This is a genomic window from Aureimonas endophytica (assembly GCF_014642635.1).
GTDB classification, from domain to species: Bacteria; Pseudomonadota; Alphaproteobacteria; order Rhizobiales; family Rhizobiaceae; genus Plantimonas; species Plantimonas endophytica.
Map to the genome: position 1 here is coordinate 891,389 of NZ_BMIQ01000001.1, position 54,558 is coordinate 945,946.

Consider the following 54,558-nt stretch of genomic DNA (forward strand, 5'->3'; position numbering starts at 1 on the left):
CCAGCGCGATCGGATCCGGCGTCGTCAGGGAGCCGTAATCGTTGCGCGTCGGCGAGACGACGCCGACCGTGCCGATCGAGGCGGCCTTCTCGCCGGCGCTCGTCCAGATCTGGCGGGTGAAGGCGGCGATCGAGGTCTTGCCGGCCGTGCCGGTGACGGCGGTGATCGTGCCGGGCTGCGCCCCGTGGAAGCGCGCCGCCATCAGCGCGAGCGCGTGGCGCGGATCGTCGGCGAGGAGCAGCGGCAGGCGCGTCGACGGCGCGGCGCTCCGGGCGGCCAGCACCGCGACGGCGCCCTTCTCTTCCGCCTCGGCGAGAAAGGCGGTGCCATCGGTCTTCACGCCGCTGAGAGCGGCGAAGAGATGGCCGGCCTCGATCCGGCGACTGTCCGAGGCGAGCCCCGTCACCTCGTCGAATCGACCTTCGCCGCCGCTCGCAAGCCCTTCGGCCAGTTCGGAAATCTTCATTTCCCGCGCCCCGCCCCTCGTGGATGGGCCGGCGCTTCCGGCCGGCTCGTCGGGCTCGTTCTGACGCCTCAGTAGGACACGAGCAAGGAATTTCCTTGTTCCTTGAAGACCGGCTTCACCTTCAGAAGCGCGGCCGAGCGGCGGATGATGGCGCCGGCTGTCGGCGCCGCGTTGGCGGCGGCCTGGGCGTTGCTCTTGCCCTCTTCCACCTGCGGCTCGTCGATCACGACGAGAACGACATAGCGGGGCGCGTCGATCGGAAAGGAGGCGAGATAGGCGTTGAACTTCTTGTTGCCGCTATAGCGCCCGTTCACCACCTTCTCGGCCGTGCCGGTCTTGCCGCCGACGCGATAGCCGCTGACCTGCGCCGAGCGGCCGGAGCCGCGCTCGCCGTTGAGGTCGTAGAGATAGCGCATCTCGTCGCTGACCCGCTTCGAGACGACCTGCTTCTTCAGCTTGTCGGCCTCCTCCTTCGTGCGCGGCAGGAAGGTCGGCGGGATGAGATAGCCGCCATTCATCAGCGCGACGGCGCCGACCGCCGTCTGGAGCGGCGTCGTCGCGACGCCGTGGCCATAGGCGATGGTCATGGAATTGATCTTCTTCCAGACCTTCGGCTGCGTCGGCGTCGCCACTTCCGGCAGTTCGGTCTTCATGCGCGACAGGATGCCGAGCCGCGTCAGGAAGGCCTGATGGCCCTCGACGCCGACGATGTCCGCCTCGTGCGCCGAGCCGACATTCGAGGAATACTGGAAGATCTCCGGCACGCTGAGCGGCCGGTGCTTGGAGTGGAACTCCTTGATGGTGAAGCCCTGGACGTAGAAGGGATTGGTGTTGAAGACGTCCGTGATCTTCACCTTGCCGGAATCCAGCGCCATCGCGGTGGTGAAGCTCTTGAAGGTCGAGCCCATCTCGAAGACGCCGGCCGACATGCGGTTGAGGTTCTCCTTCTTCAGGGCCTCCGCCGGCTCGTTCGGATTGTAGTCGGGCAGCGAGGCCATCGCCAGCACCTCGCCCGTCTCGACGTCGAGGATCACGCCGCCGGCCGCCAGCGCCTTGTAGCGCACCATCGCGGCGGCCAGCTCGTCGCGCATGATGTGCTGGACCCGCAGATCGATCGACAGCTTGACCGGCTCCAGCTCGCTCTTGCCGGCAAGGCCGAGATTCTGGATGTCGCGCAGGCCCTGGTCGTCGATATATTTCTCCATGCCGGCAATGCCCTGATTGTCGACATTCACCGCGCCGATGATGTGCGAGGCGGTGTTGCCGCCCGGATAGAAGCGGCGCTTCTCCGTGCGGAAGCCGATGCCGGGGATGCCGAGCTCAAAGATCTGCTGCTGCTGCTTCGGCGTCAGCTCGCGCTTCAGCCAGACGAAGCCGGCGCCGCTGGCGAGCTTGGTGCGCAATTGCCGGGCGTTGAGATCCGGCAGCACGCCGGTGAGAAGCTCCGTCGCCTCGTCCGGGTCGAGGATGCGGCGCGGCTCGGCGAAGAGCGAGGCGGTCTTGATGTCGGTCGCCAGCACCTCGCCGTTGCGGTCCACGAGATCCGGCCGGTCGGCCACGACCTGCGCGAAGCCGTGATAGCCGCCCCCATCCGAGGGCTTGGCGCCCCACCAGACCAGCCGGCCGCCGATGATCGCGTAGATCGAGCAGAAGGCGACCATCGCGATCTTGAAGCGGACACGGTTGCCGCTCACCGGCTCGCGGCGGACGAAGGGCGCCTCGGCCTCGGTCCGGGCGCGCTTGCGGAAGGGCGGAAAGGGAAGCGTCGGCAGCGGCATCGTCAGCGCACCTTGGTCTTCGAGCTGTCGGCGAGCTTGGGCGAGGAGGCCGCCGGCTCCGGCGCCGCCTGGACGGGCGGCAGCGGCAGTTCCTCGGCCTCGACGATCTGCTGCGGCTGGATCGGCTCCAGGCCGAGATCGCTCTTATAGGCGTCGGCGAGGCGCTGGAGGCGGTCCGGCTGGTTGAGGAGGCTCCAGTCGGCGTCGAGCAGCGCGATGGTCTCGCGCTCGAGCTGCGCCTTGCGGTCGAGGGCCGCGACCTGCGCCTCGATCGCCTCGGCCTCGTACTTCACCTTGAAGGTCCAGGCCGCGCCGGTGATCATCGCGGCGATCAGGATCGCGTCGATCGTCTTCAGCATGTCTCAGGCTCCGGCGGCGGGCAGGTCGGCGACGAGGGGAAGATCGGCGAAGTCGAGGGCCTCGGCCTCGCCGCGCGGCGGCACGGCCGTCCGCTTGCCGGAGCGGAGCTTGGCCGAGCGGGCGCGCGGATTGCCGGCGGTCTCCTCGTCCCGCGCCGCGACGGCGCGGTTCCGCGCCTCGAAGGTCAGCGGGCGCGCGGGCGCGTCCGGCAGATGGCGGGAGGTCGAGGGCGCCTCCGAGCGATCGCGAAAGAAGCGCTTCACGATGCGGTCCTCCAGCGAATGGAAGGACACGACCACCAGCCGGCCTTCCGGCTTCAGGATGCGTTCGGCGCCGGCGAGCGCGCGGGCGAGCTCGCCGAGCTCGTCGTTCACGAAGATGCGCAGCGCCTGGAAGACGCGCGTCGCCGGATCGATCCGATCCTGCGGCGCCCGGCCGACCACCTTGCCGACGAGCTGCGCCAGATCGAGCGTGCGCGCGAAGGGCCGCTCGGCGCGGCGCGTCTCGATCGCGCGGGCGATCCGCCCGGCATGACGCTCCTCGCCGAGGAAATTGAAGATCCGCGCGAGGTCGCCCGCCTTCATGCGGTTCACGACATCGGCCGCCGTCGGCCCCGAGGCCCCCATGCGCATGTCGAGCGGCCCGTCCTTCGAGAAGGAGAAGCCGCGCTCGGCCTCGTCGATCTGCATGGAGGAGACGCCGATATCGAGGACGACGCCGTCGACCCCCTCGTCCGCCAGCGGCGGCAGGAGATCGGCCATGTCGCCGAAGCGGCCATGGACCGCCCGCATCCGCCCCTCGAAGACGGCGGCCATGCGCTCGGCATTGGCGAAGGCGTTCGGATCGCGATCGATCGCGACGACGTCGGCGCCGCGCCCGAGGATCGCGCGCGTGTAGCCGCCGGCCCCGAACGTGCCGTCGACGATCGTCTCGCCCGCCTTCGGCCGCAGTGCGTCGAGCACTTCGGCGAGCAGCACCGGAATGTGGGAAACCGGTCCGCCATCGGTCGCGGCGTCAGCCGTGCCGTGGTCCCCCATCATTCCGGCGCCGTCCCGGAAGGAGCCGCGCGACGCAGGGCAAGGAGCCGCTCCCGCGCCTTCGCGCGATGCGCCTCGAAGCGCGACGGCTCCCAAAGCTGAAAGAAGTGATTGCGTCCGACGAAGGCGACGCGGTCGGTGATGCCGGTATGGGACCGGATGAAATCCGTCACCGCGATGCGCCCCTCCGGGTCGACCTTCAGGAAGGCCCCGTCGCCATAGGCGAAGAGCGACATGTCGGCATGGACCTCGCCGAACGGGTCCTCCGCCGCCATGCGCGCCTCGTAACGCTCCAACAGATCCGTTCCGCCGACGTCGATCGCCGGCTCGCCGAGCGACTGCATGCCGTAGAACTCCCGAAACCCGCGCGCCGCGAGAACCTGCCGAAAGGCCGAAGGAATGGAGACCCGCCCCTTCGCGTCGATGCGGTGGACCGAATTGGAAAGAAAACGCTCCATCCGTTCCGGCGACCCATCTCCGACCCTGACGCCGCGCGCCCCATGAATTGCCGCGGACACCGCGCGAGCGCGGCGCACGAAGCCCCAACGGCGGGAGTTGCCACCCGCCGCCGACCCTCACGTCGGAGTTGCGCCCGAAAACCCCGGAAAACGGCCGGTTGCGGCCTTCCGAGTTCGGTTTTGGGGTATCATGGGCATCCATGGGCGTCAATGGGAACGGCTTCCCGCCGCGAATGGCGAGGCTTCGCCCTCGTCAATAAATCATCAACTTTAACAAGGTGTTAATTTGCATTAACGCTCGCGCGGCGGCGCAACCTCCGCACAAGCTCGCCGTCCATCGCTATCCGCCAGCGGCAATGCCAAACGGGACCTGCAAGGGCGATTTCGGCGCCGCGAACAGAGGCTTCCCGCCCGAATCGCAGGATCGGCAGCGATGCGCCCAAAGATTGCGACGGCGCCGGCCGACGCGGTTTTCCTTCGTCAGCTCCGATGTTTCGCGAAAGCGAGGCCAGCCGGCCTGTAAGCCGGGTTCTGTCGACGGCCGAAGCCGCCTGGCGACCATTCCTCTGGGACGGCGCTTGCGCGCCGCCTCAAGCAACCCACCCGGACGACCGGCCCGGAGAAGGGCTGGCGGGTGAACCGCCGCGTCGTCCCTATTCGGTCTTGCTCCCGGTGGGGTTTGCCCTGCCGCTTCCGTTGCCGGTCGCGCGGTGGGCTCTTACCCCACCGTTTCACCCTTACCCCGAGGCACGCCGGCGAGCCGGAGCGCTTGGCGGGGCGGTCTGTTCTCTGTGGCACTTTCCCTGGGGTCGCCCCCGCCGGGCGTTACCCGGCACCGTTTCTCCGTGGAGCCCGGACTTTCCTCCCCCGCCGTCTTTCGACATATGACGGGAGCGGCCGCCCGGCCGGCTGGCGCGCCAGGAGGTGCGGCCTCGCGCCCCGGAAGTCAAGCCGCCACGCGGAATGAGGACGATGGTCACGATCTACCACAACCCCGCCTGCGGCACGTCGCGCAACGTCCTGGAGATGATCCGCCGGTCCGGCGAGACGCCGATGGTGATCGAATATCTGAGGACGCCGCCGGACCGAGCGACGCTGCTCGGCCTTCTCGACGCCATGGGCAAGCGCCCGCGCGACATCCTGCGGCGCAAGGGCACGCCCTATGCCGAACTCGGCCTCGACGATCCGGCGCTGTCCGACGCGGCGCTCGTCGAGGCGATGCTGGCCCATCCGATCCTCATCGAGCGGCCGATCGTCGCCACCGGCCGGGGCATCGCGCTTTGCCGGCCGTCCGAAACCGTGCTGGCGCTTCTCGATCACCCGGTGCCGAGCTTCACCAAGGAGGATGGCGAGACGGTCGGCCCGGCGGCGTCGGCGAGCCGCTAGGCCAGAGGCTCGTCCATGATCCGCAGCCAGGGCCAGCGCGCCCGGTAGGATTCCGCCTTTTCGAGGAAGCGCGCTCGGTCGCAGGAGTTGTTCGGGTTGCGGCGCAGGAGACCGGCCGAGAGTTCGCCGAAGCCGTTCGGCGCATAGAGCCGGCGGTCCTCGACCGCGATGCCGAGACAGGTGCAGGCGACGAGATAGCGCTCGATCCCGTCCTCGCAGCTCTGCAGCGGCGGATAGGCATGGCCGAAGCGCCTCTCGTACCAGAGATGGACGCGGGCCTGGTTCTTCACGTCGATCGCGATACCGAGATCGGCCGTCGCCGCGCGGATGCGGGTCAGCACCGCGTCCTCCGCCTCGTAGGACAGGTCCCGCCCGTCGAAATAGAAGATGTCGTAGTCCTTGATCCCCTGGGAGCCCGGACGTCCGGCGAGATGGTTCCAATAGGTTTGGAACAGGCAGCCGGCGACGAGGAAGCCGTTCTCGATCCGCAAGGCCGCCAGCCGCTCCAGCAGCGCCGCGTTGATCGGATCGGCGCAGACGATCCGCATGAAACGCTCCGACTCGTCGCCCGTCATCCGAACCTCGCCCCTCATCGGCCGGGCATAGGCGAAGCCGATGTCACGATGCAGCGGGCAAGAGTTCCGTCCCCAGCTTTCGCGACGGGTTCAGCCCTCTTCCGGCGCCGGCAGCGCGCTGAGGAGGCGATGCAGCGTCGCGACCGTCGAGACATCGGCGACGCCGTCCACCCGCGCCTGCCGGAAGTGGCGCTGGAAGGCGATGGTCGCGAAGCGCGTCGCCGCGTCGAAGCGGCCCGTCGCCGCGACATCGTAGCCATAGAGGGCCAGGAGCTGCTGATAGGCGGCGACGGGCGAGCCCTCGTCGCCGGCCGACAGGAAGCGCCCGCCCGCGATCGACTCTGGCGCGACCAGATGGCCGATGCCGGCGGCATGAAGCTGCGACCAGGGAAAGAGCTCGCCCGGATCCTCCTTGCGGCTCGGCGCGGTGTCGGAATGCGCCAGGACATTGCGCGGCGCGATCGGCCAGCGGGCAAGGATATCGGCGCAGAGCGCGATCACCCGCGCGATCTGGATGTCCGGAAACGGCCGATAGCCGAACTCATGCCCGGGATTGACGATCTCGATGCCGATCGAGCGGGAATTGATGTCGCCGCGGCCCTGCCAGCGCCCGGCTCCGGCATGCCAGGCGCGCTGGGCCTCGGGCACGAGCTGGACGATGCGCCCGTCCTCGTGGATGAGATAGTGACAGGAGACCTGGCTCCTTTCGGAGGCGAGCCAGCGCGCCGCCGCCTCGCCGTCCTCCATGCCGGTATAATGCAGGAGGAGAATGTCCGGCGCCGCCCGCCGTTCGTTGACGTTCGGCGAGGGCAGGATCGCGTCGACCAGCGCGGTATCCGGCGTCACGCGGCGGCCCGCGCCTTCGCGACGCTCTCATAGGCGGCGTTGATCGCCTTCATGCGTTCGAGGCCGATCGCCAGGAATTCCGCCGGCACGCCGCGCGCCGCCAGCCGGTCCGGGTGGTTCTCCTTCACGAGTTCCAGATAGCGCTCGCGGATCTTCGGCAGCGGATCGCTCGGCATGACGCCGAGGATGGCGTAGTCGCCCGCCTCGCCATGCGCGACATGCCGGTTCTCGATCGCCAGATACTCGGCCTCGGACAGGTCGAAGACCTCCGCCACACGATGCAGGAAGGCGCGCTCGCGCTCGTGCACGACGCCGTCCGCCTTGGCGATATGGAAGAGGCCGTCGAGGACATCCGCCAGCAGCCGGCAATGTTTCTCGCCCTCGGCGCAGAGCGTCCTGATCTTGCCGGCATAGGCCTCGAAGCCCGCCGTATCCTCGGTGGCGAGGTCGTAGAGACGGAAGACGTTGCGCATCTCCTCCGGCGGGATCGCGAAGATCTGGCGGAAGGCCGCGACCTCGGACGGGGCGACGACGCCGTCGGCCTTCGCCATCTTGGCCGAGAGCGCGATCATCGCCACCGAGAAGGCGACGCGCCGGCGCGTCTCCCGATCGCCGCTGAACAGCGTGTGGACGCTCTCGACGATCGTCTCGATCACCGCGACGCCGCGCGCCGGCAGATCGCGCAACAGCGCGCCGATATCGTCGACGAGCGCCATCAGCCCCCGCTCGACATGGCCGGCCTTCGCCTCGTCCGCCGTCTCGTCCTGTCGTGTGTCGCGCATGGCGGCGCCTTTAGCATGCCTGCCGCCCGATCGGCTACGGGACCTCTGCGCTCCTCACGCAACGAAAACGCCCGGCGCGGGGCACCGGGCGCTTCGTGCCGACCCTGTCGGGACGGCGAATGGGAATTTGCTTACTGCGCCGGCGTCGTCGTGCCCGAAGCACCGCCCGAGGGCGCCATCGTGCCGCCCGTCGTGGTGGAGGGCGTCGTGCTCGTCGCCGGCGGCGTGGTGGTCGTACCGGTCGCGGCGGGCGGATTGTTGTTCGCCGGCGGCGTGGTGGAAGAGCTGCTCTTGTTGTCCGAGCAAGCGCCGAGCGCGAGCAGACCAGCGGCGGCGAGGGTCAATCCGAGCTTCTTCACGTTTCTGTCTCCAATCCTCTTGTCGTTGGCACGGCGCCGCGAAGCCGCCGTGATGATGTCCGTCAATTCGTTCGCGTTCACGGAAAATTCAATGCCGGCTGCCCGACTTCGTTCCGCCACCCGCGAAGTTTGCCTAAAACTGGAGCGATGCCTGCCTTCGGCCAGGGCAGTCCTTCGGATCATGGTAAAGGGACGTTAACCATGATCGGCGAGGCTGGTCGCCGGACAACGGGAAGACGGGGGCCGGACGAAACGCATGGGGGCGCAATTGCGGGGTGGCAGCAGGGGCCGGCGCGGGCGGAAATGGGTCGCGGCGGCGGCACTGGCGCTGGCGGCGATGGTGTCGGGCTGCACCACGGCGACGCTCGACGTCGCGGATCTCGGCCTCTCCAACCTGTCCGCCGCGCGGCCCGAGGACTATCCGGTCCACGGCATCGACCTGTCGAAATACCAGGGCGACGTCGACTGGGCGGCGGCCCGAAAGGGCGGCGTCGCCTTCGCCTATCTGAAGGCGACCGAAGGCGGCGACCGTGTCGACAGCCGGTTCCAGGAGAACTGGGCGGCGGCGCGCGCCGCCGGCGTGCCGCGCGGTGCCTATCATTTCTTCTACCATTGCCGCAGCGGCAAGGAGCAGGCGAAATGGTTCATCGCCAACGTGCCGCGCGACCCGCAGGCCCTGCCCCCGGTGCTCGATGTCGAGTGGACGCCGGATTCGCCGACCTGCACGCGCCGCCCGGCGCGCGACGAGCTGGTGCGCGAGATGCAGGACTTCCTCGACATCGTCGAGAAGCACTATGGCGTGCGCCCGATCCTCTACATTCCGATCGACGTGCATCGCGACCGGCTGGTCGGCGCCTTCCCGAAATACGAGTTCTGGCTGCGGGCGGTGAAGGACCATCCGAACGCGGTCTACGAGAGCCGGCCGTTCCGCTTCTGGCAATGGACGGCGACCGGCACCGTGCCCGGCATCGAGCGCGAGGTCGACCGCAACGCCTTCGCCGGCAGCCGGGCGGACTGGGTGAAATGGCTGAAGGCGCGGCGCCCGCATGCGCGCCCGATCGAAGCGGGATTCTGATCCGTCCTCACCGCTCCCTTGCGGAAAGGTGAAGCCCCGATCTTCAGCATCGGCAAGGAAAAGCGCGGCCGGCCGGGACCGCCATCTTGTCCGGCCTCGCCGTGGAGGCTACCGAGACGCCAGTTTCCTCGTCCCGTCAGCTGGATCGTCCCGATGCCCCTTGCCCGCACCCTGGCCACGACCCTGGCGCTTCTCGCCGCCGGCACCGCCGCCGCGAATGCGCAGAGCGCCGCCGCCTGCGGCGGCGATTTCGGCGCCTTCGTCGCGGGCGTGAAAAAGGAGGCGCTCGCCGCCGGCATCTCGCCGGACACCGTGGAGCGCACGAGCGCCCGCATGCGCGACGACACGAAGGTGCTGGCGCGCGACCGCAGCCAGACCGTCTTCACCCAGACCTGGGGCGAGTTCTCCACCCGCATGGCGAACGCCTACCGGCTGAAGCTCGGCAAGGCCAATCTCCAGAAATACGCCGCCGTCTTCCAGAAGGTCGAGGCGGAGACCGGAGTGCCGGGGCCGGCCATCGCCGCCTTCTGGGGCCTCGAAACCGACTATGGCGCGGTGCTGGGCGATTTCGACACGCTGGCCGCGCTCTCCACCCTCGCCCATGACTGCCGCCGGCCGGATCTGTTCCGCCCGCACCTCATCGCCGCGATGAAGGTGGTGGATGCCGGCTATCTGAAGCCGGAGGAGATGAAGGGTGCCTGGGCGGGCGAGCTCGGCCAGACGCAGATCCTGCCGGAGGAATATCTGAAATTCGGCACGGATGGCGACGGCAACGGCTCGGTCAATCTCCTGACCGACGCGCCGGACGTGCTGGCGACGACGGGCAAGTTCATGGCCTCGCTCGGCTGGCGGCGCGGCGAGCCCTGGCTGGAGGCGGTGCGCCTGCCGGCGACCTTCCCCTGGGACCGCGCCGCGCTCGCCAACAAGGAGCCGCGCAGCGCCTTCGCGGCGCTCGGCGTCACCAAGGCCGACGGCTCGGCGCTCGAAAGCGACGCCCTCCCCGCCTCGATCGTCCTGCCGATGGGCAAGAACGGTCCGGCCTTCCTCGCCTTTCCGAATTTCGACGTGTTCCTGCAATGGAACAACTCGCTCGTCTATTCGCTGACCGCCGGCTATTTCGCGACGCGTCTCGCCGGGGCGGGCCCGGTCGACATGGGCAATCCCGAGCCGGGCCTGTCGCTGGACGACATGAAGGCGCTGCAGACCAAGCTCACGGCGCGCGGCTACGATATCGGCAAGGTCGACGGCATTCTCGGCGGCAATACCCGCGAGGCGGTGCGCCAGGAACAGCGCCGGCTCGGCCTTCCGGCGGATGGCTGGCCGACCAGCACGCTGCTGGCCGCGCTCTGAGGCGCGCTTCGTAAAAATCGGCGACTGGCGCCCCGTCCCTTCTTTCAACGCGCCGGCCGCTTTCCCATATCCCCGGGCGGATGGCGGCCGAGAGCGCCCGCCCGAGGAGAACGACGCCGATGATCGCGAGTGCCGACGCCCGGATGGCCGGCGCCTTCGATGAGACCGACACGCTGCGGCGCCTCGACCGCATCGCGCGTCTCGCCCGGCTGATGGACACGGCGATCCGCGTGCCCGGCATCGGCCTGCGCTTCGGCCTCGATTCGGTGATCGGCCTCTTTCCCGGCATCGGCGACGCGGCCGGCGGGTTGATCGGCCTCTACATCATCAACGAGGCGCGCCGGCTGGGCCTGCCGAAGCGCAAGCTCGCCCGCATGATCGGCAATGTCCTGGTCGATACCGCCGTCGGCTCCGTGCCGCTGGCGGGCGATGTGTTCGACGTCTATTTCAAGGCGCATAAGCGCAACGCCAACATGATCCTCGATCATTTCGGCGGGGCGCGCCGCGATCTCGACGAGCGGCTGATGAAGGACATCACGCCGCGCGCTTGAGGCGTGCTACAATTCGCCCCGCGCCACCCGCTGGAGATAGAGGCCGTAGCCGCTCTTGCCGAGTTCCCGGCCGAGAGACATGAGGTGGTCGGCGGTGATGAAGCCGAGATTGTAGGCGATCTCCTCCGGGCAGCAGATCTTGAAGCCCTGCCGGTGTTCCAGCGTCTGCACGAACTGGCCGGCTTCCAGCAGCGAATCCGGCGTGCCGGTGTCAAGCCAGGCGAAGCCCCGCCCCATGGTCTCGACGGCGAGCGTGCCCTCTTCAAGATAGACGCGGTTGAGGTCGGTGATCTCCAGTTCGCCGCGCGGCGAAGGCGTCAGCCCGCGCGCGATCGCCGAGGCTCGGCCGTCATAGAAATAGAGGCCGGTCACCGCCCAGTTCGAGGGTGCGGCTGCCGGCTTCTCGACGATCTCCCGCGCCCGCCCGTCGGAACCGAAGGAGACGACGCCGTACCGTTCGGGATCGTTGACGTGATAGGCGAAGATCGTCGCGCCGGTCTCGCGCCCCGCCGCCCGCCGCAGCCTGTCCGGCAGGCCGTGGCCGTAGAAGAGATTGTCGCCGAGAATGAGGACGGAAGGCTCGCCCGCCAGGAAGTCCTCGCCGATCGTATAGGCCTGGGCGAGCCCGTCCGGGCGCGGCTGCTCGGCATAGGACAGGCTGAGGCCGAGCCGCGCGCCGTCGCCGAGAAGCTCGCGGAAGCGCGGCAGATCGTGCGGCGTCGAGATGACGAGGATGTCGCGGATGCCCGCCAGCATCAGCGTCGCCAGCGGATAGTAGATCATCGGCTTGTCGTAGACCGGCAGGAGCTGCTTCGACGCGCTCAGCGTCATCGGATGCAGCCGCGTGCCGCTGCCGCCCGCCAGAATGATGCCTTTGCGCAACGACGATCTCCGCTTGCCCCGCGCCTTCCGGGACGCAAGCCATGCAACTACCGCGAGGCCGCCGCCTTGTCACCTGCCGGGCGTGCCGGTGCCGGCGGCTCAGTCGGCCATGGTTTCCAGGCTCGCATAGCCCTGCGGCGCCTCGCCCGCGTCGAAGGGCTGGTCCACCTCGACGAAGGTGTCGGGATAGAAGCCGTTGAAGCGCGTGCGCAGCGATAGGGAATAGGCGCCGATATGGCCGATCTCGATCCAGTCGCCGGTATCGACCGTATCCGGCAGCCAGAAGGGCCGCGACAGGATGTCGACGGAATCGCAGGTGGCGCCGCAGACGCGGAAGGCCGTCATCGCCTTCGGGTCGCCCTTGCGGCTGCGCCGGGCCGGATCGGGAATGAAGCGGGCGGGAAGCGTGATCTTGCCCGTCCAGGAATCGGAAAGCGAGGCCCAGATGCCGTCGTTGATGTAGAGGCGCCGGCCCTTGCGCAGCAGCACGCGCACGATGAGCGAGAAGGCGCGCGCCACGACGACGCGGCCCGGCTCGGCGACGAGCGGCAGGTCGGAAAACCCCCATTCGGCGAGATCGGCGCGCAGCCGCGCCATGATCTCGGCGAGCGAGGGCATGTCGGGCTTGCGCCGGCGCGGATCGTGGCCGTATTCCGCCGGAAAGCCGCCCCCGACATCGAGGCCCGCGAGGGTGACGCCGGCGCGCGAGCGCACCCAGTTCGCCGAGGCGAGCGCCCGCTCGTAGGTCTCCGGCTCCTCGATCTGCGAACCGACATGGAAGCAGATCCCGACCTTGAAGCCGATCCGGTCGCAGCGCTGGAGGAGTTCGACCGCATGGGCCGGCGCGGCGCCGAACTTCTTCGAGAGCTCGTAGGCGGCATGGCCCTTGGTCTGGAGGCGGATGAAGAGCGTGATGGTCGAGGGATCGAGATCGAGGGCGCGGACGATGCGCAGGATCTTCGCCACCTCGTCCTCGTGGTCGAGCGCCAGCGTGCGGATGCCGTAGGTCTGGAGCGCGAGATTGATGTCGGACTGCGCCTTCACCGGGTGCATGTAGATCATGCCGGCCTCGGGCGCGACCGAGCGCACCGCCTCGAACTCGCCGGGCGAGGCGACGTCGAACATGGTGACGCCCGCCTTCGCCAGCGTTTCCAGCACCAGCTTCTCGCCATTGGTCTTCACCGCATAGGCGGTCTCGCCGGGAAAGGCGGCCATGAAGTCGCGGGCATCGGCGGCGAGAACCTCAGGGCGGAAGCAATAGACCGGCGCATCGGGGCGGAGGGACATCGCGGCGTCGCGCGCGGTCAAAAATCGCTGCATGGGGAAACCTTACCTCGCCTCGGCGGGACGTTTCGACCGCCCCCGGTCGCACGGGGCGACGTCATATGCAACGGCCGGGCGGTGGCCACGCCGATTCGGCCCCGGTCATTGCGCGACGATGACCGATCCGCGGCGCCAATGCGTTCCCACCGATTAATTTCGCGCCGGCCAAGACGCTTCAAACTCTACCGAATTTGGGGATGAAGCATCGTTCCGGGCTGCCCCCTGCCCGCTCCCGGCTTTACGGTTTCGAAACATTCGTTAATCTCGCGTCATCGGAGCTGGAGGGGACGCATGCTTCTGACACGATCCTTGCACGTCCTGATGATCTCGGCCGCCTTCGTCTTCGTGGCGGCGGCGGTGGTGGGGCTTCTGCCGTAAGGCGCCCCGCCGGCGCGCAAGGGCAAAGCCCGCGCGCCCCAGGACAAGACCGAAGTCGAGGGCCGGAGCGGCAGCCGCTCCGGCCCTTGCCGTTTCCGGCCCGCCCCCGTCAGGCGGCGGCCGACTCCGCCTCGGCCGAAGGGGCGGCCGCCGGGCGCAGGCCCAGGATGTGGCAGATCGAATAGACGAGATCGGCCCGGTTCATCGTGTAGAAATGGAAATCGCGGATGCCGCGATCGGCGAGGTCGAGCACCTGTTCGGCGCAGACGGCCGCCGCCACATGGCTATGCGTCTGCGGATCCTGTTCCAGCCCCTCGAAGCGCGCCGCGAGCCAGGCAGGAATCGTCGCGCCGCAGCCCTCGGCGAAGCGCGAGATTTTGGTGAAGTCGTGGATTGGCGCGATGCCCGGCACGATCGGCACATAGATGCCGGCCCGGCGCACCCGCTCGACATATTTCTCGTAAACGTCGTTGTCGAAGAAGAACTGGGTGATGGCGCGGCAGGCGCCGTTGTCGACCTTCCGCTTCAGGAGATCGATATCGGTCGCGAAGTCGGGGCTTTCGGGATGTTTCTCGGGATAGGCCGAGACCGAGACCTCGATCGCCGGATCGACGGCCTTCAGGCCCGCCACGAGCTCGGCCGAGCTCTGATAGCCTTCGGGATGAGGCGCGTAGCGCGCGCCGACCCCGGCCTGGCTGTCGCCGCGTAGCGCCACGAAATGGCGCACGCCCGTTGCATGATACTGGCGGACCACCGCGTCGATCTCGGCGCGGCTGGCATCGACGCAGGTGAGATGCGCCGCCGGCACGAGGGCGGTCTCCTCCAGGATGCGCTTCACCGTGTGATGCGTGCGCTCGCGGGTCGAGCCGCCGGCGCCGTAGGTGACGGAAACGAAGCTCGGCTGCAGTGGCGCCAGCCGCTCGACCGCCATCCAGAGCGATTCCTCCATCTTCTCGCTCTTCGGCGGGAAGAATTCAAAGGAGACGCGAAGCTCGTCGCGCGGGGGAAGGGCTTGCGGCATCGGTCAGGCTCTGGCGCTGCGAAGATCGGAAAGGATGGCGGAATCGCCGGTCGCCCCGGCACTCGGACGGCGTTCGCGGGCGATGGCGACGATGGTGGTGAGGCGCCCGGCATGCTCGCCCGCCGGCACGAGAAGCCGGGTCGTCTCCACCTCCAGCCCCGCCTCGGCCAGATAGGCGGAGAGCGTTTCCGGCGAGAAGCCGAGGCGGAGATGCGCCTCGTCGTCGCGCAGGAATTCGAGATCGTGCGGCGCGAAGTCGACGATGGCGAGAAGGCCGCCGGGGCGCAGCATGGCGGCGGCCTCGCGCAGCGCCGCGGCGGGATCGTCCAGGTAATGCAGGACCTGATGGATGGTCACGAGATCGAAGCTGGCAGGAGGCAGCGGCAGCGAATAGCAGTCGCCCTGGCGCACCTGCGCATGGCCAATGCCCGCCGCGTCGAGCTTGGCGCGCGCCACCTGCAGCATCTCGCGCGAGGCATCGATGCCGATCGCCCGGCCGACGCGCGGCGCCAGGAGTTCGAGCACCCGGCCGGTGCCGGTGCCGATATCGAGAAGATCGTTGAACCGACGCTCGCCGAGCGCGCCGAGCAGCGCCGCCTCGACATCCTCGTCCGCGACATGGAGAAGGCGCAGGCGGTCCCAGCGCTCGGCATTCTCCGCGAAGAAGCGCGCGGCGCGCGCGGCCCGCTCCTGGCGGATATGGTCCAGCCGCTCATGGTCGCGCGCCAGCATCGGATCGGCCCCGCCGACGCGCTCGATGACGGCCCGCGCCAGCGCCGCCGCCCCCGGCCCCTCGCCGGCCAGGCGAAAATAGGCCCAGGCGCCTTCCTGATAGCGCGACAAGACGCCCGATTCGACCAGCAGGCGCAGATGGCGCGAGATGCGCGGCTGCGACTGGCCGAGAATGGCGGTGAGGTCCGACACGGTCAGGTCGTTGCGGGCGAGCAGCCGCACGAGCCGCAGGCGCGTCGGCTCGCCGAGGGCCTTCAGCACCTCGACCGAGGCCTCGAACGCTAGTGTCGCCGCTTCTGCCATTCCCACCTCGGCAAATCATATAAAGATATGTTTATATCTTGCGAGCGCGCCTTTCAAGCGCCTTCGCGGCGGTGCCGGTTGACCGCGGCCGGGGCCTCGGCGACATATCGCGCATGAGCGACAGCGCCGCCGACCTTCGTCCCGGAGAAACGAGCTTCGCCGAGGCGGCGACGGACCCTCAGGACGCTCATCTCCGCTTCATCGGCCTCGTGCGCTCGCCCTGGACCGAGCGCGCGCTCTGCCCGAAGAACCTGCGCGAGGCGCGCGAGCGCCGGCGCACGGCGTCGGTGGAGATCGCCCCAGCCTTCCGCCTCGCGCTGTCGGACCTGGAAGCCGGGCAATGGGTCCATCTCCTGTCCTGGCTCGACCGCGCCCGCCGCGATCTGGCGCTTCAGCGCCCGCGCCATGCGGATGGCGCGCGCGGCACGTTCTCGCTGCGCTCGCCCGTGCGCCCCAATCCGATCGGCCTCCATCTCGTGCGGATCGAAGCGCTCGATCGCGACAGCGGCCATCTGGTGATCGACGCCATCGACCTTCTCGACGGAACGCCGCTTCTGGACCTGAAGCCCTTCCTACCCTCCGTCGACATTCCGCCGGCGGACGGCGCCTGATGGCGACGGAGCGCCAGCGCGCCATCGCCAAGCTTCTGACGGCGACGATCCCCCGCGCGCCCTTTCTCGATGCCGAGGCGATCCGCGAGGCCGCCGGCTCGCGCCATATGCGCACGCTGTCGCCGGGGGCGGCGCTCTGGTTGGCGATCGTCGCCCATATCCGCCACGCCCACACCGATTACGACGCCCTGATGGACGAGGGCTACGACCGCGACGCGGCCCGTTTCTTCGTGCTCGACGACATCAACACGATGCTCGACCAATGGGGCTCGACCCGCCGGCTCGATCCCGAAGCCGAGACGACGGGCGACGAATAGGTCTCAGCCATAGATCCACTGTTCGGGCAGTCTGGCCTCCAGCCCCTCGCCCCGCGCGATCCGGCCCGGCTTCTCCACCCAGGCGACCAGACCGCGCCGATGCTTCGCCGCCTTGACGAAGCCGAGTTCGAGATCCTCACGCCCCGGATGATGCCGGGCGATGCCGCGGCCGGACAGGCGGCAGGGGCCGTTGTCGCCATCGATCTTCAGCGTGACCCCGCCCTCGAAGAAGAGCAGCGTGCGCGGCGGCAGCCAGGTGAGCCGGGGGATGCCCTCGACCAGGAGATTGCCGCCGATCCATTCCGGCCGGATCTCCGGGATCGCCAAAGCCTCGGCGGCCTCGGCCAGTTCGTCCGGCGAAAGGAGCGAGAGCTGGCGCTCGTTGCGGATTTCCGTGCCGCGCGGATACCAGGGCTCGCGTCCGCCGGTGCGGCGCGTCGCCCCGCCATGGACATCGGCCGCGACGCCGTCGAAGCCGAGGTCCAGGGTCTCGACCGCGCTCGTGACGAAATCGTCCGGCGGGGCGCGGAACAGGCCGGCGACGCGGCCCTTCAGCTTGCGCGCCGGATGGCGCCGCATCGGGGCCTCAGACATCGGAGGCCTCGCGGCGATGCGGCGCCTCGTTCGACTTCAGATCGACCGCATGGGCGCGCGGGCTCGGCTTGAAGGTGACGACGCGCCAGAGATAGACCGCGACGGCCAGAATGATCACCGCATTGGAGACCGGTCCGATATAGCCCTCGATCAGATCGTAGCGCTGGCCCATCAGATAGCCGGCAAGGGCGAGGCCGCCGGTCCAGATCAGGGTGCCGAGAGCGGAAAAGGCCAGGAAGGCCCAGAAGGGCATCCGTGCCAGACCCGCCGGCACCGAGATCAGCGTGCGCACCGTCGGCACGAGCCGGCCGAGAAACACGGCCCAGTAGCCCCATTTGCGGAACCACTTGTCGGCGGTCTCGACATCCTCCGGCGTCATGGTCAGCCAGCGGCCGAAGCGGGCGGCCAGCGCGATGATGCGCTTCTCGCCGATCGCATAGCCGAGATAGTACCAGGGCAGGATGCCGAGCAGCGAGCCGGCCATGCCGGCGAGAATGACGACCGCGATCGACATCTCGCCGACCGCCGCCTGATAGCCGGCGAGCGGCATGATGATCTCGGATGGGATCGGCGGGAAGACGTTCTCCAGAAACATGAGGAGCGCGATCCCGAAGGGACCGAGCGTTTCCATGAGATGCCTGACGAAGACGTCCATCGGCCCGGATTCCCCTTGAAGTTCCGCCACGCGTTGCGCGGACAGCCATGACCGAGGCGCGGCGCGACCGCAAGGCGGCGCGGCGGCGGATCAGGCGATGGCCGGCGCCCGGCCGCTCCGCAGGGCGCCTTCGATATGCGCGCGGAGCTCGTCCGCCGTATAGGGCTTCTGCACGATTTGGCATTCGTGCCATTCCGGATCGACCCCCGCCCGGCCATAGCCGGTGGCGAAGACGATCGGCACGCCCCGGGCGCGGAGGCACGCGGCGACCGGATAGACCTTATCGCCGGCGATATTCACGTCGAGCACGGCGAAATCGATGGCGGGAAGCGTGTCGGCCATGTCGAGCGCGCGGGCGACGCGCATGGCGAGCCCGACCACCTCGCAGCCGAATTCGTAAAGCATATCCTCGAGTTGCATGGCGACGAGCGACTCGTCCTCGACCGCGAAGACCTTCAGACCGGCAAGATCGCGCCCTTCTTCGCCCCGCCCCTCTTCCTCAGCTCGCAACGTCTCCCACCTCGGCTAACGGCACTTCGAAGCGGCAAATGACGGAGCCTTGGGCTAAATCAAGGGTGAACCCGCCGGCGAGTTCCCCTTCGAGAATGCGTTCGAGCGTGCGGATGCCGAAACCGCGCGGCCATTCGCGCGGCGGGGACGGATTGCCGGCCTCGCGCCATTCGAAGCGGAGGACGCTCTCCCCGTCTCGCGCGGCGATGGACCAGGCGAGTTCGAGCGAGCCGGTCTCGGTCGAGAGCGAGCCATACTTGAGCGCATTGCTCACCAATTCGTGAAAGACCATGGCGAGCGCCACGGCGGCGCGCGGGGTCAGATCGACCGCCGGCCCGGCCAGCGCGACGCGATCGGCGCCGAACGCGGCCAGTTCGCCCTCGATCAGCGTCTGGAGGCCGATCTTCTCCCAATGCTGATCGCTGATCAGGTCGTGGACATTGGACAGGGCCTTGATCCGCGCCTCGAACGCGGCGACGCCCAGGCGGTCGACATGGCGGAAGCTGCGGCGGGCGATCGACTGCACGGTGGACAGCGTGTTCTTCACGCGATGGTTCAGCTCGTCGAGGAGAAGCCGCTGATGGTGCAGCGTCCGGTACTGTTCCGTGCGGTCGGTGCCCTGGATGAAGACGCCGGTGATGCGCTCCTGTCCGTCGCGGATCGGCTGGTAGTGGAAATCGACGAAGGCCTCGCGCAGCCGGTCCTCGTCGCGGCCCTTGAGAAGCAGGCGGATGCCCTCGCCGCTTTCGGCGCGGCCGGTGCGGAACACGGTGTCGAGGCGGACGATCAGATCCTGGTCGGCGATCTCGGGAAAGGCCTCGCGGATCGCCCGCCCGTCCAAGACGCGATGGCCGGTGAAGCTGCGATAGGCATGGTTGGCGAAGGAGAAACGGTGATCCTCGCCATGGACGATGGCGATCATGCCGGGCGCCTGGTCGAAGAGCCGGCGGAACTCGGCGCTCTCGGCGAGCGATTCCTGATAGGCGCGTTCCACCTCGCGGGCCCGCTGGAGAACGTCGACGCCCCCTCCCACCTCACCCGCTTCGCCGCGCTGCCGGGACAGGTAGAGGTCCGTCACGTCCACCGTGTTCTGCACGACGAAGGCGGTGCGGCCATCGGCGCCGAGAAGCGGCGTGTGCACCGCCGTCCAGTAGCGGTGATCGACGCCGCCTTCGACGGACGGGTCGGGGATCGGATAGGGAATGAAGGCGATCGTATCGCTGGCGCCGGTGGCGAGCACCGTCTGGAGCGAGCGGCGCAGGCGCGTGCCCCCCTCGTCGTCATTGGGGAAGAGCGCGAAGAGATTGCGGCCGAGAAGCTGGTCGAGCTGCAGCTTGACGACCGCCATATAGGCCTTGTTGGCCGCGACATAGTTCAGATTGGCGTCGAGCACCATGTAGGGGCTCGGGATCTCGTCGAACAAACTCGCAAAGTCGATCACGGCATGCACCGTCCGAAAAGCGTCTGGTCTTGCACGGTCGGGATGCGAGGCGGAACGTCCGTCTCGCATCGGCTTATGAAGCCTTCGGCAGAAGCGAGGCGCGCCGCGCTCGGCGCGGCGCCGCGTTTCCGGCCCGAAGGCTGTCCCGTCAGCGCGTCAGCCGCTTGTAGGTCGGCCGTTTCGGATTGACGCTTTCCGGGCCGAGGCGGCGGATCTTGTCCTCCTCATAGGCTTCGAAATTGCCCTCGAACCATTCGACATGGCTGTCGCCCTCGAAGGCGAGGATATGGGTCGCGAGGCGGTCGAGGAACATGCGATCGTGGCTGATCACCACGGCGCAGCCGGCGTAATCCTCCAGCGCATCCTCCAGCGCGGCCAGCGTCTCGGTGTCGAGATCGTTGGTCGGCTCGTCGAGCAGGATGACGTTCGAGCCCGACTTCAGCATCTTGGCGAGATGGACGCGGTTGCGCTGACCGCCGGACAGCGTGCCGACCTTCTGCTGCTGGTCCGTGCCCTTGAAGTTGAAATTGCCGACATAGGCGCGGGAATTCATCTCGTATTTCCCGAGCTTCAGGATATCGACGCCGCCCGAGATCTCCTCCCAGACGTTCTTGGCGCCGTCGAGATGGTCGCGGCTCTGGTCGACATAGCCGAGCGACACCGTATCGCCGACGCTGATCTCGCCGCCGTCCGGCTGTTCCTGGCCGGTGATCATCTTGAAGAGGGTCGACTTGCCGGCGCCGTTGGGGCCGATGATGCCGACGATGCCGCCGGGCGGCAGCTTGAAGGAGAGATTCTCGATCAGTACCCGGTCGCCATAGCTCTTGGTGAGGTTGTTCACCTCGATGACCTTGTTGCCGAGGCGTTCGCCGGTCGGGATGACGATCCGGCCGTCGGCGGGCTTGCGCTGCTCGGCGCGCTCCACGAGGTCGTGATAGGCCTGGATACGGGCCTTCGACTTGGTCTGGCGGGCCTTGGCGCCCTGCTGGATCCATTCGCGCTCGCGCGAGATGGCGCGCTGACGATTGTCGTCCTCGCGGCCCTCCTGCAGCATCCGCTTGGCCTTCTTCTCGAGATAGACCGAGTAGTTGCCCTCGTAGGGGATGCCCCGGCCGCGATCGAGCTCGAGAATCCAGCCCGTGACATTGTCGAGGAAGTAGCGGTCGTGGGTCACCATCAGCACGGCGCCCTCGTAGTCGCGCAGGTGCTTTTCCAGCCAGGCGATCGTCTCGGCGTCGAGATGGTTGGTCGGCTCGTCGAGCAGGAGGATGTCCGGCTTCGACAGAAGCAGCTTGCAGAGCGCGATGCGGCGGCGCTCGCCGCCGGACAGCACCGAGACATCGGCATCCTTCGGCGGGCAGCGCAGCGCTTCCATCGCCATCTCCACCTGGGGTTCGAGGTCCCAGAGGTTCTGCGAATCGATGATGTCCTGGAGCTTCGCCCCCTCCTCGGCCGTCTCGTCCGAGTAGTTCATCATCAGTTCGTTGTAGCGGTCGAGGATCGCCTGCTTGTCGGCGACGCCTTCCATGACGTTCTCGAAGGCGGTCTTCGAGGGATCGAGCTGCGGCTCCTGCGGCAGATAGCCGATGGCGGCGCCCTCGGCGGCCCAGGCCTCGCCCGTGAACTCCTTATCGTCCCCCGCCATGATCTTCAGCAGGGTCGACTTACCCGAGCCGTTCGGACCGAGAATGCCGATCTTGGCATTCGGGTAGAAGGACAGGTGGATGTCGTCGAGGATCTTCTTGTTGCCATAGGCCTTTTTGAGGCCCGACATGTGATAGATGAATTGGCGAGCCATGGCGCGCGCGAAACTCCAAGAATTTGGGCGTTCGGAAAACCTGCCGCGTACCTAAGCGATCGGACGGCGATGAGCAACAAAAGCCGCTCGGATTCACCCGAAGAAGCGTTCCGGCGCGAACAGCGCGGCGTGGCGAAGGGCATCGCGGCGGCGATCGGCGCCTCGCTTCTCGTCGCGGCTCTCGCCCTCGCGCTCGTTCCCGCGCCGGTCGCGCCGGAGGCCGGAGCGAGCGAAAGCATCGCCGCCCTACTCCCCTGGCTCGCCCCGCTCGGCCTGCCGCTCGCCGGCGGCGTCGCGGCCGTCGCCCACCACCGCTTCTTCCATGCCGGGGCGATCGAAGGCGGCGACCCGCCCGCCGACCGCGCTCTCGCCGTCGCGCGGGCCTTTCTCCAGAACACGCTGGAACAGACGCTTCTCGCCGGCCTCGCCTTCCTGGCGCTCGCCGCGAGCCTGCCGCCCGACGCCTCGGCCCTCCTGCCGGTCTTCGTCCTCTGGTTCGTCGCCGCCCGGCTCGCCTTTCGTCTCGGCTATCCGAAGGGCGCGGCGGCTCGCGCCTTCGGTTTCGCCGCGACCTTCTTTCCGAGCGTCGCGGCGCTTCTCGTCGCCACCGCTCTCCTCCTGGCGCGCGCCTTGAGCTGAGACGCCGCCTATTGCAGGCCGACCGGATCGACGATCCCGCCCGGACAGCCGGGCTTCGTCGGGCGCGAGCCGGCGATCAGCGCCGCGATGTCGGGCCGCTCGGCGATCTCGCCGGACAGGCCGATCGTCAACTCATCGATCAGCCGCCGGCTGCCGTCGTCGCGGCAGGACACGCGGACCCGCTCGCCGGCGCCGGGGCCGAAGGCCTTGTCGAAGGCGGCGCGGATCTCCTCCGTCGAAAGGTTCTGGCCGATCCGCGCAGCGAAGAGCTCCGCCACGGCCGAGCCGTTCACCGCATCGAGAAGCGCGATCGCCCGGCCGAAATAACCCTCCGCGTCGAGACCGAAGCAGGTGCCGTGCCGCGCCCATTCATGCCGTTCGAGCAGGGACTGCGTGCCGGGCATGGCATCATCGAGCCGTGCCTTCGTCGCGGCCGAAAGCTGCGGCTCCGGCAGGCTCTTCCAGCCGCCGGTCTTCGTCTGCTCCTTCAGGGGCGCGGCGGGCCCGCAATATTCGCGGCTGCGCGGCTGCGGCCAGAGGCCGTGCAGCGAGAAGCGCCGGCCGTCCGCCCGGTCCGCCGTCTGGCTGCGGCATTCGGGTTTCCTCGACTGGCCCTCGCAGAAGGCGGGCTGCCAGCTGATCGCCAGGACATTGCGTGTCGAGGGGCGGGACACCTCGCTCTCCTGGGCGCCGGCCGCGCCGAGAGGCAGGAGGAGGCCGAACAGGAACAGGGCGGCGCAAAGTCTCGGCATCGGTGGCTCGCTCCAGAACTAAACAGGAACATTGCCGAGTCGCGCGATTCTGGCAAGTGAGCCGGCCCGGCGATCTGGCAAAATCGCCGCGGCCGCGCGATCTCTTTCGGAATACCCGCTCTCCAGCCGCGAGATCCCGTTTGTTCGACACCCGCACCAGCTTCGACAGTCCGAGCGGCGCGACGCTCAATCTCTACCGGGCCACGGCGCGCGGGCATGAACGCGGCGTCCTTCTCGTGTTGCATGGTCTCGCCGAGCATGCCGGCCGCTATGCCCGCTTCGCCGGTGAGATGGCGGGGCGCGGCTTCCATGTCTATGCGCATGACCATCGCGGCCATGGCTCGACCAGCGCGCGCGACGCGCCGCTGCGCCGCTTCGGCAAGACGGAGGGCGGCGCGAAGGTGCTGGCCGATTGCGCTTCCGTCCTCACCGAAGCCGACCGCGAGCATCACGGCCTGCCGGTCATTCTCTTCGGTCATTCGATGGGTGCCCATATCGCACTGAACGTCGCCATCCGGCGCGGCGCGGCGCTGGCGGGCCTCGCGCTCTGGAACGCCGATTTCACCTTCGGCAGGAAGGAGACGCTCGGCCTCGCGGCGCTGAAGGTCGAGCGGGCGCTGAAGGGCTCCGACGTCGCGAGCGAGCTCTTCGCCCGGGCCACCTTCGGCGCCTGGGGCAGAAGCGTGCCGGACCGGCGAACGGAGGCCGACTGGCTGAGCCATGACGCGGCGGCGGTGGAGGCCTATCGGCGCGATCCGCTCTGCGGCTGGACGCCGACCAATTCCCTGGCCATGGATCTTCTCGGCCTCGTGCGCGACGCTTCCGGCGAAGCCGCCTGGGCGCGCCTGCCGAGCGCCCTCCCCGTTCATGTGCTGGGCGGCGCGGAAGACCCCGCCACCCGCCAGGGCGCAGCGGCGCGGGACTTGGCGGGCGGGCTGCGCCATGCCGGCAGCCGGGATGTCGAACTCCTCATCCTGGAAGGGGCGCGGCACGAGGCGCTGAACGAGATCGAGCCGATCCGCCGCATGGCGCTAGCCGGCTTCGAAACCTGGCTGGACCGCATCCTGCCTGCGGCATGACGGCGCGGCGCGCCGGCCTATCTTTCGGGGAATGGAAACCGCCGTTCCGCATATCGTCTCGCCGAGCCTCTGGGAGGAGTCGCTCCGTCTCGTCGCGGCTCTGGTGCTGGCCGGGCTGATCGGCATCGAGCGCGAGGCCCGGGCGAAGAATGCCGGGCTGAAGACGCATATGCTCGTCGGCGTCGGCTCCTGCCTCTTCACGCTGCTGATGATCATCCTCATCGCGCGCTATCAGAGCGACATGGTGCGCGCCGATCCGGTGCGCATCGTCAGCGCGGTGACCTCCGGCGTCGCCTTCCTGGCGGCCGGCCTCATCATCCACGGCAAGGGACGGGTGCTCGGCCTCACCACCGGCGCCTCGCTCTGGATGGCCGGCGCCATCGGCCTCGCCTGCGGCCTCGGCGAATTCGGCCTCGCGGCGGTCGCCGTCGTCGCGACCCTCACCATCCTCGGCCTCGTCAAGCTCGTTCAGGTCTGGCTCTTTCCGAACCGGCACGCGGCGAAGGAGCGGCGCACGCGGCGCTCCTATCGTTCGCGAGCCCGGTGACGGGGGCCTACCGGTCCTGAAGGGCGCGGATCAGACCGGGCGTGACATGGCCGAACTCCATGGACTGGAAGTCGGAATAGCTGAGCCGACCGCTCGCCAGCGCATTCGTCACGCGCGTGCAGAGGATCTTCTCCAAGGGCGCATTCGCCGAGACATTGGCGACCTTCGCGAGCATGCGCCGCTCTTCCCCCACCACATGGGAGGTCTTCAGGCAGTGATCGACGAGTTCCTGCCGAAGCGCGGGGCTGCCCTTCAAGGCTTCCTGCGCGGCAGCATATTTCTCCGACGTGACGCAGCTGGATAGGGCCGTCGAAAGCCCGATCATCCCGAGGATCGCGAAAGTCCGACGAAGTCGCAGCATGGCCCACTCACACAAGCACAGGATGTGCCTACTGAGCTCTTCGCACGGTCGGAAGAGAAAGTCGATAGGCTGCTAAGGCGAGAGGCCGAAGGCGCGCGCGAGGCTGTCCGGCATCGGCGGCCCCTGCACCGGCTTCGTCGTGAAGTTCGCCTCGGCGAGTTCCTGAGGCGTCAGGACATAGAGGGCTTCGGGGGGCGTGCGCATCGCCTTGATCCAGACCTCCGGCGCGATCCCCATCTCGGCGAGAAGCTCCTGGCAGCGCGCCACCGTCGACTGGATGTCGGAGATCGAGCGGTCGAGATCGGCGAGGCGGCGGAAGCCGGCCGCGCCTTCGGCCGCGTAGACCTGATGGAGGCCGATCCAGGCCCCCGCGCCGGCGCTGCGATGCACGCCGCCGGCAAGGACCAGCGGACAGGCCGAGGCGCAATAGCCGTCGGCGGGCACCTCCGTGTCGAGCCGGCGCTCGCGCAGGAGCCGCGCCATGGCCATCGCATCCTCCACCGCGCCGCCCGGCGAATGGAGCACGAGGGTCCTGGCGCCCGCGCCCACGCCGTCGAGAAAGGCGCGCAGCGCGTCCGCCGTGCCGGGATCGATGCGGCCGACCGCCGTAGCCAGGGCGCCGGGCGCCGTCCGGAAGGTCATCGGCCGCGCCATGGCCTCGCCCGGCACCGGGCCGTCATAGCCCGGCAGACGCGGCTCGCCCCGATCCGGACCGACGGGAATGGTCCTCGGCAGGAAGGGCCGGACCTGGTCGCCGGGGCTCGGCGGCGCCAGCGGCATCGGCTCGGTGCGCTCCAGCCGCTCGCGCTCGGCATCGGCGGCGGCGAGCGCTTGGTAGTCGAGGGCGGCGGTGCCGATGGCGAGGACGAGAAGCGCGAAGAAGATGCCGCGCAGCACGGCGCCGTCCGGGATGGACCGGAACAGGCGCTCCAGCCGGCCGGGGGCGTAGTCGTCGCCGACCATCGCCGTCCCTAGCGCAGCGCGCTTTTCGGATAGTGCGCCGCCGGCTGGTTCTGCTGGACGACATCGTCATGCGCCGCGAAGGCGGCGTCGCTCTCGCCGTCCATGGCGCGCAGCTGGCGGTGGATGCGTAGCGCCTGCATCAGTTCGGCGGCGCTCATCTCGCCGGTCTCGGCGGCGCTGCCCTCCTCGCGGCGGATGACGTCCTGCACGACGCAGAGGATGAAGATGAGGACGCCCGGCAAAAGATCGATGGCGATGGCCCCGGCCCAGGACGGCAGGAAATCACCGGCATAGCGGATGACGGCTTCCGGCGCCGAGAGCGGGGTGAAGCGCAGCGGCTCGACCACCGGCCGGGCGAGGATCTCGTCGGCGGCGCGGGCGAGCTGGTCGCTCTGCGCCTTCACGGCGGCCTCCACCTTGCCGACGACCTCCGTCTGGCGGGTCTGGAGATTGGCGTCGGCGGCATCGGCGACCGGCGCGATGAAGCTCTTGCCGAGATCCTCGGCCGCCCGCTTCACCGCCGGGGCGACCGAGGTCTGCTGGAGCGCGGTGATGAGGCCGGAGAGCTTCACCGCCTCCTCGGCATAGGCGTTGGAGCGCTGGGCGACCGGACCGGCGGAGGAGACGAGCTCGCGCATCGTCGCAAGGCGCTTCGAGCCCTCGGCGAAGATCGCGTCGACGCTTTTCCGCGATTCGAGGATCTCCCCCTGCAAGCCGCCGAGCTGGCCGGACATCTGCGACAGGAGCTGCACCACCGTACCGGAGCCGGACGTGCCGGTGAGCGCGCCGGACTGGCGCTCGACATCGGCGAGCCCGGCGAAGCGCTGGGCGGCGAGCTGGATGTCGGGCAACAGGCTCTGGGCGGCGAGCGCGTTCTCGTTCGCGGCGTTGAAGCGCTGCTGATAGTCCTCCGTCGTGTTGGAGAGATGCTGTTCCAGCGCCGCCGCGCCGGCCAGGGCCGAGGCGTTGAGCCAGGAGGACATGGCCATGATCATCACGGCGCCGAGCAGCATGGCCAGATAAAGGAAGCCCCGGCTGCCGCGCACATGCGGCATCAGCCGCATCAGATAGGACCAGAAGGCGTAGATGCCGACCGACACGGCCGAAGAATAGATGACGGCGCCGAGAAAGACGGTCGTCGCCGAGCCGTCGAGCAGCTCGCGCACCCCGAGATAGGTGAAGACGCCGCTGCCGAGCGCCAGCACGGACAGGGTGACCTGCGTCGTCGTCTCCAGGCGGTTCACCTGACCGCGCAGGAGATAGGATTGCGATTTGGACATGACGGCCCCGGACGGGCCGGCGCGGCCGCCCCACGCGCCGCCACCGGAAACCATTGGTTAAGCAGACATTAAGGCGGCGCGGCGGCGAGAAACAGGGGAGACCGCGCCGTCATCGCCGCGAAATGGAAAGATGCTGAACGGACCCGATCGGCGCTATAGAGCATCCGACGAGACGCGAGTGATTCGATCGATGGTTCCCGACGCCTTCGCCAAGCCCGGCCGCTTCCTGCGCGGCAATATCCATACCCATTCGACGCGCTCGGACGGCGCGCTCTCGCCGGAGGAGGTCTGCCGGACCTATCGCGAGGCCGGCTACGACTTCCTCTGCCTGTCCGACCACTTCCTGGAGCGCTTCGGCTTTCCGGTGGTCGACACGACGCCCTGGCGCGGCGAGGGCTTCACGACGATCTTCGGCGCCGAGATCCATGCGCCCGAGAACAGTCATGGCGAGATCTGGCACCTCCTCGCCTGCGGGCTGCCGCTCGATTTCGAACCGCTCGGCGAGGGCGAGACGGCGGTGCGGCTCGCCGAGCGCGCCGTCGCGGCCGGCGCCTTTCTCGGCATCGCCCATCCGCAATGGTCCTCGCTGTCGATCGAGGACGGGCGGCAGATGGCGGGCATCGCCCATGCGGTGGAGATCTGGAACACCGGCTGCGCGCTGGAGACCGATCGCGGCGACGGCACGATTCTGCTCGACGCCCTCCTCAACGAGGGGCACAGGCTCCTCGCCTACGCCGCCGACGACGCGCATTTCAAGTCGCGCGACTGGTGCGGCGGCTGGATGATGGTGAAGGCGGAGGCGAACGAGCCGGAGGCGATCCTGGCGGCGATGAAGCGCGGCGAGTTCTATTCCTCGCGCGGCCCGACGATCGAGCATGTCGAGATCGACGGCGCGGCGCTGCGCGTCGCCTGCTCCCCGGCGCGCGGCGTCGCGGTGGTCGGGCGCGGCTCGCGCGGCGACTATGTCGATGCCGGCGACGGGCGCCTGACCGAGGCCGTCCTGCCGCTCGAACGCTTCGCCGGCGACTGGTGCCGCGTCGTGGTGATGGACGAGGCCGGGCGGCAGGCCTGGACCAACCCGATCCATCTCGGCCCGCTGCCGCTGCGCTGACGGCGACCGGATGCGCGCCGCCCTCTACTTCACGCCGCCCGCCGACGCCGCTCTGACGCGGGCCGCCGCGCTCTGGCTCGGGCGCGACGCCTTTTCGGGCGCCGCCACCCGCGCTCCCGATCCGGCGATCGATCCGCTCGTCGCCGATCCCGCGCGCTACGGCTTCCATGCGACGCTGCGCGCGCCCTTCCGACCGAAGGACGGCGTGACGCTGGCGGACCTCGCGTCGGCGCTCGACGCCTTCGCCGCGACGCGGCGCGCCTTCGATCTGCCGAAGGCGGTGATCGCGCGCCTCGACGGCTTCCTCGCCCTCGTGCCGGCTGCGCCCTCCCCCGACCTCGCCGCGCTGGAATCCGCCATTCTCGAAGCCTTCGAACCTTTTCGCGCGCCACTCACCGCTGACGAGGTGGCAAGGCGACGGCCCGAGCGCCTCAGCGAGCATCAGCGCAACCTGCTCGACCGCTGGGGCTATCCTTACGTCCGCGACGAATTCCGCTTCCACATGACGCTGACGAATTCGCTTGCCGGCGACGCGCTGGAGCGGACGGAGACGGACCTGCGCCGGCGCCTCGCCGAATTCGACGGCGCGCCGCTCGCGATCGGCGGGCTCGCCCTCTTCGTCGAGGAAGAGCGCGGCGCGCCCTTCACCGTCGCGAGGCTCGCACCCTTCGGCGCCTGATCAGGCCCGGCTCGGCCGTTCGCGGGAGTAGCTCGCGAACAGGCTGTCCAGGAGCAGCGCGGCGACCTCCATGAGATCATAGCCGCGATCCAGCCGCAGCCAGTCGGAGATCGCCCCCATCACGGCGCAGCGCAGCGCCGCCGCGGCGAGCTCCGAGGTCCAGCCGGCGCCGAGCTCGCCGGCCTGCCGCGCATGGTCGAAGGCCTCCAGCACCGCGCGGTCGAAGGCCTTTTCCTTCTCGCGGCGCTCGGCCAGCGCCTCGCTCATCTCGCCGACATATTCGCAGCGGAAGAGCAGGATCTCGTGCACGCGCTGTGCATGCCCGTTCGCGACGAAACGGCGCACCATTTCGAGGCCGAGCGCCCGCAGATTGGCGAGCGTGCCGCCGTCGCGCCGCTCGGCCTGTTCCACGAAGAACTCTTCCTCCGGCGCGCTGACCCGCTCGCACATCGCCTTGAACAGGGCCGCCTTGCCGGAAAAGTGCCAGTAGATGGCCCCCCTCGTCACCTTCGCCTCGGACGCTATCTGCGACAGCGTGGCGCGGGCGACGCCCTCGCGATGGAAGACCGCTTCCGCCGCGTCCAGAAGGGCATCCCGTGTTTCCTGAGCCTCTTCCTTGGTCCGACGCACGAGCCGCTCCCTGTTTACATTCAGTCATGAATGTATGTATGCCGCATTGCAATACACCTTTCGACCCGTGGGTTCGTTTTCGATGACAGTCAGCCGGAGTCTCTCGATCGCCCTTCTGGCTGGCCTTCTCGCCACCGGCCCGGCCCTCGCGCAACAGAGCGGCGCCAGCAGCGGCGGCGGTGGCCAGGGGGGCGGCGGCAACGCGGCCGGTTCGGGCGGGCAGCGCGCGGCCGGCGGCGGCCAGGGCGGGCAAGGCGGCGGTCAGGGCGGCCAGCAGCAGCCTCCGCCGGCCGTGACCGTGATGACCGTCGAGGGCAAGACCCTGCCCATCACCTATGAATATGCCGCGCGCGTCGCGGCCTCCCGCGAGGTCGAGGTGCGGGCGCAGGTCGGCGGCATTCTCCTGGAGCGCAGCTTCGAGGAAGGCTCGCCCGTGGCGCAGAACCAGGTTCTCTTCCGCATCGATCCGCGCCAGTACCAGGCGGCGGTCGAACAGGCGAAGGCCTCCGTGCAGCAGGCCGAGGCGCAGCTGACCAACGCCCGGCGCACCGAGGAGCGCCAGCGCTCGCTCGTCCAGTCCGGCGCGACCAGCACCGCGACGCTCGACGACGCGGTGGCGACGCGCCAGCTGAACGAGGCCCAGCTCGCCGCCGCCAATGCCCAGCTCTACACCGCCAACCTCCAGCTCACCTATGCGACGGTGAACGCGCCGGTGAGCGGCATCACCAGCCGCGAGCAATTGCCGGAAGGCAGCCTCGTCAGCTCGAACACTCTCCTCACCCAGATCAGCCAGCTCGACCCGATCTACGTGAACTTCTCGGCCTCCGACACGGAAGCCGTGCAGATCCGCCGGCTGATCGAGAGCGGCGTCGCCTTCGGCAAGGCGAGCGGCCTGTCGGCCGAGGTCGTGTTCGGCGACGGCAGCACCTATGACAAGACCGGCACGATCGACTTCACCTCGGCGACGATCGACACCAATACCGGCACGATCTCCTCCCGCGCGGTGTTCGAGAACCCGCAGCAGCGGCTGCTGCCGGGCATGTTCGTGCGCATCTCGATCCAGGGCCTGTCGCTCGACAACGCCATCGAGATCCCGGCGGCGGCGCTGATGCAGAATCCGCAGGGCCAGTTCGTCTTCACGCTGGACGAGAACAATGTCGCGCAGGTGCGGCCGATCACGGTCGGGCGCGAGATGAACGAGCAGATCATCGTCGCCTCGGGCCTCAAGACCGGCGACCGGATCGTCACGGAGGGCGTCGTCAAGGTGCGACCGGGCGCGCCGGTCGCCCCTTCCGCCGCGCCGGCCGGGCAGGATCAGTCCGCGAAGGGCGGCGGCACCGGCCAGCCGGCCGCCGGGGCGGCGGGCGCCCCCGACGCCGGGGCGCCCAGCGGCTCCGGCGGCGCGGAAGGCGCCAACCAGCCGAAGCCCGCCGCGAACGGCGCCTCGGCGCCGGCGGGCGACAGCGGCGACGGCCAGTCGCTCGGCAGCGGCGTGCAGTCGCGCGGCGCCGCCCAGGGCCAGGGCGGCGGGCCGGTGGACGCGACGAAGAGCGATGCGAACAACGAGAACGTGAAGGCCACGACCTCGAACGGTGGCGCCGCGCAATGAAGTCTCCGCTCGGCTCGACCAAGATCCGCTATTTCTTCGTCCGCCGCCCGATCTTCGCGATGGTCATCTCCATCGTGATCACGATCGCGGGCGCGGCCGGCATGCTCAACCTGCCGATCGAGCAATATCCCCAGCTCGTGCCGCCGGAAGTCGTGATCAGCGCGTCCTATCCGGGCGCCAGCGCCGAGACCCTGTCCCAGACCGTCGCCGCGACGATCGAGGAACAGGTGAACGGCGTCGAGAACATGCTCTACATGCGCTCGACCAATTCGGCCGCCGGCACGACGCAGATCACCGTCACCTTCCGGACCGGCACCGATCCCGATCAGGCGACGATCGACGTCAACAATCGGGTGCAGCAGGCGCTGTCGCGGCTGCCGACCGAGGTGCAGCGCCTGGGCGTCCAGGTGAATAAGCGGTCGTCCTCGATCCTCGCCGTCGCGACCATGACGTCGAGCGATCCGCGCTACGACGCGACCTATGTCTCCAACTACGCGCTGCTCTACGTCATCGACCGCATCAAGCGCCTGCCCGGCATCGGCGATGCCCAGCTCTTCGGCCAGCGCGACTATTCCATGCGTATCTGGCTGCGGCCGGACGCGCTGGCGCAGTACAATCTGACGCCGGCCGACGTGCAGGCGGCGATCCAGGAGCAGAACGCGCAATTCGCCGCCGGTCAGTTCGGCGCCGAGCCGAACCGCAACGAACTCGCCTTCACCTATTCGGTGACGACGATCGGCCGCCTGCCGGATGCCAGCGCCTTCGAGAACATCATCCTGAAATCCGACGCCACCAGCGCCGGCACGCTGCGGCTGAAGGACGTGGCGCGCGTCGAACTGGGCGCCCAGGACTACGGCTTCAACGCCACCTATAACGGCAGTTCCACCGTCCCGATCGGCTTCTATCTCCAGCCGGGTGCGAACGCGCTCCAGACGCTGCAGTCGATCCGCTCGGCGATGGACGAGTTGCAGCAGTCCTTCCCGCAAGGCATCACCTATGCCATCCCCTACGACACGACGAAATTCATCGTCGCCTCGGTCGAGGAGGTGGTGAAGACCTTCATCGAGGCGATCATCCTCGTCGTCATCGTCGTCTATCTGTTCCTGCAGAAGTTCCGGGCGACGCTGATCCCGATCATCGCGGTGCCGGTCTCGATCATCGGCACCTTCGGCGCGCTCCTCGCGCTCGGCTTCTCCATCAACCTCCTGACGCTCTTCGCGCTCGTCCTCGCCATCGGCATCGTCGTCGACGACGCGATCGTCGTGCTCGAGAACACCGAGCGCATCATGGAGGAGGAAGGGCTGCCGCCGCCGGAAGCCGCGACCAAGGCAATGCAGGAAGTCGCCGAGCCGGTCATCGCCATCGTGCTGACGCTCTGCGCCGTCTTCGTGCCGGTGGCCTTTCTCGGCGGCCTCGCAGGCGTGATGTACCGCCAGTTCGCGGTGACGATCGCCGTGTCGGTGACGATCTCCGGCATCGTCGCGCTGACGCTGACCCCGGCGCTCTGCGCCCTGATCCTCAAGCCCTCGAAGGGCGAGCCTCTCCTGCCCTTCCGCCTGTTCAACCGCGGCTTCGAGAAGCTGACCGACGGCTATGTGGCGGGCGTGCGCTTCTTCCTGCGCCATGCCCTTGTTGGCCTCCTGATCTTCGCCGGCATCACGGCGGGCGCGGCCTATTTCTTCACCACCATTCCCGGCTCGCTGGTGCCGGAAGAAGACCAGGGCTCGAACTTCGCCGTCGGCATCCTGCCGCCGGCCTCCTCGCTGTCGCGCACCACGGAGGTGATGCGCCAGGTGAGCGAGAACGCGCGGAAGAACCCGGCCGTCGCCGATGTCGTCGCCTTCGCCGGCTTCGACCTCCTGGCGGGCACGCAGCGCACCAGCGCCGGCACGGCCTTCGTCACCCTGAAGGACTGGAGCGAGCGCGACGTCGACGGCCGCAACACGCCGGCTCAGCTGATGGGCGCCAATGCCGGCATCAAGGACGGCATGGTGCTGGCCTTCAACCAGCCGCCGATCCAGGGCCTGTCGACCACCGGCGGCTTCGAGCTCTACGTGCAGGACCGCACCGGGTCCGGTGTCCAGGGTCTGGTCGAGACGACCAACAAGCTCGTCGCCGAGGCCTCGAAGCGGCCGGAGCTGACGGGCGTGCGCACCACCTTCTCGCCCAACGTGCCGCAATATAAGATCGACGTCGATCGCGAGAAGGCCAAGGCGCTCGGCGTGCCGATCGCTGACATCTTCTCCACCATGCAGGCGACCTTCGGCAGCCTCTATGTCAACGATTTCACGCTGCTCGGGCGCAACTACCGCGTCAGCCTTCAGTCGGAATCGATCTTCCGCGAGAAGCCGCAGGACCTGAAGTTCGTCTATGTGAAGGCGACCTCCGGCGCGATGATCCCGCTCGACACGCTCTTGAAGGTGCAGCGCATCGTCGGCCCCGATCTCATCGAGCGCTTCAACGTCTTCACGGCGGCGAAGGTCACCGGCAATCCGGCGCCCGGCTATTCCTCCGGCCAGGCGCTCCAGGCGATGCAGGAAGTGGCCGGCGACCTGCCGCAAGGCTTCGCCATCGAATGGACGGGCTCGGCCTATCAGGAACTCGCGACGGGCGGCACCGGCGCGATCGCCATCGGTTTCGGCATGGTGATGGTGTTCCTGATCCTCGCGGCGCAGTTCGAGCGCTGGTCGCTGCCGCTCGCCGTGATCCTGGCGGTGCCCTTCGCCATGTTCGGCGCCCTCCTCGCCATCTGGCTGCGCGGGCTCCAGAACGACGTCTATTTCCAGATCGGTCTCGTCACGCTGGTCGGGCTCGCGGCGAAGAACGCCATCCTCATCGTCGAGTTCATCGTGATGAAGCGCGAGGAGGGCCTCTCCACCTTCGATGCCGCGCTGGAGGGCGCCCGTCTTCGCTTCCGGCCGATCGTCATGACCTCGCTCGCCTTCATCTTCGGCGTCGTGCCGCTGGCGATCTCGTCCGGCGCCGGCTCGGCGAGCCGCCATTCGATCGGCACCGGCGTCATCGGCGGCATGCTGCTCGCGACCTTCGTCGCGATCTTCTTCATCCCGATGTTCTTCAAGCTCCTGACGCGGGAGCGCAAGGCCGAGCCGAAGAGCGACTCGGATGGCGGCGCGCCGCGCGCCGGCGGCGATGGCGAGGCGGCGCCGGCCGGCGCCTGAGACCCGGAGCGGAGACGCGGCTTTCGCGTCTCCCCGCCGCCGCGACCGGCTTTTTCCCGGCTGCGACCGCGTCGACGGTTGCAATGCGAGAGAATTTCCTATTCCTGGCGGCCCGTCATCCTGAACCGCCCCTCGCTCGGGGGTGGTGAATGATGCTATCGCAAGGTTGCGCGCCCGCTCGTCCGCCCGGACGGCCGGCCGCGTCCCGGAGAAGCTGATTGGCAGTCGACACGGAACAGCCGCATCTCGCCCAGGAGCGCGGCCATGACAATTCGGGCTTCTGGAAGCTCCTGCTCGGATGCATCGGTGTCGTCTATGGCGATATCGGGACGAGCCCGCTCTATGCGCTGCGCGAGGCGGTGGTGCATGCCGCCGCCGACGGGCTGGAGGATGCCGAGGTCATCGGCGTCGTCTCGCTGCTCTTCTGGGCGCTGACGCTCGTCGTCACCGTCAAATATATCTGCCTGATCCTCCAGGCCGACAATAACGGCGAAGGCGGCACGCTCTCGCTGCTCGCCCTCGTGCAGCGCATCATGGGCCGCAAGATGTTCCTGGCGCTGATCGGCGTCGTCGGCGCCTCGCTCTTCTACGGCGACGCGGTGATCACGCCGGCGATCTCGGTGCTCTCGGCCATCGAGGGCCTGAAGCTGGTGACGCCCGGCCTCGACCGCTGGATCCTGCCGATCACCACCGTGATCCTCGTCCTGCTCTTCGCCGTGCAGAACCGGGGCACCGGCCGAATCGCGGCCCTTTTCGGTCCCATCACTCTCGTCTGGTTCATCGCGATCGGCCTTCTCGGGCTTCTGCATATCGGCGACCGGCCCGACATCCTCCACGCCCTCAATCCGCTCCGCGCCTTCTTCTTCCTGCTCAGCCACGGCTTCCTGGCGCTGATCATCCTCGGCTCGGTCTTCCTCGCCATCACCGGCGCCGAGGCGCTCTATGCCGATATGGGCCATTTCGGCCGCAAGCCGATCCGCGTCGCCTGGATCGTCCTCGTCTTTCCCGCCCTCGCCCTGAACTATCTCGGCCAGGGCGCGCTGATCATGGCCGACAATTCGGCGCTGGAAAATCCGTTCTACCTCATGGCCCCCGACTGGGCCCGCCTGCCGCTCGTCATCCTCGCCGCCATGGCGACCGTGATCGCCAGCCAGGCGGTGATCACCGGCGCCTTCTCCCTCACCCAGCAGGCGATCCAGCTCGGCCTCCTGCCCCGGCTGGAAATCCAGCACACGTCGGAGGAACAGTTCGGGCAGATCTATATCCCGAAGGTCAATCTCTTCCTCTTCATCGGCGTGATGGTGCTGGTCTGGACCTTCCAGACCTCGGGCAAGCTCGCCAGCGCCTACGGCATCGCCGTCACCGGCAACATGATCGTGACCTCGATCCTCGCCTTCATGTTCTTCTGGAAGTTCTGGAAGTGGTCGCCGATCGTCTCGGCGCTCGTCGTCACGCCCTTCCTCGTGCTCGAATCGGTCTTCCTCGGCTCGAACATGCTGAAGGTGCTGGACGGCGGCTATGCCCCGCTCGGCCTCGCCACGGTCCTGACCATCGTCATGTGGACCTGGATGCGCGGCACGCGCATCGTCTATGCCAAGGCGCGGCGCGAGAGCATCGCGCTGACCGACCTCACCCATATGCTGCAACGCTCGCAGCCGATGCGGGCGCGCGGCACGGCGGTGTTCCTGACCTCGGACACGCAGATGGCGCCGAGCGCGCTGATGCACAATCTGAAGCACAACGGCGTCCTGCACGAGCGCAACATCATCATGACGATCGTGGTGGAGAACACGCCGCGCGTCGCCTTGGAGGACCGGGTGCGGATCGAGCCGATCTCCGACCTCTTCACCCGCGTCTTCCTGACCTTCGGCTATATGGAAGAGCCGAACGTGCCGAAGGCCCTGTCGCTCGCCAAGAAGAAGGGCCTGAAGTTCGAGATCATGTCGACCTCGTTCTTCCTGTCGCGCCGCGTCTTCCGCGCGACGGCTAATGTCGGCATGCCGCAATGGCAGGACCGGCTCTATATCTCCATGGCGATCTCGGCGGCCGACACGTCCAACTACTACTGCCTGCCGACCAACCGCGTCGTCGAGATGGGCCAGCAGTTCACGATCTGACGAGGCGGCGGGCATCGCCCGCCTTGGTCTTCCACCGTCTCGGATCGGCGTGCTAGAGGCGGGCGGCGAGCGCTCCAGGGACGGAAAAAGACGTGATGGACGACGGACTTGCCCCGCCGCCCCTGCTCAAGCGCCGGCTCGCGGAGATCCTTCTCGCGATCGCCCGCGACGAAAGCCGCGAGCGCGTCTCGGTCGCCGATCTGGTGACCGCGCTCCAAGACCGTGCCTTCGGCGCGCTGATGCTGATCTTCGCCGTGCCGAACGCCATCCCGACGCCGCCGGGCACCTCGGCCATTCTCGGCGCGCCGCTGATCTTTCTCGCCGCGCAGCTCACCTTCGGGCGCAAGCCCTGGCTGCCGGCGGTGATCGCCAACCGCTCCATGCTGCGGGCCGACTTCGCGAAGATGATGGAGCGCGTCGCGCCGTGGATCGTGCGGGCCGAACGCCTGCTGCGGCCGCGCCTCGGCTTCCTCGCCCGGCCGCCCGGCGAGTATCTGATCGGAGCGCTCTGCCTCCTGATGTCGGTGATCCTGTTCCTGCCGATCCCGCTCGGCAACATGCTGCCGGCCGTCACCATCTGCGTCCTGTCGCTGGCGCTTCTGGAGCGCGACGGCCTCTGGGTGCTGGTCGGTCTGGTGCTGTCCGTCCTGTCGGCGGTGATCGTCTCGGGCGTGGTGCTCGTGGCGATCGAGGCGGCTCTCCTCCTGATCGAGCGCGTCTTCGCCTGAACGGTCAGCCGTTGCCGCTGGGCGGGCTGTAGCTGCGCAGGATGTCCTTCAATTCCGGCTCCTCGACGAGATCGGCCGCTTCCGACCGGCCGAACCATTGCCGGCGGCGCTGCAGCGCCTCCCGCCAGTTCTCCTCCAGCCGCTCCACCTTCAGCGGAAAGACGCGGACGGTGCAGCGGATCATGCTGCCGTCGTCGGTGAGCTTGTCGTAGTCGAAGGAGCCGACCGCCTTGCGGCGCGGCTTGCCGATGACGCCCGCCTCCTCGAAGGCCTCGCGCGCCGCCGCCTTGTGCGGCGGCAGGAGCCGCATCGGCCAGCCCTTCGGCACGATCCAGCGGCCCGTGCCGCGCGTCGTCACGAGAAGAACTTCGATCTCCCCGTCCTGCCCGATGCGATAGGGAAGCGCACCATACTGCTTGTTGCGCTTCGAAGAGGCCATTTCGTCTCCAGATCGGTTTCGCTTTGCGCCGCAGCAAAGTCTAGACAGAGAAATAGCGACACGATGTCGAGATTGCGACATGCGGCGGAAAGCTTTCCGCACGCGCCTGATGAACGTGAAACGACGGAACTGGCGGATCGGTTTGGCGATACCCATCTCACTCTCGCCTTTCAAGCGGCCCGGCATGCGGGTTTAGGCAAAAAGGAGGATGTAATGGATTCCCGGGACCGCGACGCGATCTCCGATCTGTTCAAGAAGCTGCGCGATGTCGAGCGGCAGGCAGGGCCGCGCGACACCGAGGCCGAGCGCACCATCTCTGACGAAGTCCAGCGGCTGCCGGGCGCGCCCTATTACATGGCGCAGACGATCGTCATGCAGGACATGGCGCTGAACGCCAAGCAGCAGGAGATCGAGGACCTGAAGCGCCGGCTGGAGCAGAGCGCCTCGGCCGCCCGCGAGCCGCAGCAGCCGGCCGAGAGCGGCGGCTTCCTGTCGCGCATGTTCGGCGGCGGCGGCGGTGCCGGCCAGGCCGCGCCGCGCCCGGCGCCGCAGGGCGGTCCCTGGGGCGGCGGCGGCGCGCAGCAGGCGCCGCAATATGCCCAGCCGCAGCCGCCGCAATATCCCCCGCAGAGCCAATACGCGCCGCAGGGTTATGCCCCGCCGCCGCAGGGCGGCTTCGGGCGCGGCATGGGCGGGGGTGGCGGCGGCTTTCTTGCCGGCGCCGCGCAGACGGCGATGGGCGTCGCCGGCGGCGTCGTTCTCGGCAATGCCATCGGCTCGATGTTCGGCGGCCATGGCGGCGGCCTCTTCGGCGGCGCCGGCGAGCAGGTCAGCGAAGTCGTGAACGAGACGACGAACATCTACGAGGGCGGCCAGGACGGCGGCCAGCGCGAAGTGGCCGATCAGGGCGGCTACGAGAGCGATGCCGGCTATCAGGACGCGTCCTATGACGACGGCGGCTACGACGATTCCGGCTTCGACGATTCGGAAGAGGTCTGATCTTCGCGGCGCCGGCTTCGGCCGGCGCCGCTCCTCGTCCATGATGCCGGGGCGGCGGCGCGCCGCCCCGTTCCGCTATTCGGCGGCCGCGGCCATCGGCGTGTAGTTGAGGATCGGCCCGAGCCAGCGTTCGACCTCGGCGACGGCCATACCCTTCCTCGCCGCATAGTCCTCGACCTGATCGCGCTCGACCTTGGCGACGCCGAAATAATGCGCCTCGGGATGGCCGATATAGAGGCCCGAGACCGACGAGCCCGGCCACATCGCATAGCTCTCCGTCAGTTTCACGCCGATCCGCGCCTCCGCGTCGAGCAGCCGGAACAGCGTCGCCTTCTCCGTATGGTCGGGCTGCGCCGGATAGCCGGGCGCCGGCCGGATGCCGCGATAGGTCTCGGCGATGAGTTCCTCCGGCGCCAGCGCCTCGTCCGGCGCATAGGCCCAGAGCTCGCGCCGCACCCGCTCGTGCAGCTCCTCGGCGAAGGCCTCGGCGAAGCGGTCGGCGAGCGCCTTCACCATGATCGCCGCATAGTCGTCATTGGCCCGGGCGAAGCGCTCGGCGATCGCCTCCTCCTCGATGCCCGCCGTCACCACGAAGCCGCCGACATAGTCGGGCGTGCCGGTGGCGCGCGGCGCGACGAAATCGGCCAGCGCCAGATTGGCCCGCCCCTCGCCCCGCTTCGAAAGCTGCTGGCGGAGCGTGTAGAAGGTCGCGAGCAGGTCGCCGCGCCCTTCGTCGGCGAAGAGGCGGATATCGTCGCCCTCGGCATTGGCCGGCCAGAAACCCACCACCGCCTTCGGCACGAACCATTTCTCCCCGACGATCTGGCGCAGCATCGCCTGCGCGTCCTCGAAGAGCGGCCGGGCGGCGGCCGCCTGCTTCTCGTCCTCCAGGATCTGCGGGTAGCGGCCCTTCAGCTCCCAGGTCTGGAAGAAGGGCGTCCAGTCGATATAGCGGGCGAGGCGTTCGAGATCGTAGGTCTCGAAGACGCGCGTGCCGAGGAAGCTCGGCCGCGTCGGCTCATAGGCGGCCCAGTCGAGCCGCAGCGCGTTCTCGCGGGCGCGCTCCAGCGGCAGGCGCTTCTTCTCGGCCTCGGCCCGCGCATGGCTGGCGGCGACCTTGGCATATTCCTCGCGGATCGAGGCGATATAGGTGTCGCGGGTGTCCGGCGAGAGGAGGTTCGAGACGACGCCGACGGCGCGGCTCGCATCCGTCACGTAGACCGTCTGGCCGGCGCGATAGCTCGGATCGATCTTCACCGCCGTATGGACGCGGCTCGTCGTCGCCCCGCCGATCAGGAGCGGAATCGCCAGCCCCTCGCGCTCCATCTCGGCCGCGACATGCACCATCTCGTCCAGCGAGGGCGTGATGAGGCCCGACAGGCCGATGACGTCGACGCCGTGCTTCCTGGCTTCTTCCAGAATGCGGGCCGAGGGCACCATGACGCCGAGATCGATGATCTCGTAATTGTTGCAGGCGAGGACGACGCCGACGATGTTCTTGCCGATGTCGTGGACATCGCCCTTCACCGTCGCCATCAGGATCTTGCCGGCGGCCTTGCGCCCGCCGCCCTCGGCCGCCTTCTCCGCCTCCATGTAAGGCAGGAGATAGGCGACGGCCTGCTTCATGACGCGGGCCGACTTCACCACCTGCGGCAGGAACATCTTGCCGGCGCCGAACAGGTCGCCGACGACGTTCATGCCGGCCATCAGCGGCCCCTCGATCACATGGAGCGGGCGCTCGGCCGCGCTCCGCGCCTCCTCGGTGTCGGCCTCGATGAAATCGGTGATGCCGTTGACCAGCGCGTGTTCCAGCCGCTTGCCGACCGGCCATTCGCGCCAGGCGAGATCCTGGCCCTTCGCCTCCCGGGCGCCGGTGCCCCGGAAGCGCTCGGCCAGCGCCAGCAGCCGATCGGTCGCATCCGGCCGGCGATTGAGCACGACATCCTCGCAGGCCTCGCGCAGCTCCGGGTCGATCGCGTCATAGACGGCGAGCTGGCCGGCATTGACGATGCCCATGTCCATGCCGGCCTGGATCGCATGGTAGAGGAACACGGCATGCATCGCCTCGCGCACCGGCTCGTTGCCGCGAAACGAGAACGAGAGATTCGAGACGCCGCCCGAGATATGGGCATGCGGCAGGGTGCGGCGGATCGTGCGCACCGCCTCGATGAAGGCGATGCCATAGCCGTTGTGCTCCTCGATGCCGGTCGCGACGGCGAAGATGTTCGGGTCGAAGACGATGTCCTCCGGCGGGAAGCCGATCGTCTCGGTGAGGAGCTTGTAGGCCCTGGTGCAGATCTCGACCTTGCGCTCCAGCGTGTCGGCCTGGCCGGCCTCGTCGAAGGCCATGACGACGACCGCCGCGCCGTAGTCGCGCACCAGCTTCGCCGCCTGGAGGAATGCCTCCTCGCCTTCCTTCATCGAGATCGAATTGACGAGCGGCTTGCCCTGGACACATTTCAGGCCCGCCTCGATCACCTCGAACTTGGAGGAATCGATCATCACCGGCACGCGGGCGATGTCCGGCTCGGCGGCGACGAGATTCAGGTAATCGACCATGGCCTGCCTGGAGTCGATCAGACCCTCGTCCATGTTGATGTCGATGACCTGCGCGCCGTTCTCCACCTGGTCGCGCGCGACGCCGAGCGCCGCCGTATAGTCGTTGTTGGTGATCAGCTTGCGGAAGCGCGCCGAGCCGGTGACGTTGGTCCGCTCGCCGACATTCACGAAGGGAATCTCCGGCGTCAGCACGAAGGGCTCGAGGCCCGACAGGCGCATCTGCGGCGCGATCTTCGGCACGCGGCGCGGCGCCCTGCCCGCCACCGCCTCGGCGATCGCCCGGATATGGTCCGGCGTCGAGCCGCAGCAGCCGCCGACGATGTTGATCAGCCCCTCCTCGGCGAAGCCCGCGATCTGCCGGGCCATCATGTCCGGCGTCTCGTCATACTGGCCGAACTCGTTCGGCAGGCCGGCATTCGGATAGGAGCAGACGAGCGTGTCGGCGACGCCCGCGATCTCCGCCAGATGGTCGCGCATGGCGGCGGCGCCGAGCGCGCAGTTGAGCCCGATGGTGAAGGGCCGCGCATGGCGCACCGAATGCCAGAAGGCGGTCGGCGTCTGGCCGGACAGGGTGCGGCCGGACCGGTCGGTGATCGTGCCGGAAATCATGATCGGCAGTTCGAGCCGCTTCTCGGCGAAGACCTCGCGCGCCGCGAAGATCGCCGCCTTGGCGTTCAGCGTGTCGAAGATCGTCTCGATCAGGATGAGGTCGGCGCCGCCATCGACGAGGCCGCGCACCTGCTCGGCATAGGCGAGGCGCAGCTCGTCGAAGCTGACGGCCCGGAAGCCGGGATTGTTGACGTCCGGCGAGATCGAGGCGGTGCGGTTCGTCGGCCCGAGCGCCCCGGCGACGAAGCGGCGCTTGCCGTCCTCCGCCTCGGCCCTGAGGCAGGCGCGCCGCACCAGCCGCGCGCCGTCGCGGTTCAGCTCGTAGACCTGATCCTCCATGGCGTAGTCCGCCTGGGCGATCGAGGTCGAGGAGAAGGTGTTGGTCTCGATGATGTCCGCGCCCGCCTTCGCATAGGCGTAGTGGATGTCCTCGATCGCCTTCGGCTGGGTCAGGATCAGAAGGTCGTTATTGCCCTTCAGATGGCATTCGCAGGCCTGGAAACGGTCGCCGCGGAAATGCTCCTCGTCGAGACCGAGCCCCTGGATCTGCGTGCCCATGGCGCCGTCGAGAATGAGGATGCGCTCGGCGGCGGCCTTGGCCAGCGCCGCGCGCGCCTCCGGCCGGGCCGCGCCGCCCACCGCGCCGAAAAGACTGTCGCTGATCTCGCTCATCGGTTCTTCGTCCCGTCCGAACGCAAGCTCGGCATCAAGATATAAAGATTTCTTTATATGATCTCGCCACCTGCCCGCAAGTCATCGGCATGGCTGACGCGATCCCCGTCCTGGCTCTATAGAGACGGGCGATGATCGAGAAGTCCTTCTTTGCCCGATCGGCCGCCAGCGTCGCGGCGGATCTCATCGGCTGCGCCCTCTTCGTCGACGGGGTCGGCGGCCTCATCGTGGAGACCGAGGCCTATGACGAGGCTGATCCGGCCTCCCACGCCTATGGCGGCCCGCGCGGGCGCAATCTCGCGATGTACGGTCCGCCCGGCCATGCCTATGTCTATCGCTCCTACGGCATTCACTGGTGCCTCAACTTCACCTGCGAGCCGGAAGGCGACGGCGCGGGCGTCCTGATCCGTGCGCTGGAGCCGACGGCCGGGCTCGACCGCATGGCGGCCCGGCGCGGTCTTGCAAATCCGCTGCAACTCGCCTCCGGGCCAGGCAAGGTCGGCCAGGCGCTCGGCATCGACCTGTCGCATTACGGCCTGCCGCTCGACCAGCCGCCGTTCCGGGTCGAGCCGAGAGGCGCGGTGCCCCTGGTGGCCATCGGGCCGCGCATCGGCATCTCGAAGGGCATCGACACGCCCTGGCGCTTCGGCCTCCAAGGCTCGCCCTTCCTGTCGAAGCGCTTCGCCGATCCGGCCGCCTGATCAGCGCCGCTTCAACGGCTCGATCCCGCCCCCGTCGTCGTCGCGCCCCGAAGCGCCGGCCTCCTCGTCGGCGAGCGTGCTGGCGGCCGCTTCCGGGTGATGATCGGCATCCGGCCCGCCGCGCGCGTTCGCCAGCGTGTCCGAACTCTTCGGCGCCTCGCCATGCGGCGAGACGCGCTCGTGCTCCGGCGCGGAATTGCGGGAAATGGTGCGGATCGGATCGTTCGGCATGGCTCGGTCCTCACAGGAAAACTGTCATGGAGGCAACGCATGGCGGGGCCGCGCGGTTCGGCGAAGTCTGACGCGACACGTCGCGCCGAGGCTTTGCGCTTGGCGGGCCAAGCGGTTAGGCTCGGCTTCTTCTTAGCCGCGACGAGCGCCCGTCCATGCCCAGCAGCCTGCCGAACTCGATCCATGCCCGCGACGTGGAATATCTTCTCCACGCCGTGACCAATGCCCGCCGCCACGAGGAACGCGGTCCGATCATCATCGATCGGGGCGAGGGCATCCATGTCTTCGACGACGAGGGCCGGTCCTATATCGAGGCGATGGCGGGGCTGTGGAGCGTCGCGGTCGGCTTCGGCGAGAAGCGCCTGGCGGACGCGGCCTACCGGCAGCTCCAGAAGCTGCCCTACTACCATTCCTTCAGCCACAAATCGAACGAGCCGGCGGTGCTGCTCGCCGAGGCGCTGGTGCGGATCAGCCCCGAGCGGCTGACCAAGGTGTTCTTCACCAATTCCGGCTCGGAGGCCAACGACACCGCCGTCAAGCTCGTCTGGTACTACAACAATGCGCGCGGCCTTCACGCCAAGAAGACCTTCATCGCCCGCCAGGGCGGCTATCACGGCATCACCATCGCGGCCGGCTCGCTGACCGGCCTTCCCACCAACCATCGCGACTTCGACCTGCCGATCATCCCGGTGAAGCACGTCACGACGCCGCATTTCTATCGCTACGCCCAGCCGGGCGAGAGCGAGGAGGCCTTCTCCACCCGTCTCGCCGAGGAGCTGGAAGCGACGATCCTCGAAGCCGGGCCGGACACGATCGCCGCCTTCATCGGCGAGCCGCTGATGGGCGCCGGCGGCGTCATCCCGCCGCCGGCCGGCTACTGGGAAAAGGTGCAGGCCGTTTGCCGGCGCTACGACATCCTGATCGTCGCCGACGAGGTGATCAACGGCTTCGGCCGCCTCGGCACCATGTTCGCCTGCGAATATTACGGCATCGATCCGGACATCCTCGTCCTGTCGAAGCAGATCACCTCCTCCTACCAGCCGCTCGCCGCCCTCCTCATCTCCGACGCCATCTATCAGGCGATCGCCGACAATTCGGCGAAGATCGGCACGCTCGGCCATGGCTTCACGGCCGGCGCCCATCCGGTGGCGACGGCGGTCGGCCTCGAGAATCTCGCGATCATCGAGGAAAATGGCCTCGTGGAGAATGCCCGCGCCGTCGGCGAGGTGATGCAGCGCGAGCTGCGGCGCCGCTTCGCCGATCATCCGCTCGTCGGCGAGGTGCGCGGCATCGGCCTCATCGCCGCCATCGAGCTCGTCGCCGACAAGGCGACCAAGGCGCGCTTCGATCCCGTCGGCAAGCTCGGCCTCGCGATCTTCGATGCCGGGCACGAGCATGGCGTCATCATCCGCGCCATCGGCGACCAGATCGCCTTCTGCCCGCCGCTGATCATCACGGAGGCGGAGATGATCGAGATGCTCGACCGCTTCGAGCGCGCCTTCCATCAGGCGACCGCCGCGCTGGCGCCGGCTTGAACGCCGCGAAAAGACGGCGGAGCGGAGCTCTCCGCCCTAATCTTGCCGCGACCATGGCCCGAAAACCCGGCAAGTGAAACGTGAGGCGGAAGCGGTGATGCAAGTTCGTGCCTGTCAGATGCCCGCCGAGGAGCTGGAAGCCGGATCGCGCCTCGCCGCGATCCGCTGGCTGATCGCCGACGCCGCCTCGGACGGCGCCGATGTCGTGGTCTTCCCGGAGCTCGCGCCGACCGGCTACGGCGCTGGCGACGTCATCCGCGACGGCGCGGAAGCGGCCGACGGGGTGACGCTGTCCGAGATCCGCCAGCTCGCCGACGATCACGAGGTCACCGTCATTCTCGGCCTCGCCGTCCGGGCGGAGGGCGGCGTCGTCAACGCCGCCGTCGTCGCCCAGCCGAAACAGGCGCCGATCGTCTATGCCAAGCAGCATCTCTACGGCGACTACGAGAAGGCGCTCTTCGTGCCCGGCACGAAGGCCTCGCCGATCTTCGAGGTGGCCGGCGCCAAGGCCGGGGTCCTCGTCTGCTTCGACGTCGAGTTCCCGGAACGGGTGCGCGAACTGGCGTTGGCGGGGGCCGAGATCGTCTTCGTGCCGACGGCCCTGCCCGCCGGCGAGGCCTCGCGCTTCATCGCCGAAAGCGTGGTGCCGGTGCGCGCCTTCGAGAACCACCTCTTCGTCGTCTATGTGAACCATGTCGGCCGCGACGGGCGCTTCGCCTATCAGGGCCTCTCCTGCATCGCGGCGCCGGACGGCAGCCGCATCGCGCTGGCGCCGGAAGACCGGCCGGCGACGATCGACGCGACGATCGACGGCACGGACTATGCGACCGCCGTCGCGATCAATCCCTATCTGGACGAGCTGCGCGCCGCGACCCTCCTGCGCGAGCGGGCGCTGACGGCGATGGAACGCGAGGACGAGCTTTGGACGCGATGACCGAGGGTTCCGAGCAGCCAGCCCGGCATCCCGCCCTCGCTCTGGTCGAGGCCGTGCTGTTCGACAAGGACGGCACGCTGCTCGATTTCGACGCGACCTGGGGACCGGCGACGGCCGAGGTGCTGCGCGAACTGTCCGGCGGCGATGCCGCGCTGTTCGAGCGCCTCGCCGCCTCCTGCGGCTTCCTGCCGGAAACGGGCGGCTTCTTGCCGGATTCGCCGGTCATCGGCGGCTATACCGACGATTTCGCGCCGGCCTGGGCGACGATCCTCGGCCGGCCCTATGACGAGGCCTTCAAGACGCGGGTCGACGCCCTGTTCCGCGCCGCGAGCCTCCGGCACCTGACCGCCTATGCCGATGTCGCCGCCGCGCTCGCCGCCTTGCGCGATGCCGGCCTGCCGATCGGCCTCGCCACCAATGACAGCGAGGCGACCGCGAAGGCCCATCTCCACCGGCTCGCCATCGCGGATCTCTTCGATTTCGTCGCGGGCTACGATTCAGGCCATGGCGCGAAGCCGGGCAGCGGCATGGTCACGCGCTTCGCGGCGGCGGTCGACGTGGCGCCGCTGGCGGTGGCGCTCGTGGGCGATTCGCCGCACGACATGCATGCGGCGATCGGCGCCGGTGCCGTGCCGGTCGGCATCGTCCGCACTGAGCGGGCGGCGGGGCAGCTCGGCGACCTGCCGAGCCTCACCGTTCCCGATCTCGCCGGACTGCTCGCCGGGCTCGGCCTGTCAGACCGCTGAGCCTTCAGGTCTCGTAATCGCCGCCGCTGCCGGTGGGCCGGTCCTCGGCCTGCTCGCGCAGGGATTCCTCCAGCTCGTCCAGACCGTCCAGGGTTTCCTGGTCGTCGTTATACGGCTCCGTGGCCGTCGCCTCGCTGCGCGGGCGCGTGCCGACATCGCGATGAACGTCGTCGTCATCGGCCAGCGTTCCCGCTTCCCGATCCTCGGCGTCGCGGTTCTCGTCCTCGGCTTCGAGGCCGAGCAGCGCGCGATCCGACGGATCGAGATCCGCCTCGTTCGCATAGGCCCGGTCCTGCGGCAGGGCCTCGTCGCGCTCTTCCTGTCTGAGTTTCGGCATGGCCTCTTCCCTGTTCACGCCTCCGCCGCCTTGCCGCGGCGCTTCGACGTGTCCTTCTCGGCGCCCTTAGCGGGCTTGGCTTTTGGTTTTCCCGAATCCTTGGCGGATTTGGATGCCGGCTTCCCGGCGCTCGCCTTCGGATCGGCGGGTTTCGACTTCGCCGCGCCCTTCTTGCCGGCGCCCTCCTGGCGATCGGTGACGAGCGGGTGCTCGTCGGCGACCTCCCGAGCCGCCGCGAGATCGGGAGCGGGCACCTCGTCGCCGCGATCGGTGATGCCCGGAATGTCGCCCTGGTTCTGCGCGGCGAAGGCCGGCTCGACGGGATCGTCCAGGGTCTCGGCGACGGGGGTCAGCGTCACTTGCATGCTGTCGCGCAGCGCGACGATCTCGCGCGCCTCGGCCCAGTGCCGCTCCGAGCGACCTTCGGGCCGACCCTCCTGCTCCCAAAGCTTGTGGGCCTCCTGGCGGACCCGTTCCTCGTCCTCGTTCATCGCGTCCATCCTCTTCGGGTCCGCCCGCGGCCGCTCCGCGCGTCCCTGTCCCGCGGCGGGCAGCCCGCCCCTCGTCTCACGAGGCGATAATGGGGCAGTCGCGCCGCGAAGACAGGGGGGCCGACGAAACTTGCACGGGAGAGCTTGAGGGAAACCGGGCTTTCCGCTAGGCGAGAAGGGCTCGGGCCCGTAGCTCAATGGTTAGAGCCGGCGGCTCATAACCGCTTGGTTGGGGGTTCAAGTCCCTCCGGGCCTACCAATCCGTTCATAGGCGTCCCATACCGTCCACAGGCGTCTCCCTGGCCCTAGCGTTTCCGGGCTTTCTGAATCACCTGGAACGCCTCTGGACACCCCAGCGATCCAATTTGTTAGCACAGTTGTTGGCATCAGATTTCGCCGTTTACCGCGATGCCAACAAACTGACGATTCCTCAGCATTGAATCAGATGCTCGAACTGATTTGCTTCTTCTCACTTCGTTCAAGCCCCACCCGTCGCGGGTTCGAGTCCCATGGCCGGCCCCATGTCGACCGACGGCTCTGGAATCCAACCATCAGTTGTTCGAACGATATTCCGCTAATGGTCGAATATGCTCCTCGACGTGCGGTAGATTATGGCAAACGAAGGGAAGGCTTCTTCTCGTTCATCCAATCGTAAAGCTCTCTAATTGTCGAGAATCTCGTCAGCATGCATTCTTTGGAGTGGGGATCGCGTGCGGCCACGCTTAGTGAGCTTTGCCCACTTGAGCTGGCGTCCTCAAGCAGCCAAACTAGATATGCTTCGAAGGCCTCTAGAGGTAGCGATAGCCTGCCATTGAGAAATTCGGTTACGAAATCATAAGAGTTTTTTCTTGATGCGCTGCCGGGACCCATCGCCTGGAGCTGGTAGTCGCCTGTAAAAATCAGACGATTGCACACTTCATGACGGTAGATGTTGAAATGGATGGCAGACTTCGCGTTCGCCCACCCAACGAAATGGGTAATATCGTGGAGCGCTTGCATCTGAGGGTTCAGTTCGAGCAGCCTGCAAAGTTGTAGACGTTTGGGTTTGATTTTCTCTTTCTTGATATCTGTCTCGTCAGACTTGAATTCCACAAGCGCGAAAGTTGTTGTCTGAGATAACAGGAAGTCTGCTCCTGCGTCGCGATCTTGACCGTTTAGCGGAAACGCGTATCCCTTGTAGCCGAATTCGGAAGCAACATCTTTAAAGTAATTTGAGAATTCAAAGGCGACTGTGGTCTCAATTTTCATCGTCAACTCGAAGCGCAACAAGGTCTGGACTTTATGGATCCTCCATCAATTCTATTTGTAGCGGGTTAAGGACCTGCTCAATTTGTCCATAGCGTCGCGTGCAAGCCGTTGCTGTTCCGCTTCACTACTGTACGGTTCCGCATGCGCGATGTTGTCATTGCCGAGTGTGTCCATCAGCTGATGCGTCGTCGCGCCGGTCTCCGCCAACATTTTATCAAGCGTTTTTCTAAGGCCGTGAAGTGTGAAGCCTTTCGGAATGTTGGCGCTGTTCGTCCAATCGGCCATGCGGCCGGTACTTTTCGGACGCCAGTCGGTCGGCGGAGTGGGAGAGTGACTGGGATACCCGGCGAGCGTTCATTTTGAGTTGATCGCCCACAGAAATCACATGCAATCCCAAAAAGTGTTGGTGTGAGTGGTAGTACTACTGGTATGGGCAACCAGTAAAGCTAAGCGGTAACAACGCTCTAAGGCGATTTCCTTGGTTCCTCTGGGCCTACCACGCCTCGAGCTTTCGATTTTATTCGCTTCATTCCGTGATTTCGCGCCTTGATGCGCCGCGAGACGACTGGGCGCGCGGCCTCTCCGCTCCTTGGGCCGGCGAGCGCGCTGTCGGGTATGAGCCGGGCGCAAGTTGCGGAAGCGGCGGGCATGGACCGGCAGACGCTGCGTGACCGGGAATGCGCTTACGATGCCAGGGGCTCGCCGGTCTTCGCGACTGGCGCAAGGGGCGCCCGACGCCGAGGGCCGGCGAGGGCGAGCAGGCGAGCCTGACCAACGCGATTTTCCGGGGGCTCGATCTGGAGCGTGATGGCCTCAGGATTGTCCGAGATTTCGTCTCCGGGGCCATCATGTCGCCGATGGGGCGCATATGACGTGAAGAGCATGCGGCGCGGCAATATCGCCGCGCACCGCTCAGCGTGACACATCCCACTGGCGGACCTGCGCAAGGACAGCGCGTCCCACCCGGCGAAGCGCCCAAAGAGTCAGCGCATTGAGCGCAAAGCAGGCAAGAAGTTCTTCAGGGGCCGATTCCATGTCGAGTATATCGGCACTCCAAAAGAGGCCGGTGAGAAACAAAGAAGCAACGACATGCAGAACCGTCATTGGCACATCGATTCTGTTGATCATGCAATAGTCAGCCGGTCGGTAACAAGGCAACAACTTCCGCCCTCTCATAGGTAGCACGTTCTACCCTAAGGTTACAAGCAAATTTTCCGGCATAATTGCAATCTTTACTTGCAACTATACTGAGATCGCAACCTTTGATTGCTGTTTGTGGCAGCCATCCGACAGTCCGGCTCGAGTGACAACAACGTCGGCTCGCGGAACGGACCGTCTCATGAGCGTCGGTCCGTCTCGGGCCGGGATCGGGTAGGAGAGGGTCGAGAGAGGGGAAAAATCCATGGCCAATGCCCGGGCGGCACCGACACGCCGCCGGGCTCCTTATCGGCGAACCGAAGCGCTTTCCCCTAGAAGGGTCGGGGTTTGCGCCACGTCGAGGGCAAGTCCCGATTGCTGTCGCCGGTAACAAATTTCAGCAAATCGGACAAAAGTTTTTGCCCATCCAGCAAGTTCGGGTTAACCAAAGGGGCCGATATTTGGCGGAGGTAAGACCTGCCTCGTGCAGCTGAACCGGGAGCTCATGATGTCAACCATCGTCCTTAGCGTCGTTACCACCTTGGTCGCCCTACCCTGCATTGCGCTGTCTGTGGGTTTCCTCGCGATGTATGCCAGCGGGCGGATCATCGAGGCCGACGAGCGTAAATTCGACGACAGCATTTCCCTCCAGCGCTGAACCGGCCCCTCCGGGCTCCTCGCTACCAGCGCCGTTTCCCCCCTTTCGTCAGAGCCGCCTCGCCACGATGGCTCGCTCGCGTTGACAGCGTAATGTTATCACATTAGACATCGCATCCGAAGGGCGCCGATCTCGGTCGCCCAGGCTTACGCGATGTCTCGTTCCGATCCCCTGCCCCGTTCCCTGCTCGCGCAATCGGCCATGGTCCGGCTCGGGATCGCGCTCGGCGCGATCGTCTTCCTCTGGCTCGGCATCCTCTGGGCGGTGCTCCTGCCATGACGGCGCCGCTGACCCTCGACAACGTCACCGTCGCCTATGGCCGCCATCCGGCGGTGCATCACCTTTCCGGCGTCTTCGCGAGCGGCAGCCTCACCGGCATCGTCGGGCCGAACGGCGCCGGCAAGTCGACGCTCCTGAAGGCGATGATGGGCTATCTGCCCCTCTCCACCGGGCGCATCGCGCGGACGGGCATCCGGGCGGCCGACGTCGCCTATCTGCCGCAGGCGGCGGAGATCGACCGCAGCTTCCCAATCACCGTCGCCGACATGGTGGCGCTCGGCGCCTGGAGCCGCTTCGGCCTGTTCGGCGCCCTGCGCCGCAGCGACGCGCAGCGCGCCGTCGAGGCGCTGGCGAGCGTCGGACTCGAAGGCTTCGAGCGCCGCGCGATCGGCGAGCTCTCGGCCGGCCAGTTCCAGCGCGTGCTCTTCGCGCGGCTGCTCCTGCAGGACGCGCGCGTCGTCCTGCTCGACGAGCCCTTCACCGCGATCGACGCCCGGACCACGGCCGATCTTCTCGGCATCGTCCAGCGCTGGCATGGCGAGGGGCGCACCGTCGTGGCGGTGGTCCACGATCTGAACCAAGTGCGCGAGAACTTTCCCCAGACCCTGCTGCTGGCCCGCGAGATGATCGCCTGGGGCGCGACGGCGGACGCGCTCTCGGCGGAAAACCTTCTGAAGGCGCGGGCGATGGCCGAGGCCTGGAACGAGGATGCCGAGCTCTGCACGGTCGGTGACGACCGGCGCGTCGCATGAGCCTCCACGACCTCCTTCTCGGGCCTTTCGTCGATTACGGCTTCATGCGCCGGGCGCTGATCGCCTGCCTCGCGCTCGGCCTCGGCGCCGGGCCGATCGGCGTGCTGCTCGTCCTGCGGCGGATGAGCCTCGTCGGCGACGCGCTGAGCCATGCGGTGCTGCCGGGCGCGGCGGTCGGCTTTCTCGTCGCCGGCTTCTCGCTGCCGGCCATGGGTCTCGGCGGCCTCGTCGCGGGGCTCGCGGTGGCCGGCCTCGCGGGCCTCGCCAGCCGCGCGACGGCCCTGCGCGAGGATGCGAGCTTCGCCGGCTTCTATTTGATCTCGCTCAGCCTCGGCGTGTTGATCGTGTCGCTGCGCGGCTCGAATGTCGATCTCCTGCATGTGCTCTTCGGCACGATCCTGGCGATCGATTCCTCGGCCCTTTTCCTGATCGGCGGAATCGCCAGCTTCACCATGCTGACGGTCGCCCTCTTCTACCGCCCGCTTCTGCTGCAATCGCTCGATCCCGGCTTCCTGCGGGCGGTCGGCGTGCGCGACGGGCTGTTCCACTTCCTGTTCCTGTTTCTGGTCGTCATCAATCTCGTCGCCGGCTTCCAGACGCTCGGCACGCTGATGGCCGTCGGGCTGATGATGCTGCCCGCCTCCGCCGCGCAGCTCTGGACGAAACGGCTGCCGGCGATGATGGCGACGGCGGCGGCCATCGCCTTCGTGTCCGGCTATCTCGGCCTCGTCGCCTCCTTCCGCCTCGGCCTGCCCTCCGGCCCGACGATCCTGCTCTTCGCCGGCGCGATCTACTGCCTGTCGCTCGTCTTCGCGCCGAGCGGCGCGCTGGCGCGCAACCTGCCCCGACGGCGGCACAAGGCCGCCTGAACACCCGCCTGCCAACAAAGGAGACCTGCCATGATGACGCGACGCCTCGTCCTCGCGCTTGCCTGCACGTCCGCGATTCTCGGAGCCGTGCCCGCCGCCTATGCCAAGACGCTGAATGTCGTCGCCAGCTTCAGCGTGCTGGGCGACGTCGTGTCGGAGGTCGGCGGCGACAAGGTGACGGTCACGACCCTCGTCGGGCCGAACGGCGACCCCCATGAATACGAGCCCTCGCCCGACGACGCCAAGCATCTGAAGGCCGCCGATCTCGTCTTCGTCAACGGTCTCGGCATGGAAGGCTGGATGAACCGGCTGATCAAGGCCTCCGGCTACAAGGGCGAGCCCGTCGTCGCCTCCGCCAAGGTGAAGACGCGCCAGATGGAGGAGGACGGCCAGGACGTCACCGATCCGCATGTCTGGAACGATCCGAAGAACGTGCGGGTCTGGGTCGCGGCCATCGAGGCGGCGCTCGCCAAGGCCGATCCGGCGGATGCCGAGACCTTCAAGAAGAACGCCGCCCGCTACGACGCGGAGCTGCATGAGCTCGACACCTACGCCAAGCAGCGCTTCGCCAAGACGCCGGAAGGCGATCGCCGCATCCTGACCAGCCACGATGCCTTCGGTTATTTCGGCGATGCCTATGGCATCACCTTCCTCTCGCCGCTTGGCCTCTCGACGGAGAGCGAGGCCTCGGCCACCGATGTCGCCAAGCTGATCGACCAGATCAAGCGCGAGAAGATCTCGACCTATTTCTTCGAGAACTCCAACGATCCGCGTCTCGTGCGCCAGATCGCCGAAGCGACCGGGGCGAAGGCCGGCGGCGAGCTCTATGTCGAGTCGCTCTCGGCCAAGGACGGCCCGGCGCCGACCTATGCCAGGATGTTCCGCTACAATGTCGATCAGGTCGCCAACGCGCTGGCGAAGACGAACTGAGAAAGACCCGAGGGCGCCGGTCGCGGCGCCCTCACCCCTTCCGGCAGGTCACCTGGAACTTCGTCGACAGGACCTGCGAGAACTTGATGCCGTCGTCCGGCACCGGCGCATCCGCCGGGATGGCGGCGATCGACGCCATCCAGGATTTCGCCGCCTCGTCCGGGCTCGGCGCGTTCATGTCCGTGCGGCAACCGGCCGGCATGCCCTTCACCACGAAATCCTTCGTCCCCTTGAAGTCGAAGGCGACGAAATAGGTGTCGTCGAAATTCGAGAAGGACAGGTCGCCGGCCTTCACGTCCAGCGCCTCCTTCGGCTTCAGCGCGAATTGGAAGCGCAGCCGGCCGCGCTTCTCGTCATAGCTGACATCCAGCGCCGGCGGCGCCTGCATCGCCACCACGACGCCGTTCCGGCGCACGAAGGTGTAATAGGACCAGCGGGCGATCGACCCGGCGACCTGTTTGCCGATCGCCGCCAGTTCGTCCTTGTCCAGCTTGCCGTCGCCATTCTTGTCGAAATCCACGACGACGCTGGAAGAGAACATCTCGTCCATTGACCAGTCGTTGCGCAGAGCCTGAAGGCGGCCGTCCGGCGCGACGTCGATCTCGATCCTCGGCTCGACGAAGACGTGGGGATGGGCCTTGGCGGCGCCCGGCGCGGCGAGGATGGCGAACGCCGCGGCCGCGAGAAATGCCCGTGTCTTGGTCATGGATTCGGGGTTCCTGTCTCGTCCTCCGACAGGCTCTGCGAGAATGGCCGAATTGAGATCGCGAGGTCACGCCGGCGCCAGCCAAATTCACGGCGGCTTGACGGTCGTGCGCCGCATCGGCCAATTCGGCACCATCGGTTCAGACGGGCAAGGCCGAAGCGTCCTTCGGCATGACCCTCAACGGGCGGCAGGCATATGGCGAAAGTTGCATTCATCGGCCTCGGCGTGATGGGCTATCCGATGGCCGGGCATCTGGCCAATGCCGGCCATGCCGTCGCGGTCTTCAACCGCACGGCGGCCAAGGCGGAGAAATGGAACGGCGAGCATGGCGGGCGCGCCGCCGCCACGCCGCGCGAGGCGGCGGAAGGGGCGGATTTCGTCTTCTCCTGCGTCGGCAACGACGACGACGTGCGGCAGGTCCTGACCGGCGAGGCCGGCGCCCTGTCCGGCATGCGGCCCGGCGC

At 67.9% G+C, this 54,558-nt stretch carries 57 protein-coding genes, 1 tRNA gene, 1 other RNA gene and 1 pseudogene (2 of these 60 only partly in view); 27 read left to right on the forward strand and 33 right to left on the reverse strand.

From position 1 onward, the window contains the following. The 6 genes from IEY14_RS04475 to rnpB all read right to left on the reverse strand — a co-directional run. Positions 1-466: the 5' end (the start) of a UDP-N-acetylmuramoyl-L-alanyl-D-glutamate--2,6-diaminopimelate ligase gene (locus IEY14_RS04475; protein WP_188906972.1), read on the reverse strand. It extends 983 nt beyond the left edge of the window; only the first 466 of its 1,449 coding nucleotides appear in the window; the start codon lies at positions 464-466; the stop codon falls past the left edge of the window. Between the two features lie 68 nt (positions 467-534). Beyond that, on the reverse strand, positions 535-2,244 hold the full coding sequence (locus IEY14_RS04480) for a peptidoglycan D,D-transpeptidase FtsI family protein (RefSeq protein ID WP_188906973.1): 1,710 nt from the start codon (positions 2,242-2,244) through the stop codon (positions 535-537). A 2-nt stretch (positions 2,245-2,246) separates the two neighbouring features. Beyond that, positions 2,247-2,603, reverse strand: a complete 357-nt coding sequence (gene ftsL / locus IEY14_RS04485; protein ID WP_188906974.1) for a cell division protein FtsL — start codon at positions 2,601-2,603, stop codon at positions 2,247-2,249. Positions 2,604-2,606: 3 nt separating this feature from the next. Next, the gene (rsmH, locus tag IEY14_RS04490; RefSeq protein WP_188906975.1) at positions 2,607-3,644 is read right to left on the reverse strand and encodes a 16S rRNA (cytosine(1402)-N(4))-methyltransferase RsmH; all 1,038 of its coding nucleotides are present in this window, start codon (positions 3,642-3,644) and stop codon (positions 2,607-2,609) included. Then, entirely contained in the window at positions 3,641-4,099 is a 459-nt protein-coding gene (gene mraZ / locus IEY14_RS04495; protein ID WP_188906976.1) for a division/cell wall cluster transcriptional repressor MraZ, read from the reverse strand. Before mraZ ends, rsmH begins: the two co-directional genes overlap by 4 nt. 504 nt (positions 4,100-4,603) lie before the next feature. Next, positions 4,604-5,012: RNase P RNA component class A (gene rnpB, locus IEY14_RS04500), an RNA gene on the reverse strand. A 59-nt stretch (positions 5,013-5,071) separates the two neighbouring features. Between rnpB and arsC the strand changes: the two genes are divergently transcribed. After that, entirely contained in the window at positions 5,072-5,485 is a 414-nt protein-coding gene (gene arsC / locus IEY14_RS04505; protein WP_244639287.1) for an arsenate reductase (glutaredoxin), read from the forward strand. On the opposite strand, the gene IEY14_RS04510 is transcribed toward arsC, so the two are convergent. The 4 genes from IEY14_RS04510 to IEY14_RS04525 form a co-directional block, all read right to left on the reverse strand. Next, positions 5,482-6,060 carry a nucleotidyltransferase family protein gene (locus IEY14_RS04510; RefSeq protein ID WP_188906978.1) on the reverse strand — a complete coding sequence of 193 codons (579 nt, stop codon included), beginning with the start codon at positions 6,058-6,060 and terminating at the stop codon, positions 5,482-5,484. The genes arsC and IEY14_RS04510 overlap by 4 nt on opposite strands. Before the next feature lie 90 nt (positions 6,061-6,150). Next, complete coding sequence (locus tag IEY14_RS04515; protein ID WP_188906979.1) at positions 6,151-6,906, reverse strand: peptidoglycan recognition protein family protein; 756 nt, start codon at positions 6,904-6,906, stop codon at positions 6,151-6,153. Continuing rightward, complete coding sequence (locus tag IEY14_RS04520) at positions 6,903-7,622, reverse strand: TerB family tellurite resistance protein (RefSeq protein ID WP_188907390.1); 720 nt, start codon at positions 7,620-7,622, stop codon at positions 6,903-6,905. Before IEY14_RS04520 ends, IEY14_RS04515 begins: the two co-directional genes overlap by 4 nt. Before the next feature lie 197 nt (positions 7,623-7,819). Further along, positions 7,820-8,128: a hypothetical protein gene (locus IEY14_RS04525; protein ID WP_188906980.1), complete on the reverse strand. Its 309-nt coding sequence runs from the start codon at positions 8,126-8,128 to the stop codon at positions 7,820-7,822. 175 nt (positions 8,129-8,303) lie between these two features. Between IEY14_RS04525 and IEY14_RS04530 the strand changes: the two genes are divergently transcribed. The 3 genes from IEY14_RS04530 (at position 8,304) to IEY14_RS04540 (ending at position 11,023) form a co-directional block, all read left to right on the forward strand. Beyond that, on the forward strand, positions 8,304-9,122 hold the full coding sequence (locus tag IEY14_RS04530) for a glycoside hydrolase family 25 protein (protein ID WP_188906981.1): 819 nt from the start codon (positions 8,304-8,306) through the stop codon (positions 9,120-9,122). Positions 9,123-9,275: 153 nt separating this feature from the next. Beyond that, positions 9,276-10,472: a lytic murein transglycosylase gene (locus IEY14_RS04535; protein WP_188906982.1), complete on the forward strand. Its 1,197-nt coding sequence runs from the start codon at positions 9,276-9,278 to the stop codon at positions 10,470-10,472. 119 nt (positions 10,473-10,591) lie between these two features. Beyond that, complete coding sequence (locus IEY14_RS04540; protein ID WP_188906983.1) at positions 10,592-11,023, forward strand: DUF4112 domain-containing protein; 432 nt, start codon at positions 10,592-10,594, stop codon at positions 11,021-11,023. Positions 11,024-11,029: 6 nt separating this feature from the next. Here IEY14_RS04540 and rfbA read toward each other — a convergent pair whose 3' ends face one another. The 4 genes from rfbA to IEY14_RS04560 form a co-directional block, all read right to left on the reverse strand. After that, entirely contained in the window at positions 11,030-11,905 is an 876-nt protein-coding gene (gene rfbA, locus IEY14_RS04545; protein WP_280515013.1) for a glucose-1-phosphate thymidylyltransferase RfbA, read from the reverse strand. Positions 11,906-12,004: 99 nt separating this feature from the next. After that, on the reverse strand, positions 12,005-13,225 hold the full coding sequence (locus IEY14_RS04550) for an alanine racemase (RefSeq protein ID WP_188906984.1): 1,221 nt from the start codon (positions 13,223-13,225) through the stop codon (positions 12,005-12,007). 490 nt (positions 13,226-13,715) lie between these two features. Beyond that, complete coding sequence (gene metF / locus IEY14_RS04555; protein WP_188906985.1) at positions 13,716-14,627, reverse strand: methylenetetrahydrofolate reductase [NAD(P)H]; 912 nt, start codon at positions 14,625-14,627, stop codon at positions 13,716-13,718. 3 nt (positions 14,628-14,630) lie between these two features. Next, positions 14,631-15,662: an ArsR/SmtB family transcription factor gene (locus IEY14_RS04560; protein WP_188906986.1), complete on the reverse strand. Its 1,032-nt coding sequence runs from the start codon at positions 15,660-15,662 to the stop codon at positions 14,631-14,633. Between the two features lie 113 nt (positions 15,663-15,775). On the opposite strand from IEY14_RS04560, the gene tsaA reads away from it, so the two are divergent. Continuing rightward, positions 15,776-16,273 carry a tRNA (N6-threonylcarbamoyladenosine(37)-N6)-methyltransferase TrmO gene (gene tsaA / locus IEY14_RS04565; protein ID WP_188906987.1) on the forward strand — a complete coding sequence of 166 codons (498 nt, stop codon included), beginning with the start codon at positions 15,776-15,778 and terminating at the stop codon, positions 16,271-16,273. Next, positions 16,273-16,590 carry a DUF2293 domain-containing protein gene (locus IEY14_RS04570; protein ID WP_188906988.1) on the forward strand — a complete coding sequence of 106 codons (318 nt, stop codon included), beginning with the start codon at positions 16,273-16,275 and terminating at the stop codon, positions 16,588-16,590. The genes tsaA and IEY14_RS04570 overlap by 1 nt, the downstream gene beginning before the upstream one ends. Before the next feature lie 3 nt (positions 16,591-16,593). Here the strand turns inward: IEY14_RS04570 and IEY14_RS04575 are convergent, their stop codons facing one another. The 5 genes from IEY14_RS04575 to ettA form a co-directional block, all read right to left on the reverse strand. After that, entirely contained in the window at positions 16,594-17,184 is a 591-nt protein-coding gene (locus IEY14_RS04575) for an MOSC domain-containing protein (RefSeq protein ID WP_188906989.1), read from the reverse strand. Further along, positions 17,177-17,839: a DedA family protein gene (locus tag IEY14_RS04580; RefSeq protein ID WP_188906990.1), complete on the reverse strand. Its 663-nt coding sequence runs from the start codon at positions 17,837-17,839 to the stop codon at positions 17,177-17,179. Before IEY14_RS04580 ends, IEY14_RS04575 begins: the two co-directional genes overlap by 8 nt. Before the next feature lie 90 nt (positions 17,840-17,929). Continuing rightward, complete coding sequence (locus IEY14_RS04585) at positions 17,930-18,349, reverse strand: response regulator (protein WP_244639289.1); 420 nt, start codon at positions 18,347-18,349, stop codon at positions 17,930-17,932. Then, on the reverse strand, positions 18,339-19,790 hold the full coding sequence (locus IEY14_RS04590) for a sensor histidine kinase (protein ID WP_188906991.1): 1,452 nt from the start codon (positions 19,788-19,790) through the stop codon (positions 18,339-18,341). The genes IEY14_RS04585 and IEY14_RS04590 overlap by 11 nt, the downstream gene beginning before the upstream one ends. Before the next feature lie 148 nt (positions 19,791-19,938). Beyond that, positions 19,939-21,588: an energy-dependent translational throttle protein EttA gene (gene ettA, locus IEY14_RS04595; protein ID WP_188906992.1), complete on the reverse strand. Its 1,650-nt coding sequence runs from the start codon at positions 21,586-21,588 to the stop codon at positions 19,939-19,941. A 69-nt stretch (positions 21,589-21,657) separates the two neighbouring features. Between ettA and IEY14_RS04600 the strand changes: the two genes are divergently transcribed. Next, positions 21,658-22,227, forward strand: coding sequence for an MAPEG family protein (locus IEY14_RS04600; protein WP_188906993.1), 570 nt, complete (start codon positions 21,658-21,660; stop codon positions 22,225-22,227). An 8-nt stretch (positions 22,228-22,235) separates the two neighbouring features. On the opposite strand, the gene IEY14_RS04605 is transcribed toward IEY14_RS04600, so the two are convergent. Continuing rightward, complete coding sequence (locus IEY14_RS04605; protein WP_188906994.1) at positions 22,236-22,979, reverse strand: ribonuclease T2 family protein; 744 nt, start codon at positions 22,977-22,979, stop codon at positions 22,236-22,238. A 140-nt stretch (positions 22,980-23,119) separates the two neighbouring features. On the opposite strand from IEY14_RS04605, the gene IEY14_RS04610 reads away from it, so the two are divergent. Both IEY14_RS04610 and IEY14_RS04615 read left to right on the forward strand, forming a co-directional pair. Continuing rightward, complete coding sequence (locus IEY14_RS04610; RefSeq protein ID WP_188906995.1) at positions 23,120-24,058, forward strand: alpha/beta fold hydrolase; 939 nt, start codon at positions 23,120-23,122, stop codon at positions 24,056-24,058. 31 nt (positions 24,059-24,089) lie between these two features. Next, complete coding sequence (locus tag IEY14_RS04615) at positions 24,090-24,605, forward strand: MgtC/SapB family protein (RefSeq protein ID WP_188906996.1); 516 nt, start codon at positions 24,090-24,092, stop codon at positions 24,603-24,605. A gap of 7 nt (positions 24,606-24,612) precedes the next feature. Here IEY14_RS04615 and IEY14_RS04620 read toward each other — a convergent pair whose 3' ends face one another. The 3 genes from IEY14_RS04620 to IEY14_RS04630 all read right to left on the reverse strand — a co-directional run bounded on the left by IEY14_RS04620 (position 24,613) and on the right by IEY14_RS04630 (position 27,209). After that, positions 24,613-24,930, reverse strand: a complete 318-nt coding sequence (locus IEY14_RS04620; protein WP_188906997.1) for a hypothetical protein — start codon at positions 24,928-24,930, stop codon at positions 24,613-24,615. Positions 24,931-25,038: 108 nt separating this feature from the next. Next, complete coding sequence (locus tag IEY14_RS04625; RefSeq protein ID WP_188906998.1) at positions 25,039-25,929, reverse strand: COG3904 family protein; 891 nt, start codon at positions 25,927-25,929, stop codon at positions 25,039-25,041. Positions 25,930-25,937: 8 nt separating this feature from the next. Beyond that, positions 25,938-27,209, reverse strand: coding sequence for a hypothetical protein (locus IEY14_RS04630; protein ID WP_188906999.1), 1,272 nt, complete (start codon positions 27,207-27,209; stop codon positions 25,938-25,940). Positions 27,210-27,399: 190 nt separating this feature from the next. Between IEY14_RS04630 and IEY14_RS04635 the strand changes: the two genes are divergently transcribed. Continuing rightward, positions 27,400-28,320, forward strand: a complete 921-nt coding sequence (locus tag IEY14_RS04635; protein ID WP_188907000.1) for a CehA/McbA family metallohydrolase — start codon at positions 27,400-27,402, stop codon at positions 28,318-28,320. Positions 28,321-28,330: 10 nt separating this feature from the next. After that, complete coding sequence (locus IEY14_RS04640; protein WP_188907001.1) at positions 28,331-28,999, forward strand: DUF1045 domain-containing protein; 669 nt, start codon at positions 28,331-28,333, stop codon at positions 28,997-28,999. Here IEY14_RS04640 and IEY14_RS04645 read toward each other — a convergent pair whose 3' ends face one another. Then, the gene (locus tag IEY14_RS04645; protein ID WP_188907002.1) at positions 29,000-29,629 is read right to left on the reverse strand and encodes a TetR family transcriptional regulator; all 630 of its coding nucleotides are present in this window, start codon (positions 29,627-29,629) and stop codon (positions 29,000-29,002) included. Positions 29,630-29,711: 82 nt separating this feature from the next. Here IEY14_RS04645 and IEY14_RS04650 point away from each other — a divergent pair, with 82 nt between their 5' ends. The 4 genes from IEY14_RS04650 (at position 29,712) to IEY14_RS04665 (ending at position 37,262) form a co-directional block, all read left to right on the forward strand. Then, positions 29,712-31,238: an efflux RND transporter periplasmic adaptor subunit gene (locus IEY14_RS04650; RefSeq protein ID WP_188907003.1), complete on the forward strand. Its 1,527-nt coding sequence runs from the start codon at positions 29,712-29,714 to the stop codon at positions 31,236-31,238. Then, entirely contained in the window at positions 31,235-34,417 is a 3,183-nt protein-coding gene (locus IEY14_RS04655; protein ID WP_373288907.1) for an efflux RND transporter permease subunit, read from the forward strand. Before IEY14_RS04650 ends, IEY14_RS04655 begins: the two co-directional genes overlap by 4 nt. A 218-nt stretch (positions 34,418-34,635) precedes the next feature. After that, positions 34,636-36,534, forward strand: coding sequence for a potassium transporter Kup (locus IEY14_RS04660; RefSeq protein WP_188907004.1), 1,899 nt, complete (start codon positions 34,636-34,638; stop codon positions 36,532-36,534). A gap of 95 nt (positions 36,535-36,629) precedes the next feature. Next, a complete protein-coding gene (locus IEY14_RS04665) occupies positions 36,630-37,262 on the forward strand; it encodes an exopolysaccharide biosynthesis protein (RefSeq protein ID WP_188907005.1) in 633 nt (210 codons plus the stop codon). Between the two features lie 4 nt (positions 37,263-37,266). On the opposite strand, the gene IEY14_RS04670 is transcribed toward IEY14_RS04665, so the two are convergent. Continuing rightward, positions 37,267-37,701 carry an NUDIX hydrolase gene (locus IEY14_RS04670; protein WP_188907006.1) on the reverse strand — a complete coding sequence of 145 codons (435 nt, stop codon included), beginning with the start codon at positions 37,699-37,701 and terminating at the stop codon, positions 37,267-37,269. A 213-nt stretch (positions 37,702-37,914) separates the two neighbouring features. Between IEY14_RS04670 and IEY14_RS04675 the strand changes: the two genes are divergently transcribed. Beyond that, positions 37,915-38,700, forward strand: a complete 786-nt coding sequence (locus tag IEY14_RS04675; protein WP_188907007.1) for a DUF2076 domain-containing protein — start codon at positions 37,915-37,917, stop codon at positions 38,698-38,700. Positions 38,701-38,775: 75 nt separating this feature from the next. Here the strand turns inward: IEY14_RS04675 and metH are convergent, their stop codons facing one another. Further along, positions 38,776-42,540: a methionine synthase gene (metH, locus tag IEY14_RS04680; RefSeq protein ID WP_188907008.1), complete on the reverse strand. Its 3,765-nt coding sequence runs from the start codon at positions 42,538-42,540 to the stop codon at positions 38,776-38,778. A gap of 131 nt (positions 42,541-42,671) precedes the next feature. Between metH and IEY14_RS04685 the strand changes: the two genes are divergently transcribed. Further along, entirely contained in the window at positions 42,672-43,241 is a 570-nt protein-coding gene (locus IEY14_RS04685; RefSeq protein WP_188907009.1) for a DNA-3-methyladenine glycosylase, read from the forward strand. On the opposite strand, the gene IEY14_RS04690 is transcribed toward IEY14_RS04685, so the two are convergent. Continuing rightward, positions 43,242-43,472: a hypothetical protein gene (locus tag IEY14_RS04690; RefSeq protein ID WP_188907010.1), complete on the reverse strand. Its 231-nt coding sequence runs from the start codon at positions 43,470-43,472 to the stop codon at positions 43,242-43,244. Between the two features lie 155 nt (positions 43,473-43,627). Here IEY14_RS04690 and IEY14_RS04695 point away from each other — a divergent pair, with 155 nt between their 5' ends. From IEY14_RS04695 to IEY14_RS04705, 3 genes are all read left to right on the forward strand, one after another. Continuing rightward, complete coding sequence (locus IEY14_RS04695) at positions 43,628-45,007, forward strand: aspartate aminotransferase family protein (RefSeq protein WP_188907011.1); 1,380 nt, start codon at positions 43,628-43,630, stop codon at positions 45,005-45,007. 97 nt (positions 45,008-45,104) lie between these two features. After that, a complete protein-coding gene (locus IEY14_RS04700; RefSeq protein WP_188907012.1) occupies positions 45,105-45,941 on the forward strand; it encodes a nitrilase-related carbon-nitrogen hydrolase in 837 nt (278 codons plus the stop codon). Further along, the gene (locus IEY14_RS04705; protein WP_188907013.1) at positions 45,938-46,687 is read left to right on the forward strand and encodes an HAD family hydrolase; all 750 of its coding nucleotides are present in this window, start codon (positions 45,938-45,940) and stop codon (positions 46,685-46,687) included. Before IEY14_RS04700 ends, IEY14_RS04705 begins: the two co-directional genes overlap by 4 nt. A 4-nt stretch (positions 46,688-46,691) precedes the next feature. Here the strand turns inward: IEY14_RS04705 and IEY14_RS04710 are convergent, their stop codons facing one another. Next, positions 46,692-47,024 carry a hypothetical protein gene (locus IEY14_RS04710; protein ID WP_188907014.1) on the reverse strand — a complete coding sequence of 111 codons (333 nt, stop codon included), beginning with the start codon at positions 47,022-47,024 and terminating at the stop codon, positions 46,692-46,694. A gap of 14 nt (positions 47,025-47,038) precedes the next feature. Further along, a complete protein-coding gene (locus tag IEY14_RS04715) occupies positions 47,039-47,515 on the reverse strand; it encodes a DUF2934 domain-containing protein (RefSeq protein WP_210318269.1) in 477 nt (158 codons plus the stop codon). Positions 47,516-47,698: 183 nt separating this feature from the next. Between IEY14_RS04715 and IEY14_RS04720 the strand changes: the two genes are divergently transcribed. Continuing rightward, positions 47,699-47,774 (forward strand) — tRNA-Ile (locus IEY14_RS04720). 350 nt (positions 47,775-48,124) lie between these two features. On the opposite strand, the gene IEY14_RS04725 is transcribed toward IEY14_RS04720, so the two are convergent. The 3 genes and pseudogenes from IEY14_RS04725 to IEY14_RS04735 form a co-directional block, all read right to left on the reverse strand. Next, positions 48,125-48,763, reverse strand: coding sequence for a hypothetical protein (locus IEY14_RS04725; RefSeq protein ID WP_188907016.1), 639 nt, complete (start codon positions 48,761-48,763; stop codon positions 48,125-48,127). Between the two features lie 51 nt (positions 48,764-48,814). After that, positions 48,815-49,066 (reverse strand): annotated as a pseudogene (locus IEY14_RS04730) (tyrosine-type recombinase/integrase); the annotation flags it as partial. 609 nt (positions 49,067-49,675) lie between these two features. Next, positions 49,676-49,891, reverse strand: coding sequence for a hypothetical protein (locus tag IEY14_RS04735; RefSeq protein ID WP_188907017.1), 216 nt, complete (start codon positions 49,889-49,891; stop codon positions 49,676-49,678). Positions 49,892-50,408: 517 nt separating this feature from the next. Here IEY14_RS04735 and IEY14_RS04740 point away from each other — a divergent pair. The 5 genes from IEY14_RS04740 (at position 50,409) to IEY14_RS04755 (ending at position 53,388) form a co-directional block, all read left to right on the forward strand. Beyond that, positions 50,409-50,558, forward strand: coding sequence for a hypothetical protein (locus IEY14_RS04740; protein WP_188907018.1), 150 nt, complete (start codon positions 50,409-50,411; stop codon positions 50,556-50,558). Between the two features lie 153 nt (positions 50,559-50,711). After that, positions 50,712-50,837, forward strand: a complete 126-nt coding sequence (locus tag IEY14_RS26090; protein ID WP_280515014.1) for a hypothetical protein — start codon at positions 50,712-50,714, stop codon at positions 50,835-50,837. Next, positions 50,834-51,589, forward strand: a complete 756-nt coding sequence (locus IEY14_RS04745; protein ID WP_188907019.1) for a metal ABC transporter ATP-binding protein — start codon at positions 50,834-50,836, stop codon at positions 51,587-51,589. The genes IEY14_RS26090 and IEY14_RS04745 overlap by 4 nt, the downstream gene beginning before the upstream one ends. Further along, positions 51,586-52,458 (forward strand): metal ABC transporter permease, encoded by an 873-nt coding sequence (locus tag IEY14_RS04750; protein WP_188907020.1) that lies wholly within the window; start codon positions 51,586-51,588, stop codon positions 52,456-52,458. The genes IEY14_RS04745 and IEY14_RS04750 overlap by 4 nt, the downstream gene beginning before the upstream one ends. A 30-nt stretch (positions 52,459-52,488) precedes the next feature. Continuing rightward, on the forward strand, positions 52,489-53,388 hold the full coding sequence (locus tag IEY14_RS04755) for a metal ABC transporter substrate-binding protein (protein ID WP_188907021.1): 900 nt from the start codon (positions 52,489-52,491) through the stop codon (positions 53,386-53,388). Positions 53,389-53,419: 31 nt separating this feature from the next. Here IEY14_RS04755 and IEY14_RS04760 read toward each other — a convergent pair whose 3' ends face one another. Then, entirely contained in the window at positions 53,420-54,094 is a 675-nt protein-coding gene (locus tag IEY14_RS04760; RefSeq protein ID WP_188907022.1) for a DUF1007 family protein, read from the reverse strand. Positions 54,095-54,289: 195 nt separating this feature from the next. Here IEY14_RS04760 and IEY14_RS04765 point away from each other — a divergent pair, with 195 nt between their 5' ends. Continuing rightward, positions 54,290-54,558, forward strand: partial view of an NAD(P)-dependent oxidoreductase gene (locus IEY14_RS04765; protein WP_188907023.1) — the beginning only. The gene runs 598 nt beyond the window's last position; the window shows 269 of its 867 coding nt (coding positions 1-269); it begins with the start codon at positions 54,290-54,292; the stop codon falls past the right edge of the window.

Bases quoted from the DNA above. Each gene is read 5' to 3' on its own strand.
- IEY14_RS04550 (WP_188906984.1), bottom strand. From the start codon at position 13,225: ATGCAGCGATTTTTGACCGCGCGCGACGCCGCGATGTCCCTCCGCCCC.
- IEY14_RS04560 (WP_188906986.1), bottom strand. From the start codon at position 15,662: ATGGCAGAAGCGGCGACACTAGCGTTCGAGGCCTCGGTCGAGGTGCTG.
- IEY14_RS04540 (WP_188906983.1), top strand. From the start codon at position 10,592: ATGATCGCGAGTGCCGACGCCCGGATGGCCGGCGCCTTCGATGAGACC.
- IEY14_RS04745 (WP_188907019.1), top strand. From the start codon at position 50,834: ATGACGGCGCCGCTGACCCTCGACAACGTCACCGTCGCCTATGGCCGC.
- IEY14_RS26090 (WP_280515014.1), top strand. From the start codon at position 50,712: ATGTCTCGTTCCGATCCCCTGCCCCGTTCCCTGCTCGCGCAATCGGCC.
- IEY14_RS04675 (WP_188907007.1), top strand. From the start codon at position 37,915: ATGGATTCCCGGGACCGCGACGCGATCTCCGATCTGTTCAAGAAGCTG.
- metF (WP_188906985.1), bottom strand. From the start codon at position 14,627: ATGCCGCAAGCCCTTCCCCCGCGCGACGAGCTTCGCGTCTCCTTTGAA.
- IEY14_RS04750 (WP_188907020.1), top strand. From the start codon at position 51,586: ATGAGCCTCCACGACCTCCTTCTCGGGCCTTTCGTCGATTACGGCTTC.
- IEY14_RS04685 (WP_188907009.1), top strand. From the start codon at position 42,672: ATGATCGAGAAGTCCTTCTTTGCCCGATCGGCCGCCAGCGTCGCGGCG.
- IEY14_RS04480 (WP_188906973.1), bottom strand. From the start codon at position 2,244: ATGCCGCTGCCGACGCTTCCCTTTCCGCCCTTCCGCAAGCGCGCCCGG.
- IEY14_RS04705 (WP_188907013.1), top strand. From the start codon at position 45,938: ATGACCGAGGGTTCCGAGCAGCCAGCCCGGCATCCCGCCCTCGCTCTG.
- IEY14_RS04575 (WP_188906989.1), bottom strand. From the start codon at position 17,184: ATGTCTGAGGCCCCGATGCGGCGCCATCCGGCGCGCAAGCTGAAGGGC.
- IEY14_RS04695 (WP_188907011.1), top strand. From the start codon at position 43,628: ATGCCCAGCAGCCTGCCGAACTCGATCCATGCCCGCGACGTGGAATAT.
- IEY14_RS04740 (WP_188907018.1), top strand. From the start codon at position 50,409: ATGTCAACCATCGTCCTTAGCGTCGTTACCACCTTGGTCGCCCTACCC.
- IEY14_RS04625 (WP_188906998.1), bottom strand. From the start codon at position 25,929: ATGGTCGGCGACGACTACGCCCCCGGCCGGCTGGAGCGCCTGTTCCGG.
- ftsL (WP_188906974.1), bottom strand. From the start codon at position 2,603: ATGCTGAAGACGATCGACGCGATCCTGATCGCCGCGATGATCACCGGC.
- ettA (WP_188906992.1), bottom strand. From the start codon at position 21,588: ATGGCTCGCCAATTCATCTATCACATGTCGGGCCTCAAAAAGGCCTAT.
- IEY14_RS04700 (WP_188907012.1), top strand. From the start codon at position 45,105: ATGCAAGTTCGTGCCTGTCAGATGCCCGCCGAGGAGCTGGAAGCCGGA.
- arsC (WP_244639287.1), top strand. From the start codon at position 5,072: ATGGTCACGATCTACCACAACCCCGCCTGCGGCACGTCGCGCAACGTC.
- IEY14_RS04670 (WP_188907006.1), bottom strand. From the start codon at position 37,701: ATGGCCTCTTCGAAGCGCAACAAGCAGTATGGTGCGCTTCCCTATCGC.
- IEY14_RS04690 (WP_188907010.1), bottom strand. From the start codon at position 43,472: ATGCCGAACGATCCGATCCGCACCATTTCCCGCAATTCCGCGCCGGAG.
- IEY14_RS04520 (WP_188907390.1), bottom strand. From the start codon at position 7,622: ATGGCGCTCGTCGACGATATCGGCGCGCTGTTGCGCGATCTGCCGGCG.
- IEY14_RS04710 (WP_188907014.1), bottom strand. From the start codon at position 47,024: ATGCCGAAACTCAGACAGGAAGAGCGCGACGAGGCCCTGCCGCAGGAC.
- IEY14_RS04535 (WP_188906982.1), top strand. From the start codon at position 9,276: ATGCCCCTTGCCCGCACCCTGGCCACGACCCTGGCGCTTCTCGCCGCC.
- IEY14_RS04630 (WP_188906999.1), bottom strand. From the start codon at position 27,209: ATGTCCAAATCGCAATCCTATCTCCTGCGCGGTCAGGTGAACCGCCTG.
- IEY14_RS04755 (WP_188907021.1), top strand. From the start codon at position 52,489: ATGATGACGCGACGCCTCGTCCTCGCGCTTGCCTGCACGTCCGCGATT.
- IEY14_RS04650 (WP_188907003.1), top strand. From the start codon at position 29,712: ATGACAGTCAGCCGGAGTCTCTCGATCGCCCTTCTGGCTGGCCTTCTC.
- IEY14_RS04725 (WP_188907016.1), bottom strand. From the start codon at position 48,763: ATGAAAATTGAGACCACAGTCGCCTTTGAATTCTCAAATTACTTTAAA.
- IEY14_RS04580 (WP_188906990.1), bottom strand. From the start codon at position 17,839: ATGGACGTCTTCGTCAGGCATCTCATGGAAACGCTCGGTCCCTTCGGG.
- IEY14_RS04735 (WP_188907017.1), bottom strand. From the start codon at position 49,891: ATGATCAACAGAATCGATGTGCCAATGACGGTTCTGCATGTCGTTGCT.
- IEY14_RS04665 (WP_188907005.1), top strand. From the start codon at position 36,630: ATGGACGACGGACTTGCCCCGCCGCCCCTGCTCAAGCGCCGGCTCGCG.
- IEY14_RS04620 (WP_188906997.1), bottom strand. From the start codon at position 24,930: ATGATCGGGCTTTCGACGGCCCTATCCAGCTGCGTCACGTCGGAGAAA.
- mraZ (WP_188906976.1), bottom strand. From the start codon at position 4,099: ATGGAGCGTTTTCTTTCCAATTCGGTCCACCGCATCGACGCGAAGGGG.
- IEY14_RS04760 (WP_188907022.1), bottom strand. From the start codon at position 54,094: ATGACCAAGACACGGGCATTTCTCGCGGCCGCGGCGTTCGCCATCCTC.
- IEY14_RS04615 (WP_188906996.1), top strand. From the start codon at position 24,090: ATGGAAACCGCCGTTCCGCATATCGTCTCGCCGAGCCTCTGGGAGGAG.
- IEY14_RS04715 (WP_210318269.1), bottom strand. From the start codon at position 47,515: ATGAACGAGGACGAGGAACGGGTCCGCCAGGAGGCCCACAAGCTTTGG.
- tsaA (WP_188906987.1), top strand. From the start codon at position 15,776: ATGAGCGACAGCGCCGCCGACCTTCGTCCCGGAGAAACGAGCTTCGCC.
- IEY14_RS04605 (WP_188906994.1), bottom strand. From the start codon at position 22,979: ATGCCGAGACTTTGCGCCGCCCTGTTCCTGTTCGGCCTCCTCCTGCCT.
- IEY14_RS04530 (WP_188906981.1), top strand. From the start codon at position 8,304: ATGGGGGCGCAATTGCGGGGTGGCAGCAGGGGCCGGCGCGGGCGGAAA.
- IEY14_RS04570 (WP_188906988.1), top strand. From the start codon at position 16,273: ATGGCGACGGAGCGCCAGCGCGCCATCGCCAAGCTTCTGACGGCGACG.
- IEY14_RS04655 (WP_373288907.1), top strand. From the start codon at position 31,235: ATGAAGTCTCCGCTCGGCTCGACCAAGATCCGCTATTTCTTCGTCCGC.
- IEY14_RS04640 (WP_188907001.1), top strand. From the start codon at position 28,331: ATGCGCGCCGCCCTCTACTTCACGCCGCCCGCCGACGCCGCTCTGACG.
- metH (WP_188907008.1), bottom strand. From the start codon at position 42,540: ATGAGCGAGATCAGCGACAGTCTTTTCGGCGCGGTGGGCGGCGCGGCC.
- IEY14_RS04635 (WP_188907000.1), top strand. From the start codon at position 27,400: ATGGTTCCCGACGCCTTCGCCAAGCCCGGCCGCTTCCTGCGCGGCAAT.
- IEY14_RS04510 (WP_188906978.1), bottom strand. From the start codon at position 6,060: ATGACGGGCGACGAGTCGGAGCGTTTCATGCGGATCGTCTGCGCCGAT.
- IEY14_RS04600 (WP_188906993.1), top strand. From the start codon at position 21,658: ATGAGCAACAAAAGCCGCTCGGATTCACCCGAAGAAGCGTTCCGGCGC.
- rsmH (WP_188906975.1), bottom strand. From the start codon at position 3,644: ATGATGGGGGACCACGGCACGGCTGACGCCGCGACCGATGGCGGACCG.